Genomic DNA, 56,626 nt, shown 5'->3' with positions numbered 1-56,626 from the left:
GACCTCCGGACCGGCGAGGTGGTTTCACGATGACCAGAGCCGCTTTCCGCCAAGCCGATATCGAAAGAATTATCCGTGCGGCCGATCGCCAGGGCGCGGCAGTCAAGATTGATATCCGTTCATTGGTTGTCACCGTTATCCCCGGTTTCCACAAGAACGCCGCGGTTGACGATGCGACCCGAACGGCCGGCATGCTTCCATCGGGCAATCTCGCCCCTGATGGAAAGGAAGAATGGGATGAGGACTGACAGGCCCGGCTACAAATACCGGGATAACAAAAACGGGACGCGGGTCCATTATTGGGACCCAAAGCGAGCCGTTAAAGGCGCTCCTGCCTATCTGGACGTCATACGGCTCGCAGATGGCCTCTCCGACGAGCAGATAGCCGAAGAGTGCCAGAGGCGCACCAGAGCGCTCCAAGACGATCTGCGGGGCAAGGATGCTGCCCCTAGCTACGATGGCACGATCAAGTCACTGATCGATTGCTACAAGCACGATACGACAAGTTCTCTCCACACCGTGAAGCACTCGACGAGGATCCGCGATTACGAGCCGAGCCTTCGCGTCTTGGAAAAGAATGTAGGGAAACGCCGGATCGATGCACTCAAGGCGTCCGACTTCAAAGACTGGTTTAAGCAATGGCGGAAAAAAGGCCATAGACGGGCGTCAGGCGCGATTAAGCTCCTCCGGCTCGTGTTGAGCTATGGCGCTGGCGAACGCTTGCAGGGCTGCAAACAGGCCCGAGCAATCCTATCGGATATCCGCTTCGAGCAACCGGCAGGACGCGAAATCGCCATGACCTATGATCAGTGCTTGGCGATCGTGAAAAAAAGCGCGGAAATGAAATGCCCCTCGATCGGATTTGTCGAGGCGCTAAAGTTTGAAACCGCGTTGCGTCGAATCGATATTATCGGGGAATGGGCGCCGCCGCCTGAGGGTGGAGAGTTCCGTTGGACTGGCCTCATGGCGAAGTCGATCTCGAAAGATATGATCTTGACGCTCAAGACCAGCAAGACCGGTGCCGCGGTGGCGCGGGACTTGAACAGCTACCCACTCGTGGCGGAGGCGCTGAAGGCGTTTCGCATTCCTGATATCGGCCCTGTCGTCATCGACGAAGACTACGGAAAGCCCTATTGGGAGAATCGCTATACGGAGAAATTCCGCAAGGTGCGGGATGCTGCCGGCGTTCCATCGAATGTTTGGTCGATGGATTCGAGAGCCGGAGCTGTTTCTGAGACGGTTGAGGCAACGGGCTCGTTGGAAGACGCCCGGGATCTTGCGACCCACACCACGACAAAAACCACTCGCCGGTATAGCCGAGGCGATGGACTGGAGAGCAGCCGCAGAATAGCAGAAGCTCGCGTTGAGAAGCGTGCCAAAAAGGCAGACTGACACGCCGTGACATGGAGTGACACGGGATATAGCTAAGTGGTTGAAATAGCTGGAGCGGGTAGCGGGAATCGAACCCGCGTATTCAGCTTGGAAGGCTGCTGCTCTACCATTGAGCTATACCCGCGGGATGGTCAAGATCCGGCTCGGAATGGTGGAGGGAGTTGGATTTGAACCAACGTAGGCTGAGCCAACGGATTTACAGTCCGTCCCCTTTAACCACTCGGGCATCCCTCCAGTTTTCCGACTGGATCTTGCGACCAAGCTTGTCAGACGTTGGCGTCGCCGCCGTCATCTGCGCCGCGTATATGACCGGACGATTTCCGTCTGTCAACACAAGGAATTGCCAAAAATGACGAAAAAATTTCAGCCTGTGGGAAAAGCCCGGCACTGAAAGAGGCTAGGCGCTCAGGAAGGTGCTGGTTATAAAGCCGCATGAGCAAAGACAAATCATCCGGCCATCAGGGCCAAGACAGCACCGCCGGCGACCGCTCGGCCAAGGACACTCATTATGCAACGCTGCGCCGCGCGCATCGCGATGCCAAGCGCGAGCGTGGCGAAATCCCGACGCCGGCGCCGCGGAAGCGCAAGAAGGCCGGCGCTGACGATTGGAAGCCGCCGGCGCTCGCACCCGATCAGGTCTTTCTCTATGGCCTGCATACGGTTCGCGCGGCGCTGAGCAATCCACAACGCAAGAATGTCAAGCTGTCTACGACACAGAATGCCCTGGTACGGCTGGAGGTTGGCCCGGCCGATCAACTCGGCATCCCGGTCGAGATCGTCTCACCGCAGGACATCGACAAGGTGCTTGGCCCTGAAGCGATTCATCAGGGTGTCATGCTGGAAACGCGTCCCCTGCCCGTGCGCCGCCTCGAGGCATTGAAGGACAGCCCGTTGCTGCTGGTTCTCGATCAGGTGACGGACCCGCACAATGTTGGCGCCATCATGCGCTCGGCCGTCGCTTTCGATGCAGGTGCGGTCATTACGACGCAGCGCCACAGCCCGACAGAATCAGGTGTGATGGCAAAATCGGCCTCCGGCGCACTCGAGCTCATACCTTATATACAGATCACCAATCTTGCCGATGCGCTCGAAGAACTGCACCGTCTCGGCTTCACGACCATCGGGCTCGATTCGGAAGGTCCGGCGCCGCTGGAAGGCACTTTCAGCGGCGACAAGATCGCGCTCGTGCTCGGCTCCGAGGGCAAGGGCCTGCGCCAGAAGACCCGGGAAACGGTGAGTGCGCTCGCGCGGCTTGATATGCCCGGCGCCATCAAATCGCTGAACGTCTCGAATGCAGCCGCGATCGCGCTATATGCGACGCGGTCCTATCTCAAATCATAGTGGTGCCTTTGGCGGCCGCAGCACGTTGGGAGAATTTGCTTTGATCCGTCTTCTTGGTCCTGCGGCGATTGCCGCCGTCCTTGCCTTGACAATGATCCAGCCGGCACGCGCCGCCGATGACGAAATGATCGAGGCGCAAGCCGGCGTCTGGCTGGTTGCGCCTGAAAACGGCGCCAAGGGCTGCCGCCTTACCTTCGGGACGAATACCGTGTCCGGCGGCTACGAGATTACGGGGGCGGATGCGTGCGCGGCGCCGCTTCCCGTGCTCGCCGCAGCCAAGATCTGGAATTTCACCGATGACGGATCGCTGGCGATCGCGGATGGTGGAGGCAAGCCGCTCATGCGTTTCCAGCAGGAGGAAGGCTCGCCGTGGGAAAGCGAAGGCGGCGACCCGACCTGGCTGCTGCCGGCGCTCGGCGATGTCGATCACGTGCCGACCACCGAAAGCCTTGCCGGCGCCTGGCGCATCCAGACGCCGGACGGCAAGCCCGTCTGCGATATCACGCTCACCACCGAAAAGGATCAGGACGGCACCGCCAAGATGTCATCGAGCGGCAACTGCGCCGGCGAAGTCGGCGACCTCAAGCTTTCCCTTTGGGCGACAGAAGGGTTCGGGCTTGTCATGCTGGGCAGCGATGGCTCCTCGCTCTCTTTTGATATGAAGCCCGACGGCAGTTTCCAGAAGTCCGAGGAAGAAGAAGGCGAGCCGCTGCTGCTGGTCCGCAAATAAGCCGGCTGAAGCATATCGAAGCACGCTCACAGCGAGCGCTAAATCAAGCGCGTAATGTTTATCGTACGATCATCGGCGCCGGGTGCCAGGCCGATTGGCGCCAAAGCACCCTCTCGGTAACGGGGCAGCCATCCTGCAGCTTCGCCCAGGAGGTGACATTGAGGTTCATCTCGCATTGCGCGAGGTAGCTCCGCCCCCCGACGGTCATACAGGCGACCTCGCCGACCGCATGCTGCTTTCCATCCGCATTTTTACAGTAGCAGTTTTCACCAGCCAACGCTGATGCGTCTGTGAACGCCGTGATTATGACAAGCGGCAATCCCAAGACGACATGCCGCGATATCTCGCGCATGAACGTATCCTCCCCACCATAGGTGGATGAAGTGTATGCCGATTTTCGATGTTGTAAATGCATCTACAATCCCGAGCAGGCAGGCGAATGGATGCGTGAAGAACCGGGGACGATTTGATGCGCTCGCCAGGACCTATCGGTAGGTTCAGTGAACCATAGGGTCCGCTTCGTCAAAGAACGACCGGATGCCGTCGCGCGCAATCGTCGCCAGGAACTCGTCGAATGCCTCGCGGTCGGTCGCGAAGGGCTCTTCCCATTCGATCAGGTCTTCCTCCGGCGTGATGACCTCCATCCGCCAGTCGGCATTGGTGCCGGCCGGGCGAAAGATATCGACCAGGACAGTCACGCCATCGTCGGTAAATTCACCCGAAAGCTCGGAGTGTTCGAGTTTAGGCTTCTTGGGCTTGCTCGGCATATGATTCCAGGCCCACTTATATGGGATTGATGAGTATGGGATTGATGACTGTGACGAGCGTTCGGAGCCCGTTAGCAACGAGATATTATGTCGTTGCCGCCGGTTTTCCATACCGGAGATGAAATGATCGATGATATTCAGGAAAAAAATGGTGCCCCCGGCAGGGTTCGAACCCGCGACCCCCTGATTACAAATCAGGTGCTCTACCAACTGAGCTACAAGGGCGTATGGGCATGCCAAGTAACAGATTTTGAAATCCTGTAAAGGGAAAATCGGCCGATCCACGTTAAAGCTGGGGATCGACCGATTTACCAGTTCGCGCGAAACGTCTTGTCGCGACAAGGGAATAACATTACGAAGAATCGCTATTCAGAGGACATTGCATGCCGCGCAATCTTCAATCCGTCTGTTTTCTCGCCTCCACCGCGCCAGAGGCTCAAGCGGCGCAGGAAGAGCTTATTGGCCGCTATGGCCAGACCGCGCAGGAAAATGCGGATATCATCGTGGCTCTCGGCGGCGACGGTTTCATGCTGCAGACGCTGCACAAGACGATGAACACCGGCAAACGCGTCTATGGCATGAATCGCGGCTCCATCGGCTTCCTGATGAACGACTATCGCACGGATGGCTTGGCCGAGCGTATCGAAGCAGCTGTCGAAAACGCGTTTCACCCTCTGCAGATGACCACCCGCAATGCCGATGGCAGCTCCTGTGTCGCGCTCGCCATCAATGAAGTCTCGTTGTTCCGTCAGTCCTATCAGACGGCAAAGCTGAAGGTGGAGATCGACGGGAGGGTCCGCCTGCCGGAACTGATCTGCGACGGGCTGATGGTGACGACGCCCGCAGGCTCCACCGCCTACAATCTTTCCGCCCATGGCCCCATTCTGCCGCTGGAAGCGCCGTTGCTTGCCATGACGCCGGTCAGCGCCTTTCGCCCGCGCCGCTGGCGTGGTGCCCTCCTCCCGAACAGGGTAACGGTCGACATCACCGTGCTCGAAGCGGAGAAGCGTCCGGTCAACGCTGCTGCGGACAATACCGAGGTCAAATCGGTTCTCGGCATTCAAATCCGTCAGAGCGAGGATACGACGGCTCGCATTCTCTCCGATCCGGACAGATCATGGTCGGACAGGATTCTGGCGGAACAATTCTCGGATTGAGCGAGGCATCTGCGCCAGCGCATGATGCCGGAGTCAGCCAGGCAGGATGCAACATGAAAAAAGCCCCGTCTCCGGGGCTTTTTCTACGCTCGAACGGATGTGTCCTTATTCGACGTCGTCGATGACGGCATCGGCGGCACCGCTGATGCGATGCGCAAGGGCTGCTTCCATGAACTCGTTGAGATCACCGTCCAGAACGTCGCTCGGCGCCGTGCTGGAAACGCCAGTACGCAGATCCTTGACCAGCTGGTAAGGCTGCAGGACGTAGGAGCGGATCTGGTGACCCCAGCCGATATCCGTCTTCGAAGCGGCTTCGGCATTGGCGGCCTCTTCCCGCTTCATCAATTCGGCCTCATACATGCGGGCACGCAGCATGTCCCACGCCTTGGCGCGGTTCTTGTGCTGCGAGCGCTCCTGCTGGCACTGCACGACGATCCCTGTGGGGATATGCGTGATGCGGACAGCCGAGTCGGTCGTGTTGACGTGCTGACCGCCGGCGCCCGACGAGCGATAGGTATCGATACGGCAATCGCCTTCGTTAATCTCGATCTGGATCGAATCGTCGACGACCGGGTAGACCCAGATCGATGAGAATGAGGTGTGACGGCGCGCATTGCTGTCATAGGGCGAAATGCGCACGAGACGATGCACGCCCGATTCGGTCTTCAGCCAGCCATAGGCATTGTGGCCCTTGACGAGCAGAGTTGCGGACTTGATGCCGGCTTCTTCGCCGTCATGGACTTCCAGCAGTTCCACCTTAAAGCGCTGGCGCTCGGCCCAGCGGGTGTACATCCGCAGAAGCATGTTCGCCCAGTCCTGGCTCTCGGTGCCGCCGGCGCCGGAGTGGACTTCGAGGTAGGTATCGTTGCCGTCGGCCTCGCCCGAAAGCATGGCTTCCACCTGCCGGCGCGCGGCCTCCGCCTTCAAGCCCTTGAGCGCTTCTTCAGCCTCGCGAACGACATCGGCGTCACCTTCTTCTTCGCCAAGCTCGATCAGCTCGACATTGTCGGCAAGCTGCTGTTCCAGCGCGCGCACGCCGCTGATGCCATCGTCAAGCTGCTGGCGCTCGCGCATCAGCTTCTGCGCCTCGGCAGCATCGTTCCAGAGGGTCGGATCCTCTGACTTATTATTCAACCAGTCCAGTCGCCTTATCGCCTGGTCCCAGTCAAAGATGCCTCCTCAGCAGGGTGATAGCCTGCTTGGTTTCATCAACTACTTTCTCGATTTCGGCTCGCATAATCCCACTTCTTCAGTTCACCGCCCAAGACAAGCGGTCATCCAATTCAAAGAGTGCTGGTGACATAGATATACATGCCGCTGGTGTAAAGCCCTGCGGCATGTCGATCAGACAAATAGGGTCGGATCAGAAGAGACCGCCCGATCCAGAGGTAACAGCCTGGTTTGCCTGTGGCGAGGTCCTGAGGATTTCCTCGGGGGCCACCTGCGCCGCGGCATCGCCGCCGCCGATGACCTGCAGGCTGGTGGCCGGACCGGTGCCGGGCTTGAAGGCTTCCATGATGGCATTCGGCTCGCCGGGCTGCGCGGCCATGCCGGTCGCGCGATTGACCGCGACCATCGTCATGCCGGCGGGCACCTGGAATTTCTCCGGGGGCTCGTTTTTAGTCGCAGCCTGCATGAACTCGTTGAAGATCGGTGCGGCAAGTCCACTGCCGGTGCCGCCGCGACCGAGCGGGGTCGGGGTGTCGTAGCCGACGTAAAGGCCGGCGACGAGGCTAGGCGTGTAGCCGACAAACCAGGCATCCTTCTCTTCGTTGGTGGTGCCCGTCTTGCCGGCGACATCGGTATTGAGCTTGATCTTGCCGGCTGCAGTGCCGCGGATGATGACGCCCTGCATCATCGACGTGACCTGATAGGCCGTCATTGGATCGAGCACCTGTTCGCGATTGTCGGCGATGACGGGCTCTTCTTGATTCTGCCAGGCGCTGACATTGCAACTGTCGCAGACGCGCTCCTCATGCTTGAAGATGGTCTTGCCGTAACGGTCCTGAATGCGGTCGATCAGCGTCGGCTTGATCTGCTTGCCGCCGTTGGCAATGACCGAATAGGCCGAAACCATCCGCAGCACCGTCGTTTCGCCTGCGCCGAGCGACATCGCGAGCACCGGGTTCATATGATCGTAGATGCCGAAGCGCTCGGCATATTCGGCAACCAGCGGCATGCCCATGTCGGAAGCGAGACGCACTGTCATCAGGTTGCGCGAATGTTCGATCGCGAAACGAAGCGTATGGACGCCACCGCCCTCGCCTTCGTAATTCGTCGGCTTCCAGACATCGCCGTTGCTGAGCGTGATCTGCAGTGGATCGTCCAGAATGACGGAGGCCGGCGTATAGCCGTTGTCCATGGCGGCCGCGTAGACGAAGGGCTTGAAGGACGAACCCGGCTGGCGCTTGGCCTGCGTGGCGCGATTGAATTCTGATTGCGCATAGGAGAAGCCGCCGACCATGGCGAGCACGCGGCCGGTATGCGGGTCCATGGCAACAAGCCCGCCCTGCACCTTCGGCGGCTGACGCAGGCGATAGCTGCTCGAATCGGCATTGCCGCTCTTCTGCACGTAAATCACGTCGCCGGGGCTCAAAACGCCGCTTGGCGATTTGACCGATTTGCCGCCGGCCGAGCGATAGGCCCAGCGCATGTCGGCGGGAGCGATCGTACCGCGCGTCCGCTCCGTCGATACCTTGCCGGCGGCATCGACGCGCGGCTGCAGCCCGATATCGACACCCTGATCGGACACGGAAAGAACGACGGCGACCTGCCATTCCGGCACATCGCTCAAGCTTGGAACCTTGGCGAGCTCGGCACCCCAATCCTGCGAAGTGGCAATCTGCTTGATCGGGCCGCGATAGCCGCGGCGCTCGTCATAATCGACCAGACCATCCTGCAGCGCCTTGCGGGCTTCGAGCTGCATCTGCGGGTCGAGGGACGTGCGAACGGAAAGGCCACCTTCGTATAGGGTCTTTTCGCCATATTGGTCGATGAGCTGGCGGCGAACTTCTTCGGCAAAATAGTCGGATGCAAACAGCGAAGGGCCGCTCTTTGGTGGCACGACGCCGAGCGGCTGCTTCTTCGCTTCTTCGCCGTCGCTCTGGCTGACATAACCATTCTCGACCATGCGGTCGATCACCCAGTTACGGCGGGCGAGCGCTGCTTCGGCACGGCGGAAGGGATTGTAATTCGACGGGCCTTTCGGAAGCGAGGCCAGATAGGCCGATTCGGCGATGGTCAGCTCGTTGACCGATTTGTCGAAATAGGTGAGCGCTGCGCCGGCGATGCCGTAGGAATTGAGGCCGAAATAGATCTCGTTCAGGTAAAGTTCGAGGATCTTGTCCTTGCTATAGGCCTGCTCGATACGGAAGGAGAGAATCGCTTCCTTGATCTTACGGTCAAACGTCTGGTCGGCGGACAGCAGGAAGTTCTTGGCGACCTGCTGCGTGATGGTGGACGCACCGACGAACCGGCGGCCGGACCCAATATTCTGCAGGTTCACGGCCACGGCGCGGATAAGGCCGCCGACATCGACGCCGGGATGGTTGTAGAAATTCTTGTCTTCGGCCGAAAGGAAGGCCGCCTTGACGCGATCGGGAATGGCCTGGATCGGCACGAAAAGCCGGTTCTCGCGCGAATATTCCTTCATCAGCGCGCCGTTGCCGGCGTGAATGCGCGTTGTTACCGGCGGCGCGTATTTGGCAAGCACCTCATAATCGGGCAGTTCCTTCGAGACCACGCTCAGATAAATGGCAGCCGCAGCCGCAGCACCCAGAAACAGGAGGCAGCCGAGGCCAAAGAAATATCCAATCAGTCTGATCATCTGATACTACCGGTGCTTGTTCTTCATGCGGCCCGTGCGCGAGATCATCGCATAATCACGGGCGTTTTGCACGCTCGCGGCGTGAATGCAAGACGGCAATGGGACAAAGCCGTGCTTCCTACGCGAGCAAACGATACTTCGCTGTAACGGCGGGAATGTGAGCAAAATAGGGCTCGCCGCCGGTATTCCAATTTCATCCAATTCTAAAGTGCATCGCTGTTACATGGAAGCCACGGCCCTCGCCCGATCCGGTGCGCTCAGCCGCCGTTTGCAATAATCGATACGCGATATTGCTTCACCGCTTCCGTCAGCCGGTCGGCGACCTTCTGCCGCCAGTCGGCATCGAGCAACAGCTTTTCGTCCTCCTTGTTGGAGAGAAAGCCGAGTTCGAGCAGGATCGAGGGCACGTCCGGCGCTGTCAGAACCTGGAAGCCGGCATGACGATGCGGATTATTGATCATGGCGATCTGGCCGTTGAACGAGGACAATACATCCTGCGCCAGCGAGATGGAGAAGGCCTGGGTCTCGCGGCGCGTCAGATCCATCAGAATGTCGTTGACGGCGGCCGGCTGCGCCTGAGCCTCGGCGCCGGCGATCTGATCGGAGTTGTTTTCGCGATCGGCCACTTCGCTGGCGAGCCGGTCGGACGCCTTGTCCGAGATGGTATAGACGGTCGCACCGCGAATATCCTTCTGCTTCAGCGTATCGGCATGCAGCGAGATGAAGAGCGAAGCGCGATTCTGACGGGCGATCGTCACGCGTTCGGACAGGGATAAATACTGATCCTTGTCGCGCGTCAGGAAGGCCTTGATCCCAGGCTGGGCATTCAGCTTGTCGGCAAACATCTTCGCAAATGCGAGCGTGATATCCTTTTCCTGCGTGACGCCGTCCGTACCGGTTGCGCCCGCGTCGATACCACCATGACCGGCATCGACTGCAACGAGGAACACATTCGGATCGGCCTTCTGCGCCGGCTCGACCGGGCCGACATCCCTGGCGGTATCGTCGCTCGTCCAGTTCTGCTTCTTCACCAGTTCGGCAAATTGTTCCGCCGGCAGCATCTCGGCATCCAGCACGAGGCGCTGCCCCTTGCCGCTTTCATCGGCCTGAACCTTGGCCGTGACCAGCTTTACCGGTTTCTTTGCCGTCAGCACGATGCGGGCGCTGTCCGCATCCATGGTGCCGTAGCGAATATCCTTGAAGAGGCCGGTCGGCTTGAGACTGCCCGCGGGAAAGCCGAATGCAGTCGCCGAAAGATCGACGACGATGCGGACCGGATTGTCAAGATAATGAACCGTGAAGGCGGGAGCGCGGTCCATGTCGATGACGATACGTGTGCGGGCATCATCACCGGCAATGCGGGCACCATAGGCGAGCACGGAATCATCCGCCGACGCGGCGGGCGCAAATGTCGAAACCGAACCCAGAATCACCAGGGCGAAGGCCGCTGCCGCAAATCGCAAAGCCCTCACGCCACTCTCCGCCACATGCCGCAATCCCTTTACCAAGTGACCAACGCGCCCCATATTGGTTTCGACGTTGTTTTTGAAGTCCCAATAATGGGAACCAGGTTTGACCTGATGGCCGCATCGATGATGCGCCGGGAGACGAATCGACCAGACGCCCTCCCGCGTTCTCATCATCCGACGAATCCATCAATATTATGGCATACTTGGCTTTTCCCTTGCTATTGTGACAGATAAAACATACAACGCATATTAGGGTAGAAGTGTTGACGGGATAGAGTCGTCGCAAAGGCAGCCGCCTCGAGTACCAGGCGCCAATAAGCGGCATTCATCCGCCGTCTGCAGTACTTCCGCTCGAAACAGTGGATATCTGAATTTCCGGCTTCAAACGGGAAATTCATCGGTGGAGAGCCACCAAACGCTCTTTAGAGAGCACATTCATCGGACCCATTTGTGGGTCTAGGGCATAGTCGATCTCGCTTGGTTACGGATGCTACCGCAGCAGCTTTTTCAGAAAGTGAACAGACCCCAGGGAAATGATGCCCCGGCTGCCGTCTGGATGCTGTCATCGCCGAACCAATCGCGACTTTCATTATCCGGCGCAACGATTGCGGATCACATCCGGCCTGTCCCAGCGACAGGCAGGCCCCCATCCGGTTGTCTGCGCCGAGGAGCACAGCTTTCATGGCAGACAAAATGCTTATCGATGCGTCTCACGAGGAAGAGACGCGCGTCGTTGTCGTTCGCGGGAACCGCATAGAAGAGTTTGACTTCGAGTCACAGCACAAGAAGCAAATTCGCGGCAACATCTATCTTGCAAAGGTAACGCGGGTAGAACCTTCGCTTCAGGCCGCCTTCGTTGATTACGGCGGCAACCGGCACGGCTTTCTGGCTTTTGCCGAAATCCATCCCGACTATTACCAGATTCCGCTCGCCGATCGTCAGGCGCTGCTGAAGGCCGAGGCCGAGGAGCATCGCCGCGACGATGATGTCGAGCATGTCGAGACGGCGCTCGATCTTTCGCAGCAGGAACAGCCCGATATCGGCATCGTGGCGAAGGAAGGCGAAGAAGCCGAGGTGCCGGCTGCGATCGGCGAAGAGGCCCCTGCCGCAGAGGCAGCCGCGCCCGCCGAAGAAGCAGCTCCGGCCAAGAAGGCAAAGCCGCGCCGCAGCCGCAAGAAGGCAGTAGCGGACGCGCCCGCCGAAGAGACGCCAGCTCCCGAAGCAACGGCTGCCGTCGATGCGCCGAGCGAGGAAGAGGAAGGACCGTCCGGCGAAATGGCTGCGATGGTCGAAACCGATTCGATCTCAGAAGACGTCGCGACCTCCAAGCGCCGCCACGATGATGACGATGATGATGACGATCATGACCACGAAGAGGAAGTGATCGAATCCGTCGGCGCCGAAGACGCGATGGAAGAAGTTCCCGATCGCGCCCAGCGCAAGCCGCGCAAGCAATACCGCATCCAGGAAGTCATCAAGCGCCGCCAGATCCTGCTGGTGCAGGTGGCCAAGGAAGAACGCGGCAACAAGGGTGCGGCGCTGACCACCTATCTCTCGCTCGCAGGCCGTTATTCGGTTCTTATGCCGAACACGGCACGCGGCGGCGGTATCTCCCGCAAAATCACCAATCCGCAGGACCGCAAGCGCCTGAAGGAAATCGCCAAGATGCTCGAAGTGCCACAGGGCATGGGCGTCATCCTGCGTACCGCCGGTGCCAACCGCACCAAGGTCGAGGTCAAGCGCGATTTCGAATATCTGATGCGCCTTTGGGAAAACGTCCGCACGCTGACGCTGGCTTCGACCGCGCCGTGCCTCGTCTACGAAGAAGGCAGTCTGATCAAGCGCTCGATCCGCGACCTCTACAACAAGGATATCGGCGAGATCATCGTTGCCGGCGAAGAAGGCTATCGTGAAGCGAAAGACTTCATGAAGATGCTGATGCCGAGCCACGCCAAGGTGGTTCAACCCTACCGCGACATCCATCCGATCTTCTCGCGCTCCGGCATCGAGGCGCAGCTAGACCGCATGTTGCAGCCGCAGGTGACGCTGCGTTCCGGCGGCTACCTGATTATGAACCAGACGGAGGCGCTGGTGTCGATCGACGTCAACTCCGGCCGTTCGACCCGGGAACATTCGATCGAGGACACCGCGCTTCAAACGAACCTGGAAGCCGCCGAGGAAATCGCGCGCCAGCTGCGCCTGCGCGACCTTGCCGGCCTGATCGTCATCGACTTCATCGACATGGAAGAGAAGCGCAACAACCGCGCGGTCGAGAAGAAGCTGAAGGAATGCCTGAAGAACGACCGCGCCCGCATTCAGGTCGGCCGCATCTCGCATTTCGGTCTTCTGGAAATGTCGCGCCAGCGCATCCGCGCCTCGGTTCTCGAAAGCACGACGCAGATCTGCTCGCATTGCGGCGGCACCGGTCATGTGCGCTCGCAGTCTTCCGTTGCCCTGCATGTCCTGCGCGGCATCGAGGAATATCTGCTCAAGAACACGACGCACGACATCACCGTGCGCACGACGCCGGACATTGCGCTCTATCTGCTCAACCACAAGCGGCAGACGATCATCGATTATGAAAGCCGCTTCGGCGTCGCGATCGTCATCGATGCCGACAATGCCGTCGGCACGCAGCATTTCGCGATCGACCGCGGTGAGCCGGTCGCCAATCCGGTGAAGATCGAAAGCCTGTTCAACTTCGCAGCCATCCCGGACGACGATGACGACGATATCGTCATCGAAGCGGACGAGGAGGAAGACGAAGAGCTGGAAGAAAAGGCTGCGAGCACCGAGCAGCAGCCATCGGCTCGCTCCGAAGGCAATGACGGCAACCGCAAGCGCAAGCGTCGTCGCCGGCGCCGCGGCCGTGGCAACGATACCCAAGCCGCTCCGGTTTCCGAGGCAGGTTCGGCGGCCAGTGTCGCTGAGGATGCGGACGGCGAAGACGGTGACGGTGACGACGACGAAGCTGATGTTGGTGCGGAAAATACCGCATCCCCCGGCAGTGACGATGACACACAGCAGAAGCGCAAGCGCCGTCGTCGCGGCAAGCGTGGCGGACGACGCAATCGTGAAAACGAAGGCAACGAACAGACTGCAGCAGGCGAGGAAGCCGGTTCCGGCGAAGCTGATGAGAACGATGCAGAAGAGGGCGACGACGCAAGCGTAACGGTGGCCGAGATCGCGGTTGCCGAAGGCGAAGCCGCCGTCGAGGCGCAGCCCGCCATGGCAGCGGTCGAAACGGCAGCCGTCGTTACCGAAGACGTCAAGCCCGCCAAAGGCCGCGGTCGCCGCAAGGCAAAGGCTGTCGAAGCATCGCCGGTCGAGACGCCCGCAGTCGAGGAAGCGCCCACAGCGGATGTCGAAATCGAGGCAGTTGCCGAGATCGCCGAAGTTATGGACAATTCGGCAGACACGGCGGCGCCCGAAGCGTCTGAGGATGCAGCCAAACCGGCCCGCGCCAACCGCGAATCCAACGTTTCCTCCTCTGCTCCGGTGGTGAAATCCACCCGCGCTAACGAAGGTAGCGAGAGCGACGGAGAGCCGACCAAGCCGAAGAAAGCCGGCTGGTGGCAACGCCGCGGCTTCTTCTAAGAAGATCAATTCGTGATGAACTTAAAATCCGGCTGTGGCAACGCGGCCGGATTTTTCGTTTCCGTTGCGCGACTTATTCGTCATTCACGCTGCATAAGAAGCCAAAGCGCAGTGGTTCCACGCTTGCGAAAATGCTTCCGCAAGCTCGCCCAAACCATTGATTGTAGATTCTATTTCAGCCAGGTCGCCATACGTTCGATGGCTTCCTCGATCTCGGCATTCGAGCCGGCATAGGAGAAACGCATCGCGCGATGTCCTTCCACAGGATCGAAATCGAGGCCGGGCGTGGCGGCGACGTTGATTTCGGCCAGCATCTTTTGCGCAAAGACCATGCTGTCGTTCGTGAAGCGGCTGACATCGACATAGGCGTAGAAAGCGCCATCCATCGGCGAGGCAATACGGAAGCCGATTTCCGGCAGCCGGCGCAGGAGGAAATCGCGGTTGCGGGCGTAGCTCTCGCGATAGACATCCAGTTCAGCGCCGGCCCCGAGCGCGGCCTCGGCGGCAATCTGCGACAGTTCCGGCGCGGAAATGTAAAGGCTCTGGGCCACGCGCTCGACGGGACGAACGAGCCGTTCCGGCAAGACCATCCAGCCGATGCGCCAGCCGGTCATGCAGTAATATTTCGAGAAGGAATTGATGACGATCGCCTCGTCCGTCAGCTCCAGCGCACTCGTCTCCTCGCCGACGAAAGTCAGCCCGTGGTAGATCTCGTCGGAGATGAAGGCGACGGAACGATCCGCGCAATAATCAGCCAGCGCCTTCAAGGCCGCCCTGCCCGTCACCGTGCCTGTGGGATTGGCGGGGCTTGCGAGCAGCACACCCTTCAGACGCTTGCCGCTTTCAGCCTGCACTGCCTCGAGGCTCTCGGGCGTTAACGTAAACTGCGTCTCCTCCGTGACCGGCACCTCGACGACATCGAGACCGAGTGCGGCGAGGATATTGCGATAGGCCGGATAGCCCGGCCGTGCGATGGCAACGCTATCGCCGGCATCGAACAGGGTCAGAAAGGCGAGATTGAAGCCTGCCGAAGAGCCTGTCGTGATCGCAATGCGCTTCGGATCGATGCTGAGGCCGTGGCGTACCTGGTAATGGCCGGAGAGCGCCTGCCGCAGGGCCAGAGTACCGAGCGCATCTGTATAGCCGATGCGCCCGTGGCCAAGGGCTGCGCGCGCCGCCTCCAACGCTGCTTGGGGCGCGGGATGGGATGGCTGCCCAACCGCCATGGAAATGACGGAATGCCCAGCCTGGCGACGCCGTGTCGCTTCCGCCAGCACATCCATGGCATGAAAGGGTTCGACATCGCTGCGCTTGGATAGGGAAAACACGGTCAATTCTCTCTCGGATCGGATTGGCAAGCGACATTTGCCGCAATATCGGCTCGTTCACAATCCTGCGATTGCGGCTTTGTCGTGAAAATTCCTGTTTCTGGAAGTAAGGACGCACCGTAAATTGTCGATGCTTATTTGCGGATGTTAACCCGACGATGTTATTGCGCATCCGAGAATGACGTCTCCGCTCAGATCCAAACGAGGACCCCATGACCTTTTCTCTCAAAAGCCTGCTGACGGTTTCGGCGATTGCCCTGACAGCGTCCTTCGCCACGATCCAGCCGGCCGCCGCGCTGGACGACCAGCAGAAGAAGGAAATCGGGGATTTCATCAAGGAATATCTCGTCGAGCACCCGGAGGTACTGCTGGATGCACAGGCCGCGCTTGAAAAGAAACAGGATGAAGCCCGCATTGCGCAGTCGGCCCAGGTGATCACCCAGAACAAGGATGCGATCTTCAACTCCAAGGATGACGTGGCCATCGGCAATCCGAAGGGCGATATCACCGTCGTCGAATTCTTCGACTATAACTGCACCTATTGCCGCCATGCGCTCGGCGATATGGACAAGCTTCTGCAGCAGGATAAGAATGTTCGTTTCGTGCTGAAGGAATTCCCGATCCTTGGCCAGGATTCAGTTGCCGCTTCCCGGGTGTCCAGCGCGTTCCGCCTGCTCGCGCCGGAAAAATATGCCGAGTTCCATCACAAGCTGCTGGGCAGCGACGGCCGCGCCTCCGAAGACACCGCCATCGATGTCGCCACCTCGCTCGGTGTCAGCGAAGCGGCCATCCGCGCCGAAATGGCAAAAGCGCCGAACACTGACATGATCAAGGCGACCTATCAGCTTGCCTCCGATCTCAACGTGACAGGCACGCCGGCCTATGTCATCGGCAACGAGATGGTTTCGGGCGCCATCGGTCTCGACGCTATCAAGGAAAAGATCGCCAACGTTCGCAGCTGCGGCAAGACGAGCTGCTGAACGGCGCAAAAGCCTACTCTCAAAAGCGGGTAAGCGAGAGGCCTATTCGCTTTTTTACGAGCTTCGGAACGGCGCTGCGACACAGCATGGCGCAAAAATGCCAAAATCGCGGCGTTTCCACACCTAGAGGCACGCAACCTTCGTGCCAGGGCTTTCCTACGGAGCCTTGGGAGTCTATAGGTTGCGCTGCACTTTGACGGAACCTCTAATGGCGCAAACTATTTTCGTCCTGAACGGACCCAATTTGAATGCTCTCGGCAAGCGCGAGCCGGGCATCTATGGCGGCAAGACGCTCAAGGATATCGAAGCCGATTGCAAGGCCGCAGGTGAAAGCCTGGGCTTCATCGTCGATTTCCGCCAGAGCAATCACGAAGGCGTGCTGGTCGACTGGATGCACGAAGCTGGCGACAAGGCTGCCGGCGTCGCGATCAATCCGGGTGCCTACGGTCATACGTCGATCGCCCTGCATGATGCGATCCGCGCCATTTCCATTCCCGTCGTGGAGGTGCATATCTCCAATATCCACGCACGCGAAGAATTCCGGCACAAATCGATGATCGCGCCCGCAGCAAAGGGCATGATCTGCGGTTTCGGACCTCATAGCTACATCCTGGCGCTTCAAGCGCTGAAATCCATCACCCAATAACAAAAATACAGGGCAAGAAATCCAATGGCTGAAAAGAAATCGGGTATCGACCAGGCGCTGATTCGCGATCTCGCCAATATTCTCAACGACACGGATCTCACCGAGATCGAAGTCGAACAGGAAGATTTGCGCATCCGCGTGTCGCGCGCCGGCACGACGCAGTATGTTCAGGCGCCGATTGCCGCCCCGGCCGCTTACGCCGCTCCTGCTGCCGCGGCAGCAGCGCCGGCCGCCGCCGCTCCCGCCGGCAAGACCCGCAACCCCGACAATGTCGTCAGTGCGCCGATGGTCGGCACTGCCTATCTGGCGCCGGCTCCAGGCTCGGCTGCCTTCATCCAGGTCGGCGCATCCGTCAAGGAAGGTCAGACGCTGCTCATCATCGAAGCAATGAAGACGATGAACCAGATCCCCGCACCGAAATCCGGCACGGTGACTGAAATTCTCGTTCAGGACGGCCGTCCGGTCGAGTACGGCGAAGCCCTGGTCGTCATCGAGTAAGGTCGGCCCGATGCCCATGATTTCGAAGATTCTCATAGCCAATCGCGGAGAGATCGCTCTGCGCGTGCTGCGCGCCTGCAAGGAGCTCGGCATTGCGAGCGTTGCGGTGCACTCCACGGCCGATGCCGATGCCATGCATGTACGGCTTGCGGATGAGAGCGTTTGCATCGGCCCGCCGCCGTCGCGCGAAAGCTATCTCAATATCCATCAGATCGTCGCCGCCTGCGAGATCACCGGCGCGGACGCCGTGCATCCCGGCTATGGGTTCCTGTCGGAAAATGCCAAGTTCGCCGATATTCTCGAGGCGCACGGCATTACCTTCATCGGTCCGACGGCGGAACATATCCGCATCATGGGCGACAAGATCACCGCCAAGACCACGGCGCAGCAGCTCGGCATTCCGGTCGTTCCCGGTTCCGACGGCGAAGTGAAGACCGAGGCGGATGCGCTGAAAACGGCGCGCGAGATCGGCTATCCGGTGCTCATCAAGGCAACCGCCGGCGGCGGCGGCCGCGGCATGAAGGTCGCTCGTACCGAAGAAGACCTGATCGAGGCCTGGTCGACGGCACGCACGGAAGCCGCAGCCGCCTTCGGCAACGAATCCGTCTATATGGAAAAGTATCTCGGCAAGCCGCGCCATATCGAAATCCAGGTTTTCGGTGACGGCGAAGGCAATGCGATTCATCTCGGCGAACGTGACTGCTCGCTGCAGCGCCGCCACCAGAAGGTCTGGGAAGAGGCCAACTCCCCAGCCCTCAACGTCGAGCAGCGCATGAAGATCGGCCAGATCTGCGCCGACGCGATGAAGAAGCTGAAGTATCGCGGCGCCGGCACCATCGAATTCCTCTATGAGAACGGCGAGTTCTACTTCATCGAAATGAACACCCGTCTGCAAGTGGAGCATCCGGTCACGGAAGCCATCACCGGCATCGACCTCGTGCACGAGCAGATTCGCGTCGCTTCCGGCGGCGGTCTTTCGGTCACGCAGGACGAGGTGCATTTCCAAGGCCATGCCATCGAATGCCGTATCAATGCCGAGGATGCCCGCACCTTCGTCCCCTCGCCCGGCACGATCACGCATTTCCATGCGCCCGGCGGCCTTGGCGTTCGTATCGATTCCGGTGCCTATCAGGGCTACAGGATCCCTCCCTACTACGACAGTCTGATCGGCAAGCTCATCGTGCACGGGCGCACCCGCGTCGAATGCATGATGCGCCTGCGCCGTGCGCTTGACGAATTCGTTGTGGACGGCATCAAGACCACCCTGCCGCTCTTCCAGGATCTGGTTTCCAATCAGGATATCGCCAACGGCGATTACGATATCCATTGGCTGGAAAACTACCTGGCAAAAACATTGGCCTAGCCTGTGCCCGGAGCGCGCGGCAAACGTCCCGGCATTACCCCGGAGATTTTGCTGCGCGCCTATTCCATCGGGCTTTTTCCGATGGCTGAATCGGCAGACGATCCGGAGATCTTCTGGGTCGAGCCGGAGTTGCGAGGCATCATCCCCCTGGATACGTTTCACGTCTCCAAGAGCCTCGCCAAGAAGATCCGTCAACACCCCTTCGATATTCGCTTCGACACGGATTTCGAAGCGGTCATCGCCGCCTGCGCTGAAGAGACGAGCGATCGCCCCAGCACCTGGATCAACGACACGATCCGCACGCTTTATGCCACACTGCATCATATCGGCCACGCCCATTCCGTGGAGGCCTGGGACGGCGACCGGCTGGTTGGCGGGCTCTATGGCGTTTCGCTGGGGTCGGCTTTCTTTGGCGAAAGCATGTTTTCCCGTCGCACGGACGCTTCCAAGATCTGTCTCGTCTATCTGGTGGAGCGCCTGCGCGAGCGCGGCTTCACCCTGCTCGACACGCAATTCACCACCGAGCACCTGAAGACATTCGGCGCCATCGATGTGCCGAAGGATGCCTATGCCAAGATGCTGGAGAAAGCGATGGAATCACCCAATCTCAGCTTCTCCGATGGTGGAAATCTGTCCGAAATGAATTGATTACGAAACGGACTGCCCTAAGTTCGGCACAACAGCCGAGGGTAGAATCGTGAAGAATCATATTGCAATTGTCTTTCTCGCCGCGCTGACCATCGCGACGCAGACCAACGCCAAATCATTCCACGACATGTTCGGAGTCGAGCCGCCGGTAGGCGACGAAGGCGCCGTGCTTAAAACGCTGGATTTCCAGCAGGGCGCGATCAAGATCCCCACCGCCAATGCCACGCTGACTGTCTCTGACCAGTTCTACTATCTCAATCCGCAGGATTCGAAGAAGGTGCTGGTTGAGCTCTGGGGCAATCCGGAAAGTTCGGTGGGTAATCCGCTCGGCATGATCTTCCCGGCCAAATATCCGCCGACCGACCCACATTCCTGGGGTTCCGTCATCGACTATGACGGCAGCGGCTATGTCTCCGATGAGGATGCAGCATCGACCGATTACGACGATCTTCTGAAGAAGATCCAGGACGCGATCAAGGAAGCGAATCCCGAACGCGAACAGCAGGGCTTTGACCCGATCACACTGGTCGGCTGGGCAGAACCGCCACATTACGATAAGGCGACCCATGCCCTCCACTGGGCGCGCGATCTGATTTTCGGCAAGGATCCCAATGCCGGTCACACGCTGAACTATTCCGTGCGCGTGCTGGGACGCGAGGGCGTCACCGAGCTCGATTTCGTCGCCGGACTGGATCAGCTGCAGGAAATCAACGCCGCTATCCCCAACGTCATCAACACCGTGCAATATGATAGCGGCAAGCGCTATGCCGATTTCGCCAATGGCGACAAGATCGCCGCCTATAGTATGGCGGGCATGATCGCTGCCGGTGCGGGCGTAAAGGTTGCGGCAAAGCTTGGCCTGCTTGCAGTCATTCTCGGCTTCTTCAAAAGTTTTGGCGTCGCCCTTCTGGCATTGAAGAAGGGCCTCATCGTAGTGCTGGCGGGTGTCGTGGCGGCCGGCCGCAAGATCCTGAGTCTGTTCCGCCGCAAAGGAAACAGTGACGGCTGAGGCAATCCACGCCTGAAGTTTTTTGCCACTTCAAATCCTGATTGTGGTCTGCTATCCCTGCAAGCGAAGAGCGTTGGTGCATAGAGGTTCCACTTTGCCGTCGTAAATACCGGTCTCATCCAAATCACCCAGTGCATCGGGACGGTTCAATGCCGTCCGATGCATATTCATGTCCATCGGGTGATGGCCTGAGACCGGTTTGGCATTGTCAAAACGCGCCTAATGCAGCCACCGCTGTCTCAGCTCTTCAGCCGTCCCGCAATATCGCCATACCGCGCCCTGACGGGCTTATCTCACCGCCAGCTTGGTGGACTTCCAGACGGAAGACCAAGACGGTATGTGCAATATTCTTCAGGTCCGTTGGACCCTTACGCCTAAAACATCGCCTCAACCATGGATCGCCTGCAGCGGCTGCGGATCTCCAAAACCCTTCAGATCGAGCGGCAAGATCAGGCTCAACGCCAATGGCAAGCGGCTCGATGCCTGGCTTGTCTATAAGTGCAACGATTGCGACAAGACATGGAACCGAACGCTCTTCGAGCGCCGGACCGTTCACGACCTCGCCCCTTCCACGCTCGAGGCACTGCAGCGCAGCGATCCGGACTGGGTGCGCGCGCAGGAATTCGATCTTGATGGGCTGAGGCGGAAAGCCAAACGTATCGAGGAGCCGCCCGATGTCTCCATCCTCAAAGAGGCTATGGGTGTGGCAAGCGGCTGGACTTTGCTTGATATCGAGATATCAGCCCAATTCCCGATAAACTTGCGCCTTGATCGGCTGCTTGCATCGGAGTTGGCAATCCCGCGCTCGCGGCTTCAGGGCCTTCGGGATCGAGGCAAATTGAAAGCCTATCCGGACCGCAGCGACTTGTTGCGGCACAAGATCAAAGACGGCGTCCGGATCGTACTCGACTTGTCGGAGGTGGCCGATCGTCTGGCGATAGGTGAAGCGGCGGCAAATACCGAGCGAGAATGAAACTATGCCCGCAGGAGAAAGGCTTCTGCGGGCTACATAATCCTGCTGTGAATGTCTCGAAACCGACTACTTCGCGCCGGCAGTATCCGGCGCCGGAACGTCGGACTTCTGCTTGCACTCTTTCAGCCAGACGTCATAGATCGGATGCTCGACGGCGTTGAGGCCGGGGCTGTCTGCGAACATCCAGCCGGTGAAGATGCGGCGGATACGGCGATCGAGAGTGATCTCGTCCACCTCGACGAAACCGTCCACCTTCTGTTGCTCGGTATCGTCTCGCGAATAGCAGGCGCGCGGCGTCACCTGCAATGCACCGAACTGCACGGTTTCGTTGACATAAACGTCGAAGGTGGTGATGCGGCCGGTGATCTTGTCGAGGCCGGAGAAGACCGCAACTGGATTCGATATGCGGGCAGCCTCGGCAGTAGGGGCTGCCATGATGCCGGCGAAGAGGGTGATTCCCGCTGCAGCCACCGCACGCAAAGAAGCGCTCCGCGTGAAAAACATCATATCCGCCAGTCTCCGCTTGGTCTCGGTCAAGGCGCCGAGCTCGCGCCGGCATATGTCGCGCCTAAGGCCCAATTGTGGCCAAAGGACGAGCCGGCTGTCGCGCTCAGTTGCCCGGGGTCCAGGCGTCGTAGTCGCCGGTCACGCGCGGACGCTCGCCGGCAACTGCGAGAGAGCCCGGCGGGCGGTAAGCCTGCGGCGAGCCTGTGGGATTGGCGCGATGCTCCTTCTGCCAGTCCTTGGCGACATAGTTTTCCTTGGTCGGCGGAACGTCGGTGCGATGATGCATCCAGCCGTGCCAGCCCGGAGGAATGGCGGAGGCTTCGGCATAGCCCTTGTAGATCACCCAGCGCTTTGGAAGGCCGTAAGAGGACATGCCGCCTTCGTAATAGACATTCCCGAACTCATCCTCGCCGACACGCTTGCCAAACCGCCAAGTCGCGAAGCGCGTCCCCATGGTCTGACTGTTCCACCAGGTGAAGGTCTGTACGATGAAATTCCACATGTCTTTTCCTCGATACCCGCTGAGGGGCGAGCGATACCAGAATTCGATAGTTTGCTTATGCCGCCCCTGATCCTGCTTGTCCAGTGATTCCAGCAGGCAAACGGCTTCATTTCAATGTCATCTTGAAGCCCAGATGTGTCGGCTTGAAACCGAGTCTTTCATAGAAGCGATGTGCATCCTTGCGAGCCGCATTCGAGGTCAGCTGTACCATCCGCATGCCGCGGCGTCTCGCCTCCTCGATGCAGAAGTTGATCATCGCCGCTCCGATCCCCTGCCCGCGCATGTCGCCACGCGTCTGGACGGACTCGATGATCATCACGGACGATCCCCGACCGTGCAGCGAGGTGACGACAATTGTCTGAAAGGTGCCGACGACCTCGCCGGCAAGCTCAGCGGCGTAAAGCGTCTGGTTCGACGATGCGGCAATCACGCGAAAGGCATTGGCATAATCGTCGTAAGCCGAAGGCTCGGCGGTATCGCCATGACCGCCCATGGTGTCGGCGGCGAAGAGCGCGATCAGGGCATGAAGGTCGGACTCTTTCGCTTCGCGGATTAGCAGGCGGCCGGCTTCCATGAATGATCTCGCCTATTCTTTCAGTGGCCCGCCAGCGGCTTCTCGAATATCAGCGCCGGAATGCCCGACTGCCCGTTGCCGCAGTTTTCCGTGCGGCCGACCTCGACAAAGCCGTGGGCCTGGTAAAAGGCGATCGCAGGCGCGTTCTGCGGATCGACCTCGAGGCGCATGATCTCCGCATCCGGGAAGCAGGTCTCCAGCTCAGCGAAAATATCGCGGCCGATACCCTCGCGCTGATGCTTTGGGCTGACATAAAGCATGTGGAGCATGACGGTTTTCGTCATCTCCTTGGACATGGCCGCATAGCCCATGCCGCCGATCGTCCTGCCGTCGTCGGCCACCAGGAATTCGGAATTCTTGTTCGCCAGCCGCGCCTTCAGCGAGGCAAGCGAATGCCAGGAGGCGTGCAGCTCGCTGACCTTCTCCGGCCCGTAGATCCGGTCATAGGTCGCATGCCAGGTTTCGCCGAGCAGAGCGCGGACCTTTTCCAGGTCCTGCTCGCTGGCGGTGCGGACGAAGAACACCGCTTATTCCTCTTCGATGCCGAGCTTGGCCTTGACCAGCGCCTGCACCGCCTGCGGGTTGGCCTTGCCGCCGGTCGACTTCATCACCTGGCCGACGAACCAGCCGGCAAGCGTCGGTTTCGCCTTGACCTTGGCAACCTGATCCGGGTTGGCGGCGATGATCTCGTCGACGGCCTTTTCGATCGCGCCGGTGTCGGTGACCTGCTTCATGCCGCGCGCCTCGACGATCTCGGCGGGATCGCCGCCCTCGTTGAGCACGATTTCGAACAGATCCTTGGCGATCTTGCCGGAGATGGTTTCGGCCTTGATGAGGTCGATGATCGCGCCGAGCTGGGCGGGCGAAACCGGAGTCTCTTCAATGTCTTTGCCGGTTCTGTTCAGAGCGCCCAGCAAGTCGTTGATAACCCAGTTGGCCGCCATCTTGCCGTCGCGGCCAGCGGCAACCGCTTCGAAATAATCGGCGATCGCCTTTTCCGAGACGAGAACGGAGGCGTCGTAGATCGAGAGGCCAAGCTCGCGGACGAAACGCTCCTTCTTGTCGTCGGGCAGCTCAGGCAGGTGCTCGGCAAGCTCCGCGACGAAAGCATCGTCGAATTCGAGCGGCAGCAGATCCGGATCAGGGAAATAGCGGTAATCATGCGCGTCTTCCTTCGTGCGCAGAGACCGCGTCTCGCCCTTGTTCGGATCGAACAGGCGGGTTTCCTGATCGATCGTACCGCCATCCTCCAAAATGCCGATCTGACGACGGGCCTCATACTCGATTGCCTGGCCGATGAAGCGGATGGAGTTGACGTTCTTGATTTCGCAGCGCGTGCCGAATTCGCCGCCTGGACGACGAACCGAGACGTTCACGTCGGCGCGCATGGAGCCTTCATCCATGTTGCCGTCGCAGGTGCCGAGATAGCGCACGATCGAGCGCAGCTTCGTCATATAGGCCTTCGCCTCGTCGGCCGAGCGGATATCCGGCTTGGAGACGATTTCCATCAGCGCGACGCCGGAGCGGTTGAGATCGACATAGGACATGGTCGCGTGCTGATCGTGCATCGACTTCCCGGCATCCTGTTCCAGATGCAGGCGCTCGATGCCGATCTCGATATCCTCGAACTGGCCCTGACGGTCCGGACCGAGCGAAATGACGATCTTGCCCTCGCCGACGATCGGATCCTTGAACTGCGAGATCTGATAGCCCTGCGGCAGGTCGGGATAGAAATAGTTCTTGCGGTCGAAGATCGAACGCTTGTTGATCTTGGCCTTCAGGCCGAGACCGGTGCGCACGGCCTGCTTGACGCATTCCTCGTTGATGACGGGCAGCATGCCGGGCATGGCGGCGTCGACGAGCGACACGTTGGAATTCTGAGGATTGCCGAACGCCGTCGAGGCGCCGGAGAAGAGCTTGGACTTGCTCAGCACCTGGGCGTGGACTTCCATCCCGATAACGACTTCCCAGTCACCTGTGGCACCGGGAATGAAGCGTTTCGGATCTGGTGTACGGACGTCGACAATGGTCATGGGAAGCTCTTGTATAATGCTGTTTTCTGCTTTGGTGAGGTAGAGCAATTGGCGGGGCGGCGCAAGGCTTTCGGCATCGGCTGCGTGCTATATGCCCGGGCCATAGGCGCCGTCGCTTTCATCGACCAGCGATTTCGAAAGCCCGACTGTGGGAACATCGCTGTCGAGCTTGGGGGAATAGACGATCGACAGCCAGCGGATCTCATAGCCGCGCGCCCTGAAGAAGGCGATGGCATCGGTATTGCCCGCATGGCTCTGCAGCGAAACCTTCTCCAGCCCCTGCCCGCGCACGTCCGCTTCGATCCGCGCCAGAAGCGCCGAGCCGAGGCCGCGCCTGACGAAATCCGGATCGATCCAGAAATCGGAAATCGCTTCGTCCAGCGCCTCGCGCGCCGCCCATCCCACAGCCTCGCCGTTCAGCTCGACCACCGTGATCGTCAGCCAGAGATTGCGGGTGAAATTGGTAAAGGCTTCGCTTGCACTTTCCAGCAGCTCGCCCGTGCCACCGATCGCGCCCATCGCCCTTTGCCAGGAGCGCAAGCCAATGCTCGCCAATACCGCAGTTTCACCTTCATGGGCATTGCGAATGTGGATCATCGGGCCCCCGCCATTTGGAGACAGTAAAGCACCCGCGAAAGGCTTTTGCCAGCGGAGAGACTCAATCATTTTAGCTAGTGGTAAAAGGCAAAGACGGGTTGAAGCTTGACTGTGGAGCGCAACCTGTTTTAGAGAGGCGCATCAATGGAGTTTTGATGTCCACCTTTTGTCAGTGCCGGTAAAGGCCTCGCTCGCAGGTTCTCTTGCGTGCCGGGCCTGAAAAACGAAGCCCCGACTTCCCTTGAGGGAAGCTTCGGATCGTTTTGTTGCGCCCTATGGCGCATTACGGATTCTGACTCCAATGGATATTTCACGCGCGGAACAGCGCATTCTCCACCTGCTCGCTCAGGGCGGGCGCATTGAACTCGAACGCACCGAAAAGAAGAAGATCGACACCGTCTACTGCTTCACGCGGGACGGCTGGGTCTATCCCGATTTCGGTATTGAGCTCTTTCGCAGGCTCAGGCGTCTGAAGGCCATCCGGTCTACGGACGGCCAACCCTACCGGATCACGGAAAAGGGACTGAAGCTGGTAAGGGCACAGCTGGATAACAGATAGCGAAAGCATGAGAGCCGCCTGGTGGGTGGCTCTCATCTGCCGATGCGGCTCGGGCAAGACGCTCCGATAGCGATCAAAATGTCCTGATGATGTCAGTCACATGGTCGCCGCGACGATCGCTTTCCTGCTGCACCGCATCGCGCCTTTCGTTCATGGCGGCGATTTGATCCTCGCTATCCGCTAAGGCCTTCAAATAGCGCTTCTTAAGATCGCTGTTGTCAGGCACGGCGCCGAGATTGCGCCTTATCCGCTCCTGCTCATTGACGGTTTTCTCGATTTCACTGTCAAGGCTCGCCAGTTCGTTCTGGATCGCGACCTGCCTTTTGCGGGCGTCGGCGAGATTTGTAAGCTTGTCCGTCAGTTCCTTGTCATGGGTCGAAGCCGACCAGCCGAGCAGCATGTCCGGATCGGTATCGACCAAGGCATAGCTGTTGCTCTGAAGCTGCTCGTCGACTGCCGTCAGTACTTTTTCCGCCCCGGCTGGCACCGCCGCCTTGAGCCGCTGGTGCGTTGCCGTCTTGCCGAAGCTTTCGGCCGAAGAAAATGACCAGCCGTCCCGGATCGGGTGCTCGATCACAACAGTCCGTTCGCCGTCCAGCGCGCCTGATACGGTGTATGTCGTCGTCTGGCGATATTTGACGGTAGCGTTCATCACGCCGTCGGAAACCTTCAGCGAGGCGACCTCCTCCGTCGGCGTTTGCTGCTCGCTGATAGTTACCTTGCGGTCGGTCGCGAAACTGGCGAGGCGCGTATCGTCCTTGGGTAATGCCGATAGCTGGGAATCGCCGATATAGCCGGTCTTGCCGTCGTAAAGCGTCAGGATTCCCGCCGGCATGCTGACGCCGGTGGTATTCTTCAGCATCACCGCGGCGATGGGATTGCGCAGGCTGCTGCCGGCCCGATACATATCCACCATGTCGGCCTCCACTTCTGCATCCATGATCGGTACCGACAAGGTATCGCCATTGGCCAGATCGTAGGTCCCCGGAAGCTCGAAAGTGGCCGAGATATCGCTCTCGGTCGCGCTGGCGGGATTGGACGCGGCAATCTGCATCGGCGCGACCGAACCCTCCAGCTCGTCAGCCGCGTATGCCTTTTTGCTGACGCCACCCATCATTGCCTTGGCAGGTCCAGGCGCGGCTCGCTCCTCGGCATTCGAAGCGAGACGCTGCCTTCTGGACAGGTCGCCGCTATCGGGATCAGGGACATTGTTGGACGCAGTGTTGACAGGCACTTCCTGCCGCTCTCTCCAATAGAGCTGGTGCAGACCCTGTTTCAGCGTCACCGGCTCCGCAGAGGTCAGCGTCAGCTTGATGCCCTTCCAATCCTCACCGCTGGCATTTTCCAGCACTGTCCAAGCCTGCAGGCGCGCCTTGTCGTTTCCCTCGATGACGACCTTGTAGGCCGTTTTCCAGATCGGCGACGGGACGACATAGGTGAGACCGATGGCGCCGCTGTCCTTCACGCCGTTCACCTTGATATCGATCGCGCGGGTGCGATCGTTCTTGCCGCGGGCAATGGCTGCCGTCGCCTGGGCGAGCTTTGCTCTTACGTCGGGGTCATCAAACCGGACGGAGGCATCTTCACCAAGTGTCAGCGTCTCCACCGCTCCATCCTTGTCGATAACCGTCAGCAGGTAAGTCGTGGCCTTATCGTCAGCCTTTCTCATCTCGATGCCGAGAACGCTTCCCTCGACGGTCTTTCCGCCGCTGGTGACCGCGACCTTGGTGCCCTGCATCGATGTCAGAAGCGACGGCACGGACGAAAGCGCTTCCAGACTGAACGGCAGGCCCTTGAACGTTTCCTGCAATGGCTGCGGCCCTGCCAACGCCATGCCGGCCACCGAACCCGCCGACCCGTTGACCACAAGGCTCTTCAGGATGTCATCGACCTGATCAAGGGGAACCTCGATCCGGATCAGGCCGTCGCTGTCGACATCGGCCGATCGGGAAACCTCGGCCAGGCCACCCGAGGACAGGGTAATGGCTCGGATGACCCCATTGTCGGCCGCCAGCACAATCGCTGGGCATGACACGCTGAGGAGCAGGATCGCCGTGACTTGCTTGAGCATGAAGAGACCTTCCGATTCGGTTGCAGAGGACGAGACCAAGCGGCCCGCTGCAATTTATGATCGTATTTCGGTCCAAAGTGTGATGGAGCGCGGGCGGAATATTGGCATGTGCAGATGTCTGTGGAATGTTACCACCCCAGCGCTTATCTACGGCGTGAATTCCGCTAATTTTGAATACAATCTGATCTTTACTTTTTGTTTTTCGTAATTAAATTTTGATGAGCTTCAAATGGGTAAATCATTTGCAAGCCGCATGAAGCAACATCGTCCAGTTGGTGTGCTCGCGTTAGTGTATCCCCGACCGGGATCACTCTAACCCGAGAGGCGAGAGCAACGACCCTGCCTTCGGATAGTCCGAAAATTAAGGGTCTGCGTCGTGGGGATACTCACCTCGCTTCGCCTAAGAGAAAGCTGGACAGGCCTCTGTCCCCTTTACGAACAAAGGAGGCTATGATGTATTGTGATGACGCGGCGGCGCAGGGGTTTGCACCAGGAAGAGCACGCTTGTACCAAGTATTTAGATTGGCTGTACTTGATTTTTCTGTCGCCTTGACATATACTTTACTTGTGGGAATTTTGCCTGACGAGGGCGCTCCGCATCTGGCGGTTCAGGCGCAGTTCACTGGCAATTTTGCATTTGCCGCGAGTGTTAGTGTATCCCCGACCGGGATCACTCTAACCCGAGAGGCGAGAGCAACGACCCTGCCTTCGGATAGTCCGAAAATTAAGGGTCTGCGTCGTGGGGATACTCACCTCGCTTCGCATATCGCAGTAGCCGTCCCTATGGGGTTATCGTAACGAGGGACGGCGCACAGCGCCGAATGCGCTTGACTGAATCTGCTCGTTCTTCTCTCTTCACGAAAGATCGACTTAAAAGAACTTGGGAAAGATTTGTACGCGAGGGTGGGAAACACTCTACGGCGGGTATCGACCGAGTTACAGCCGAGGTTTTTCAGTCAAATATTTCCCGAAATATCGATTCTCTATACGAACAACTGCAATCAAATCAGTATCAATTTTCTACCTTGAGACCTTTTCTCGTTCCGAAGGAGAGAAAGGGTTATCGAATTATTTGCGTGCCTACGCTAAGTGATCGATTAGTGCAGAAGGTTTTGGTTGATTTCCTAATGGCACAACCCCAAGCCGAAAAATTGCGCAATGCAGTTAGTTTTGGCTTCATGAAATCAATCGAAGGAAGTCCAAAGGGCGCGGCGGCGGCGAGGGATCGTGCGCTAAAGCTGAGGCATGATAACAAATGGGCATACAAGTCCGACATATCGTCATTCTTCGATAATATTCCGCGATCTCGGCTAATCGATCAAACGAACAAGCTTTTCAAGAAACCTAGCTTACACCGTCTAATTGAAAGATCAGCCAATTGCGAAATTTCCGGAGGCGACGCTGTGATAAACAGAATCGCTAACGATTTGGGCATCAAACCGGGCTTAGGGGTTCGACAAGGTATGCCGATCTCACCCTTTTTTTCAAATGTGATATTGTATCCTTTTGACGCCAAAATGGCTGCCAAGGGTTTTGAACTTGTCCGCTATGCCGATGACTTTATCGTCTTTGCAAAATCCAAGGAAGAATGTGAAGTTATCGATCAATTTGCGCGAACAGCACTAGCTGATTTCGGCTTCTCCATCCCATCCCTAGATGCAGACAGTAAAACGCGGATCGCTGCGCCCGATGAGGCAATTGAATTTCTCGGACTTTCCCTAGAACCGACCTTGGCTAATAAATATGAACTCAAAGTCGGCGTAAAACAGATCGATAAGATCAAGAACAACTTGGGAGCATTAAAGGATATCGATCAGCTATCCAGCAAGAATCTAACAGTAACCGACATAACATCAAAGATAGAAAATAGGATTGCGGGTTACAAAGCAGCTTATGCTTCAGCGAGTAATATCTCCGAGTTGGACGCAATATTTGCAAAAGCTCGATCCGATACACTCAAATCGATCTACTCAGCCATCTTTGGGCAAGACGCTGTTAAAAATCTTGGGATAAAGCAAGCCATGATTCTCGGCCTGCAGCCCTATCCTCTCGAAAGGTCTGCAGGCCGGAAATCAAGAAAACGCCATTAGTTTCTCAATCCCGGCAACGGCACTTACCACCACTTCGCCGGCGTGAACTTGCCGGCGGCCTGTTCGATGACGTGGGCGGTTTTGAAGAGGGTTTCCTCTTCGAACGGCTTGCCGATGAGCTGCAGGCCGAGCGGCAGGCCCTTCGGGTCGAGGCCGGCGGGAACGGCGATGCCCGGCAAGCCAGCCATGTTGACCGTCACCGTAAAGATGTCGTTCAGGTACATCTTCACCGGATCGGAAGCGAGGTCCTCATCGGCAATGCCGAAGGCCGAGGATGGGGTGGCGGGCGTCAGAATCGCGTCGACGCCGGCGTTGAAGGCCAGTTCGAAATCGCGCTTGATCAGTGTGCGCACCTTCTGGGCGCGCAGGTAATAAGCGTCGTAGTAGCCGGCCGAGAGAACATAGGTGCCGATCATGATGCGGCGCTTCACTTCCTGGCCGAAGCCGGCAGCGCGCGTCTTTTCATACATGTCGACGATATCCTTGCCGTCGACGCGCAGGCCGTAGCGAACGCCGTCATAACGGGCAAGGTTCGAAGAGGCCTCGGCGGGCGCGACGATGTAATAGGCCGGCAGCGCGTATTTCGTATGCGGCAGGGAGATGTTGACAATCTCGGCGCCGGCGTCCTTCAGCCAGGCAATGCCCTGCTGCCAGAGCGTCTCGATCTCTTCGGGCATGCCGTCGACGCGATATTCATTCGGGATGCCAATCTTCATGCCTTTCAGCGACTGGCCGAGCGAGGCTTCGTAATCCGGCACCGGCAGGTCGACCGAAGTCGTGTCCTTGGCATCGACGCTGGCCATCGACTTCAGCAGGATAGCGGCATCGCGCACGTCGCGGGCGATCGGGCCGGCCTGGTCGAGCGACGAGGCGAAGGCAACGATGCCCCAGCGCGAGCAGCGGCCATAGGTCGGCTTGATGCCGACAGTACCAGTGAAGGCCGCGGGCTGGCGAATCGAGCCACCCGTATCCGTGGCCGTTGCGCCGGCGCACAGGTGGGCGGCAACGGCTGCAGCCGAACCGCCGGACGAGCCGCCCGGAACCAGCTGCTGGTTCGAACCCTTGGCACGCCACGGGTTAATCACCGGGCCGTAGTAGGAGCTCTCGTTGGAGGAGCCCATGGCGAACTCATCCATGTTGAGCTTGCCCAGCATGACGGCGCCGTCGTTCCAGAGATTCTGCGTGACGGTCGATTCATAGTGCGGCTCGAAACCGTCCAGGATGTGGCTGCAGGCCTGCGTATGAATGCCTTCCGTGCCGAACAGGTCCTTGATGCCAAGCGGAATGCCTTCCAGCGGGCCGGCTTTGCCTTCCGCAAGGCGGGCGTCCGACACCTTGGCCATTGCCAACGCCTTTTGCGGCGTCACCTTCACATAGGCATTGAGCTGAGCATTGGCAGCCTCGATCGCCGAGATATAGGCCTCGGTCAGTTCGGTGGCGGTAATCTCCTTGGCGCGCAGCTTGTCGCGGGCTTCGGCAATGGTCAGGCTGGTCAGTTCGCTCATTTTGTTTCGCTTCAGATCTGGAATTGGGCAACGGGTCGGAAAGGCTCGAAGGAACCGTTATTCGACGACTTTGGGCACCAGGAAGAAATTCTGATCGGTATTCGGCGCATTGGCGACGATGTCGGCAGCCTTGTTGCCGTCCGTTACTTCGTCGGCGCGCTTCTTCATCGCCATCGGGGTTACCGAGGTCATGGCTTCGACGCCATCGACATTCACTTCGGAGAGCTGCTCGACGAAGCCAAGAATGCCGTTAAGCTCACCCATCATCCGCTGCGCTTCGTCTTCATTGACGGCGATGCGGGCGAGATGGGCGACGCGTTTGACAGTGGCGAGATCGACGGACATGGCATTCTCCGGATAGCAAGATTATCCACCGAAAGTGGATTTGCTTCACGCTATAAAGGCCATGCCCGCCATACGCAACGGGTATCGTCAGGCAGAAACGCTCTCGCCCACCTTCGGCGCGGCAACGGCAGTCTTCGAACCTTCCATGCCGGCGATGAACTTCTCCGGCGTCTGGTCGATGATCGGGAACGTGCCGTAGTGGCAGGGAATGGCCGTCTTGAAGTTGAAGAAGCGCTGGCAGGCAAGTGCCGCTACCGCGCCGCCCATGGTGAAGCGGTCGCCGATCGGCACGATGCCGATATCGGGCTGATGCAGTTCGTTAATCAACGCCATATCCGAGAAGATGTCGGTATCGCCCATATGGAACAATGTCGGCTCGTCATCGAAATGCAGCATCAGGCCATTCGGATTGCCGAGCGCGTGGGAAACGCCGTCCTCGGTGATCTGGGCGGAGGAATGCAGCGCATTGGTAAAGGTGGCCGAGAAGCCGCCAAGGCCGACGGTGCCGCCAGTATTGCCCATTTCCAGCTTCTCGACGCCCTTGGTGCCGAGCCAGGAGGCGAGATCGGCATTGGCGAGAACGACGGCGCCGGTATCCTTGGCGATCTGAACCGTGTCACCGACATGGTCCGCATGGCCGTGCGTCAGCAGGATATGAGTGACGCCCTGGGCAACGTCCTTGATGCTGAGACCGGCGGCCGCAAAGGAAGAATTGTAGGACAGAAATGGATCGATCAGTATTTTTGCCGTCGCCGTTTCAATGCGAAAAGCGGAGTGGCCGAGCCAGGTGATCTTCATTGGATTTCTCCTTATGACTTGATTTGAAATGTGAGGCTGGTGTCTAGGAGATATCTCAAACCGCAACAAAGAAAAGCGGTTAGGACTTCAATTTGTTTTGACAGGAGCAGTACCCTGATGACGACGCTGACCATCGAAGATCTAGCCGTGATGCTCCTGCCCGGTCAGCCGATTGCGGGTATCGATCTCGGCACGAAGACGATTGGATTGGCCATGTCGGATCTCGGGCGGCGTTTCGCCACGCCTCGCCCTGTCATCAAGCGCGTGAAATTCACCCAGGATGCCGAAACATTGCTCGCCTTCGCCGAGAAGGAAAAGGTGGCGGCCTTCGTCATAGGGCTCCCGATGAACATGGATGGCTCTGCCGGACCGCGCGTGCAAGCGACACGCGCCTTCGTGCGCAGCATGTCGGAAAAGACCGCCCTGCCCTTCGTCTTCTGGGACGAGCGGCTTTCGACCGTTGCGGCCGAACGGGCGCTGCTGGAAATGGACGTCTCACGGGCCAAGCGCGCCGAGCGCATCGACTCGGCGGCGGCAAGCTTCATTCTTCAGGGAGCCTTGGACAGGCTATCGGCGCTCGGCAGAGCCGCCTTGCCCGATTCGGACGCCTCCTGACGGCGTTTCCACCATCCGATGATGGCTGCTCGGCGGCGGAAGCCGAAAATTGCGAAGACCAGCAGGCTGTCGAAGGCGATCGCACGCGCGACCAGCGGCGGAATGGTTTCCGGCGGAATGCCGAGGATCTTGCCGTAGATATCGAAGACCAGATCGTGCATCTGCCGCGTCAGCATGAAGATGCCGAAGCTCATGTCGTAGTACGACAGGTAATACCACGCCCCGAGAAACGAGACCGGTCCGGCCCAGCAAATCAATAGCCACTTCATGCGGTACCCCTTCGACGCTGAAATTGCGTCGTGCCCGCCGAAAGGACGAGCCAGTTCGACAGCGCCATGGCGCTCAACACCATCGCGGGCAGCGTTATATCTAGTGCGAGGACGGCGAAGAACATCGCCGCCGTGACGAGAAATGCTAATTTAACGGGTTTCAAGCCCATGGCTTCACGCTGATGGTTAACTAATCGTCCTCCGACAGTGACGAGTTAACCGCTGCGGCGCAATGTAAACCATTTGTTAAGGTTAACAGCGAAGCGGGCCTGTGGATATCCCTGCCCGATGGCTGGTATCAGCCGTAAACGCCGCGCACGATCCGCTTCAAGGCCGTCGCCGCCTTCTCCCAATCCTTGCCGTTCTTCAAGGCGAGACCGGCGCATTGGTCGCTAACGGCCGCAGCCAGGACGATATGCTGGATGGCCGCAAAGATCATGGCATTGACGGCCTGAGCATCGACGCCCTTGGGCGGCACGAGCGAGCCGCGCATGCGCTCGATCCAGCCGGCGAGCGCCTTGGATCGAGCCTCGGACAGGCGGCGCACCTGCTCGCTATTCTCGGAGACTTCCCAGGCGACGATGCGGCGCATGAGGGGATCGGCGCGCAAAGCCTCGAGAAACAGCATCGAAAGCCGCTCCATCAGATCGCCATAGGTCAAAAGGAACATGCCGCCGGTATCGTCCGGGATGCGATCGGTGACCCAGCTGCCGAGATCGGTGCCGATGGCCTCCACAAGGCCATTCAAGCCGCCGTAATAGCGGTAGATCAGCTGCTTGTCGCAGCCGGCGCCCCGGGCCACCGCATTGATACCGAAATTCTGGAACCCCTGCTCCGCCAAAAGCCGTTTGGCGGCATCCAGGATTGCCTGCTCCGTCGCCGCGCGATTGCGCACGCGCTTTTCCACGACTGGCATTTCTACCGGAATTTTAACGGCAGTATTTGCTGGGGACATCGACTCGACTCCAATCTGTCACCGACCGGTGAATAGCAAGCCAAGTCGCCTCGAACAATAAATCTGACAAGGCTCACGTCCGCCAACCGCGCGAATCCACAGATTAGAGATATTGACCAAATCACACTGTCGTTCCGGATGCCAGACATCTCTTCAAAGATGCCGACCGACATCCATTCGCCGGTGCAATATGCGAATGATCGCGACCTCGCCATCCCGTAAAAGATAGTAGATCACATGAGAGCCTACGGCATATTTGAAATAGCCGTCACGGATGTCAGTCGCGCGACCAATTTTCTCCCCGCACGCTAACCCCTCGAAAGCTGAACGATTTCAGCATGGTAGATCTCAGCTTGCCTTACAGACCAGTTCTCGACCGTATATCGCCAGATACCTTCAAGATCCGCCACCGCAAGCGGCGAAAGACCGCACTTGCGAGGCCTATTCACCATAGGTCGCACGCATTCGCTTGAGGAATGCGGCGTTATCGAAGGAAGCAACCTCTCCGGACTCTTCCCCGGCGATCAACGCACTCTGCAGAGCCTTGACCTTTGCCTCGTGCTCTTCAAGCAGGCGCAAACCTGCGCGAACAACATCACTGGCAGAGCCATATCGCCCTGTCTTTATCTGCGCTTCGATGAAGGCGCTGAAATGATCTCCCAGCGAAACGGATGTGTTGCGAGCCATGAAGCCCTCCTACGGATACCAATAGATAATAAATACTGGTATCGCATCAATCAAGGATACTGGCTACGCAGCCGACAGCATGGTTTTATGTCGCCGGCGGATACAGCAAATCGACGATGTAGCTGGCATCGAAGCGTGAATCGAGCATGCCGTAGGTCGCACGCCAGCCACCGGCGAGACGAGTTTCGATAAAGGCATCGGCGATTTTGCCGGCGCCCAGACGATAAAGCTCGGCGGCACCGGCCGCGAGCGCCATCTGCTCGACCAGCAGGCGGGCAGCGCCCTCATCCTGCTCGCATAGCGCCATGGCGGCTCGCAGGACATCGATGGTCTTCTTACCGGCCGGGCCGAGATCACGGGCAAGACCGGCGAAGACCGTCTCGAACAGGTCCCTGCCACGGTTCAGAACGCGCAGCACGTCGAGCGCCATGACATTGCCGGAGCCTTCCCAGATCGCGTTGACTGGGGCTTCGCGGTAATGGCGGGCGATCGGACGTTCTTCGATGTAGCCGCTGCCGCCGATGCACTCCATGGCTTCGTAGATCAGCGCCGGCGCGATCTTGCAGCACCAGTATTTGGCGACCGGTGTCATGACGCGCGCATAGGCTGCGTCCTCGCTGCTGCCGCTTGCCTTGTCGAAGGCTTCAGCCAGACGGAAGGCGAGCGCGGTTGCGGCGGCGACATCGAGTGCCATATCGGCGAGCACGCGCGTCATGATCGGCTGGTTGACCAGCATCTTGCCGAAGACGCTGCGGCCGCGCGCATGGTGCACGGCTTCGGCGAGCGAGGCACGCATGATGCCGGCGGAGGCCAGCGCGCAGTCGAGCCGGGTCAGCGTCACCATATCGAGGATCGTGCGGATGCCGGCATCGGGTGCACCGAGCAGGAAGCCGAACGTGTCGGTGAACTCGACCTCCGACGAGGCATTCGAGCGGTTGCCGAGCTTGTCCTTCAGCCGCTGGAAGTGCAGGCCGTTTGCGGAGCCATCCTCCAGAAGCCGTGGCACGAGGAAGCAGCCCATGCCCTCCTTGGTCTGGGCGAGCATAATAAAGGCATCGCTCATCGGCGCCGACATGAACCACTTGTGACCCGAAAGCCTATAGATGCCTTCGCTGACCTTGTCGGCACTTGTCTTGTTGGCGCGCACATCCGTGCCGCCCTGCTTTTCCGTCATGCCCATGCCGATGGTGACGGCGCTCTTCTGCATGGCGGGCTTGTTGGACGAATCGTACTTGCGCGACAGGATCTTCGGCGCCCAATCCTTCTGCACCGCCGGCGATGCCATCATGGCGGCGACCGAGGCGCTGGTCATCGTAAGGGGGCACAGATGACCGCACTCAAGCTGCGCAGTCAGATAGAAACGGGCCGCGCGCAGCTTGTGGGACTGGCCCTTCGCCTCGGGATCGGCCTGCGCATCCCAGATCGAGGAGTGCAGGCCCATCGCCATGGAGCGGCGCATCAGCGCGTGCCAGGCCGGATGGAATTCCACGACATCCAGACGCTCGCCGCGCGGCCCATGGGTGCGCAGCTGCGGCGTGCCCTGGTTTGCCATGCGCGCCAGTTCCTGCGCCTCGTGCGAGGTGACGAAACGACCGTGCTGCTCCAGCTCTTCCCGGATCGAACGCGGCAGGCCGGAGGTGAGATCGACGATCAGCGGATCGGAACGATAGGCATTGATGCCGGTCCAGAGGCTCGGCTGGTTCAGGTCGGCAAAGGGGTCGTCAGTCCGGGTCGGTTGGGTCATGAATCGCTTGTAGAGCAAGTGGGTTGCAAAGGGAAACCGGAAGTTACGTCTCCCACCGGCATAGCTCCTGTAGCGGGATTCGGGCGAAATTGCATGGGGAACACGCAGCCTCGGCGCAGGCCGCCGCTTGCCCCATCGGCGCTCCCTCTTTATAGACCGCCTGACGAAATCCAGAGGGCAGGTTCATGGTCTTCTTTCCCCACCGCCACCTCATCGGCATCAAGGGCCTCACCGAGCAGGATATCACCTATCTTCTCGACAAGGCCGACGAGGCGGTCAAGATCAGCCGCCAGCGCGAGAAAAAGACGTCGACGCTTCGCGGGTTGACGCAGATCAATCTCTTCTTCGAAGCATCGACGCGCACGCAATCCTCCTTCGAGCTTGCCGGCAAACGGCTCGGCGCCGATGTGATGAACATGTCGGTCGGCAATTCTTCGGTCAAAAAAGGCGAGACGCTGATCGATACGGCGATGACGCTGAATGCGATGCGGCCTGATGTGCTTGTCATCCGCCACTCCAGCGCAGGCGCCGCCGCACTTCTGGCGCAAAAGGTGTCCTGCTCCGTCGTCAACGCCGGCGACGGCCAGCATGAGCATCCGACCCAAGCCCTGCTCGACGCGCTGACGATCCGCCGCGCCAAGGGCAAGCTCTCGCGCATCATCGTCGCCATCTGCGGCGACGTGCTGCATTCGCGCGTGGCCCGCTCGAACATCCTCCTTCTCAACGCCATGGGAGCGCGCGTCCGCGTCGTCGCACCCGCCACGCTGCTGCCAGCTGGCATCGCCGACATGGGCGTGGAAGTCTTCCATTCGATGAAGGAAGGACTGAAAGATGCCGACGTCGTCATGATGCTGCGTCTGCAGCGCGAGCGCATGTCGGGCGCCTTCGTGCCTTCGGTGCGCGAATATTATCACTTCTACGGCCTCGACGCCGAGACGCTCAAGGCCGCCAAGGAGGATGCACTCGTCATGCATCCAGGTCCGATGAACCGTGGAGTGGAAATCGCCTCTGAGGTGGCCGACGGCCCGCAAAGCGTCATCGCCGAACAGGTCGAGATGGGCGTCGCCGTCCGCATGGCCGTGATGGAGACCCTGCTCGTTTCGCAGAACCAAGGGCCGCGCACCGAGGGAGTGGGCGCATGAGCAACTCGATCGTCCTTCAGAACGTCCGCATCGTCGACCCCTCGCGCGATCTCGATGAAGTCGGTACGATCGTCGTCGAAGACGGCGTGATCGTGGCCTCCGGCAAGGATGCTAAGGCGTCCGCCGCTCCGAAGGGCGCGACGGTTCGCGATTGCAGCGGCCTCGTCGCCATCCCCGGCCTGGTCGATGCGCGCGTCCATGTCGGCGAGCCCGGCGGCGAGCATCGCGAAACCATCGCGTCTGCCAGCCGTGCGGCAGCAGCGGGCGGCGTCACCTCCTTCATCATGATGCCGGACACGGATCCGGTCATCGACGACATCGCGCTTGTCGAATTCGTCCGGAAGACGGCGCGCGATACCGCCGTCGTCAACGTCTATCCGGCCGCCGCCCTCACCAAGGGGCTGGCCGGCGAGGAGATGACGGAGATCGGCCTACTGCGGGAAGCCGGTGCCGTCGTGTTCACCGATGCGCATTCCAGTGTCCACGACAGTCAGGTCCTGCGCCGCATCATGACCTATGCGCGCGAATTCGGCGCTGTCATTTCCTGCGAGACGCGCGATAAATATCTCGGCGCCAACGGCGTCATGCACGAGGGCCTGCTGGCAAGCTGGCTCGGGCTCTCGGGCATCCCGAAAGAAGCCGAACTCATCCCGCTGGAACGCGACCTTCGCATCGCGACGCTGACGCGCAGCCATTACCATGCCGCGATGATTTCGGTGCCGGAATCGGCAGAGGCAATCCGCCTCGCCCGCTCACGCGGTGCCAAGGTCACTTGCGGCATCTCCATCAACAATCTCGCGCTCAATGAGAACGACATCGGCGAGTACCGGACCTTCTTCAAGCTCTATCCGCCGCTGCGCTCCGAGGATGACCGCACGGGCATGATCGAGGCGTTGGCCGACGGCACGATCGACATCATCGTCTCCTCGCACGATCCGCAGGATGTCGATACGAAACGTCTGCCGTTCGGCGAGGCTGAAGACGGTGCCGTCGGGCTCGAAACGCTGCTTCCGGCGGCACTCCGGCTCTATCACAGCGGCCAGGTCAGCCTCATGCGGCTCGTCGATGCACTCTCGACGCGGCCGGCGCAGATCTTCGGGCTTCCCGCCGGCACACTGAAACCAGGCGCCAAAGCGGATATCGCTCTCGTCGATCTCGACGAGCCTTGGCTTGTCGCAAAAGACATGCTTTTGTCGCGCTCGAAGAATACGCCCTTCGAGGATGCCAGAATGAGCGGCCGGGCGGTTGCAACCTATGTCGCCGGCAAGCTGGTTCACAGTCTCTAAGGCAAGCGCCAGGGTTTAGGGAGAATAAGACGCGATGGCTGATTTCTGGACTTGGCAGCTTACCCTGCAGACCGCGCTTGCCGCCCTCGTCATCGGTTATCTGCTCGGCTCCATCCCCTTCGGCCTGTTGCTGACCCGAATGGCCGGTCTCGGCGATGTGCGCAACATCGGTTCGGGCAATATCGGCGCAACCAATGTGCTGCGCACTGGCAACAAGGGGCTTGCAGCCGCAACCCTGCTACTCGATGCCTTCAAGGGTACCGCGGCCGTCCTGATCGCCGTGCATTTCTTCGGCGAGGATGCCGGTGTGCTCGCCGGTTTCGCCGCCTTTGTCGGCCATATCTTCCCGGTCTGGATCGGCTTCAAGGGCGGCAAGGGTGTCGCCACCTACCTCGGCATCCTGCTCGGCCTCGCGCCGCTGATGGCTTTGATTTTCGCCATCGTCTGGCTGGCGATCGCCTTTACCACGCGCTATTCCTCGCTTTCCGCACTGGTTGCAACTCTTGTCATCCCGGTTGTATTGTGGATATTGGGCGCCGACAAGATCGCCGCTGTCATGGCGCTGATGACCGTCATCTCCTGGTATAAGCATAGGGCAAATATTGCCCGGCTGACTGCGGGAACGGAAGGCAAGATCGGAGCAAAGGGATAATGGATACAGGCAGCGCAAGACGGACCGGAGTTGCGCTGACTGAGAAACAGAGGATCGCCTGGCTCAGGCTCATCCGCTCCGACAATGTCGGTCCCTCCACCTTCCGCGATCTCATCAATCACTACGGCTCCGCCGAAGCGGCTCTGGCCGCTCTGCCGGAGCTTTCACAGCGTGGCGGCTCGACGCGCGCGATCCGCATCGCCGAAGAGCGGGATGCATTGCGAGAACTGGAAGCGGCGCATCGCTTCGGAGCACGTTTCGTCGGCATCGGTGAACCGGACTATCCCCCTGCCCTTCGCGAGATCGATGGCGCACCGCCGCTGCTGGCTGTCAAAGGCAACATGTCTGTAGCTACGAAGCCGGCTATCGGCATGGTCGGCTCGCGAAATGCATCGATCAGCGGCGCGAAATTCACCGCCATGATCGCGCGCACCTGCGGTGAAGCAGGCTATGCAGTGGTTTCGGGGCTCGCGCGCGGCATCGATACGGCAGCCCATCGCGCAAGCCTCCCAACGGGCACGATCGCCGCTATGGCGGGCGGGCTGGACCAGCCTTATCCACCCGAGAATATTGGCCTGCTCAACGATATCTGGGACGGTAACGGACTGGCCGTGAGCGAGATGCCGTTCGGCTGGGAACCTCGGGCGCGCGATTTTCCACGCCGCAATCGCCTCATTGCCGGTATCTCGCTCGGTGTCGTTGTTGTCGAGGCGGCAACGCGATCCGGCTCGCTGATAACAGCGCGCCTTGCCGGAGAATTCGGCAGGCTTGTCTTTGCCGTTCCCGGCTCGCCGCTCGATCCGCGCTGCGAAGGGACGAACGGCCTGCTGAAAGACGGCGCGATGATCGTCACGTCGCCGGACGATATCGTTGAGGCGTTGCGACCGCTCACCGAACCGGACCTCTTTCGCCCGCGCCCCGCCGCAGCGCCCGTTGAAAGAAGCGAACCGCTTTCCGCGCCGCCCGATGACGCCGAGCGCGACCATATCGTCGAAGCACTCGGGCCGACGCCGGTCGCAATCGACGATATCGCCCGCCACACCGGCTTATCGATATCTGCCATTCACTCCGTCCTTCTCGAACTCGACATGGCCGGTAGGCTGCATCGACACCCCGGCGGACTTGTGTCGATCTCCATGCTGGATTGAAAATTGTGACGGACGTACCGATTCTAAGCATTGCATCGTCTCGCCAGGCACATTACAGCGCCGCGCGTCACATATGACACGCAAAGGTCGCTGTAACACGTTAAAGGTGCTGCATAATTTTACCCTTCAATCGATTCCGATTTAAGGAATTATGCAGTAGCCTCTTGACCGCGACGATTTCCCTGTCCATGTCGGAGAGCCGGGAAGACGGAAAAACCCGGTATCTCCCGCGTCTTGTACCGGCGCGACCTCGTATTCAGAGACTTGATGATGAACGTTGTAGTGGTGGAATCGCCTGCCAAGGCCAAGACAATCAATAAATATCTGGGACCCGGATATAAGGTTCTTGCATCCTTCGGCCATGTGCGCGACCTGCCCGCCAAAGATGGTTCGGTGCTGCCGGACCAGGATTTCGAAATGCTGTGGGAAGTCGATGGTGCCTCGCAAAAGCGCATCAAGGACATCGCCGACGCGCTGAAAACCTCCGACGGCCTGATTCTCGCGACCGACCCGGATCGCGAGGGCGAAGCCATTTCGTGGCACGTGCTAGACGTGCTGAACAAGAAGCGCGTGATCAACGGCAAGCCGGTGAAGCGCGTCGTCTTCAATGCCATCACCAAGAAGGCCGTTCTCGACGCGATGGCCGAACCGCGCGACATCGACGTGCCGCTGGTCGATGCCTATCTCGCCCGCCGCGCCCTCGACTATCTCGTCGGTTTCAACCTGTCGCCGGTTCTCTGGCGCAAGCTGCCCGGCGCCCGTTCGGCCGGCCGCGTGCAGTCCGTCGCTCTTCGCCTCGTCTGCGATCGCGAGTCGGAGATCGAACGCTTCATCTCGGAAGAATACTGGAACCTTTCGGCGATCCTGAAGACGCCGCGCGGCGACGAGTTCGAAGCGCGTCTGGTCTCCGCCGACGGCAAGCGCCTGCAGCCGCGCGCGATCGGCAACGGGGAAGAGGCCGGCAGGCTGAAGGCCCTGCTCGAAGGCGCCTCCTATGTCGTCGACACGGTCGAGGCAAAGCCGGTCAAGCGCAATCCGAGCCCGCCATTCACCACTTCTACGCTGCAGCAGGCAGCCTCCTCGAAGCTTGGCTTCTCGGCCTCGCGCACCATGCAGGTGGCGCAAAAGCTTTATGAAGGCGTCGATATCGGCGGCGAGACCGTCGGCCTTATCACCTATATGCGTACCGACGGCGTGCAGATGGCGCCGGAAGCGATCGATGCCGCACGCCGCGCCATCGCCAATCAGTTCGGCGACCGTTACCTGCCGGAAAAGGCACGTTTCTATTCCACCAAGGCCAAGAATGCCCAGGAAGCGCACGAAGCGATCCGCCCGACCGATTTCGACCGCGTGCCGGATCGCATCCGCAAATTCCTCGATGACGACCAGCTGAAGCTCTATGACCTGATCTGGAAGCGCGGCATCGCCAGCCAGATGGCATCGGCCGAAATCGAGCGCACGACGGTCGAGATCCTCGCTGACAATGCCGGCAAGAAGGCTGGCCTGCGCGCTGTCGGCTCCGTCGTCCGCTTCGATGGCTTCATCGCCGCCTATACCGATCAGAAGGAAGATGGCGAGCAGAGCGACGACAGCGAAGAAGGCGGCCGCCTGCCCGAGATCAATGCCCGTGAAAATCTCGCCAAGCAGAAGATCAACTCGACGCAGCATTTCACCGAACCGCCGCCGCGCTATTCGGAAGCCTCCCTGATCAAGAAGATGGAAGAGCTCGGCATCGGCCGTCCCTCCACCTATGCGGCAACGCTCGCAACGCTTCGTGACCGCGATTATGTGACCATCGACAAGCGCAAGCTGGTGCCGCAGGCCAAGGGGCGGCTGGTGACGGCCTTCCTCGAAAGCTTCTTCACCAAGTATGTGGAGTATGATTTCACGGCCGATCTCGAAGAGAAGCTCGACCGCATCTCCGCCGGCGAGCTGAACTGGAAGGACGTGTTGCGCGACTTCTGGCGCGATTTCTTCGCCCAGATCGAGGACACCAAAGAACTACGCGTCACCAATGTCCTCGATGCACTGAACGATGCGCTGGCACCGCTTGTCTTCCCGAAGCGCGAAGACGGCAGCGATCCGCGCATCTGCCAAGTGTGCGGCACGGGCAATCTTTCGCTGAAGCTCGGCAAATACGGCGCCTTCGTCGGCTGCTCGAACTATCCGGAATGCAATTATACCCGCCAGCTTTCGTCGGAAGGCGGCGCGGAAGCCGAATCCAACGGATTGAACGAGCCGAAGGCTCTCGGCGCCGATCCGGTGACCGGTGAAGAGCTGACGCTGCGTTCGGGCCGCTTCGGCCCCTATATCCAGCGCGGCGACGGCAAGGATGCCAAGCGTGCATCGCTGCCGCGTGGCTGGAAGCCGGAAGATATCGACTATGAAAAGGCGATGGCGCTGATCTCGCTGCCACGCGACATCGGCAAGCATCCGGAAACCGGTAAGATGATCTCTTCCGGTATCGGCCGCTACGGGCCTTTCCTGCTGCATGACGGCAGCTACGCCAATCTCGAAAGCGTTGAGGACGTCTTCACCGTCGGTCTCAACCGCGCGGTGACGCTGATTGCCGAAAAGCAGAGCAAGGCAGCGGGTGGCAAGGCACGCGGCGGCACACCGGCGGCACTGAAGGAACTGGGCGAGCATCCGGATGGCGGCGGCGCGATCACCGTTCGCGACGGCAAGTACGGCCCCTATGTCAACTGGGGCAAAGTCAATGCGACGCTACCGAAAGGCACGGATCCGCAGGCGATCACGGTCGAGGAAGCTCTGGCTCTGATCGCTGCCAAGGCGGGCAAGAGCGGCGGCACCACCAAGAAGGCGCCCGCCAAGGCAAAGACCGCGGCAGCCGGCGCAAAAGCGACAAAAACGACCGCCAAGCCGAAGGCTGCTGCAAAGAAGCCTGCGGCCAAGACGGCAGCGAAAAAGAAGAGTGCAGAGTGAGCAGAGAACCGCGCGGCAAGATTTCATCGTCGGAGCGACGCCCCGGCAAGTCTGGTCGCGCGATCAAGCGGGGCGAGAGTGCAGAGCCGATGATGGCCATCATGCACGGCGTTCTGCCGCCGCGCGAGGTGATCCTGCGCTTTATCGCTGATCATCCGCAGCAGGCGTCCAAGCGCGAGCTTGCCAAAGCCTTTGGTCTGAAGGGTGAGAGCCGCGTCGCGCTGAAGGACCTTTTGCGCGAGCTCGAAGAAGAAGGCATGGTGCAGAAGAGCCGCAAGTCGCTCATCCGCCCCGGCGCGCTGCCGCCGATCGCCGTGCTCGATATCACCACCCGCGACAAGGATGGCATGCTGATCGGCCGCCCGGCCGAATGGGCTGAGGAAAACGGCGTCGCGCCCGCCGTCATGATCAAGCAATCCTCCTCGCCAGCCGGCCGCAACGGCAAGGGCAAGGCGCCTGTCGCCGGCATGGGCGACCGCATTCTCGCAAAAATCTTCCCAGCCGCGGATCGCGGCGGCCCGGCCTACACCGCCCGCATCATCAAGGTCATCGACAAGCGACAGGGCGCCTCCATCGGCGTCTTCCGCGAGACAGCCGGTGGCGGCGGACGGCTGATGCCGATCGAACGGCGTGGCGAGGAGATGGTGATCGATCCGGATTATACCGGCGGTGCCAAGGACGGCGATCTGGTCGAAGTTGAAGTGGCGCGCCTCGGCCGCTTCGGTCTGCAGCGCGCCAAGGTTCTGTCGGTCATCGGCTCCGTCGCCTCCGAAAAGGCGATCTCAATGATCGCCATTCACGCGCACGGTATCCCGCACGTGTTTCCGGCTCCCGTGATTGCGGAGGCCGATGCCGCCAAGCCGGCCACCATGTCCCATCGCGAGGATTGGCGCAGCCTGCCGTTGATCACCATAGATCCGGCCGACGCCAAGGATCATGACGATGCCGTCTATGCGGAAATGGATCCCTCGCCCGACAATCCTGACGGCGTGATCGTGACCGTCGCCATCGCCGACGTTTCCTGGTATGTGCGGCCGAACTCGCCCCTTGACCGCGAGGCGCTGAAGCGGGGCAATTCGGTCTATTTCCCCGATCGCGTCGTGCCGATGCTGCCCGAACGCATCTCCAATGATCTTTGCTCGTTGAAGGAAGGCGTCGACCGCCCTGCCCTCGCGGTTCGAATGATCTTCTCCAAGGAAGGCCGCAAGGCCGGCCATACCTTCCATCGCATCATGATGAAGAGCGCGGCCAAGCTTTCCTATCAGCAGGCGCAGGCGGCGATCGATGGCAAGCCCGACGACAAGACCGGTCCGATGCTGGAACCGATCCTGAAGCCGCTCTGGCACGCCTACAACATTCTTAAAAAGGGCCGTGACCGGCGCCAGCCGCTCGAGCTCGACATGCCCGAGCGCAAGATCCTGTTGAAGCCGGACGGCACCGTTGATCGCGTCTTCGTGCCGCCGCGCCTCGATGCGCACAAGCTCATCGAAGAGATGATGATTCAGGCGAACGTTGCCGCTGCCGAGACGCTGGAAAAGCGGAAGCAGGTACTGATCTATCGTATCCACGATGGCCCGACGCTCGCCAAGCAGGAGGTGTTGCGCGAATTCCTCGCCACCCTCGGCATATCGCTTGCCAAGGGCGGCAACGTGCGCGCCAACAGTTTCAACGGCATCTTGGCGAAAGCCGAGGGTACGGCGCATCAAACCATGGTCAACGAGATGGTGCTGCGCTCGCAGAGCCAGGCGATCTACAGCCCCGACAATATCGGGCATTTCGGCCTGAACCTGATGAAATACGCCCACTTCACCTCGCCGATCCGCCGCTATGCCGACTTGATCGTGCATCGCGCGCTCGTCGGCTCGCTCGGCCTCGGCGAAGGTGCGATTACGCCGGACGAAGAGGCCTCGCTCGACGATATCGCGGCCGAAATCTCGACCTTCGAGCGCCGTGCCATGGCCGCAGAGCGTGAGACGGTCGATCGGCTGATCGCCCATCACCTCGCCGGTCAGGTCGGCGCGGAATTTGAGGCCCGGGTCGGCGGCGTCACTAAGTCGGGACTTTTTGTCACCCTTCCAGAGTATGGCGCCGACGGTTTCATCCCTATATCTACGCTCGGCACCGATTACTTCATTTATGACGAGGCGCATCAGGCGCTGACGGGTGAAAGGACGGGGCTCGGCTATCGTCTCGGCGACGATGTGACGGTGAGACTGGCGGAAGCCGTGCCGCTTGCGGGAGCCCTGCGCTTCGAAATGCTGAGCGAGGGCAAGCCTATGCCGACGGCGGTGCGCTCCTTCCACAAGGCGACCCGCCGCAACAAGAGCCAGGCTCGCAAGGCGCCAGGCACGAGACCGCCGCGCGGCCGTAGATAAAAGATGGCTGCCGGCACGGAGGACGCGTATTCATGACGGGCAGACCATCCGACTCTCCCATCCGCTTCGGCGGTTCAGACGAGAGCGAACGTCCGCTCGGACGGTCGATTTCCCGCGGCATGCTGAACCGCTGCCCGCGCTGCGGCACCGGCAAGCTATTCCGCGCTTTCCTGAAGCCTGTCGACCGTTGCGCGGTCTGCGACGAAGATATTTCCCACCAGCGCGCCGATGACCTGCCGCCCTATCTGGTGATCCTCGTTCTCGGCCACATCATCGTCGGCGGCTACATGCTGACTGATATGACCTTCAAGCTGCCGCTCTGGGCGCATCTCGCCATCTGGGCACCGATCACCATTATTGCGGCGCTTGCCATCATCCAGCCGATTAAGGGTGGCGTCATCGGCCTGCAATGGGCGCTGCGCATGCATGGCTTCGGCGGCCATGACGACAGTCCCGAGGAATGGGATCAAGGGAACGATCGTTCGTGACGACAGGTGCCCGTCCCCGAAGCCGGCCAGCGCCCCCGACCGAAGTTGTCTTGCCGCATCACACCCTTCTATCGGGAATCATCGTCGATTCGACCGATATTCGCCATTCGCGCGAGCTCGTTAATCAGCAACGGCTTGACATCGGCAACATTTCTTGTCTGAACATGCCCCGCGTCAAGGGGACCATTCCGGAGGGTTTGACCGATCTCATGAAAGCCGACCCGTCACCTGAATTTGGCCGAGCCGTGCCTTTCTATGTTGCGCGTCCGGATCGATTCGACCGTCTCATGCTCCAGGAATCAGTTTATGCTTGAACCGACGAACGACAAGGCCGGCCATGTCGAAGAAATTCACTGGCCTTCGCTCGTCGCAGCCATTGCCTCCGTATCCGCCGTCGGCATCGCCATCGGACTTGGCCTGCCGCTTCTGAGTATCATTCTCGAAAAACGCGGCGTTCCCTCAAGCCTGATCGGGCTCAATACTGCGATGATGGGCGTCGCCTCGATGCTGGCTGCGGTCGTCACCACGAAGCTCGCGCACCGCTTCGGCGTCGTGCAAACGATGATCTGGGCTGTCTTTCTGTCGGCCTTGAGCTCGCTCGGCTTCTATTATGCGGAAAATCTGCTGCTGTGGTTTCCGCTGCGAATCGTCTTTCATGGAGCGACGACGACCCTGTTCATCCTATCGGAGTTCTGGATCAATGCTGCTTCGCCGCCTTCGAAGCGCGGCTTCGTGCTCGGGCTTTACTCCACCGTGTTCTCGCTCGGTTTTGCGGCCGGCCCCCTGCTCTTTTCCGTTGTCGGCAGCGAGGGCTTGATGCCCTTCATCATCGGCGCCTGCATCATTCTGGCTGCTGCCATCCCGATCTTCATCGCCCGCAACGAGAGCCCGATCGTCGACGAGAAGCCGGAGCTGCACTTCGTCCGCTACATCTTCCTGGTGCCAACGGCGACGGCCGCAGTCTTCGTGTTCGGCGCGGTCACCGTCGGCGGCGGCTCACTCTTCACCAGCTATGCGACACGGCTCGGCTTCAACGAATCACAGGCCGCACTGCTGCTGACCGTCATGGGCGTCGGCAATTTCGTCTTCCAGATCCCACTCGGCCTGCTTGCCGACCGCATGCGCGACAAGCGGCCGTTGCTGTCGATCATGGCCACGATCGGGCTTGTCGGAGCGCTTCTGCTGCCCTCCCTGGCATCGAACTGGATCATTCTCGCGATCATCCTGCTCTTCTGGGGAGGCTGCGTTTCCGGTATGTATACGGTCGGGCTCAGCCATCTGGGCACGCGACTGACCGGCGTCGATCTGGTGGCCGCCAACGCGGCCTTCGTCTTCTGTTACGCCGTCGGCATGGTTCTAGGGCCGCCGACGATCGGTACCGCCATGGATCTCGCCAATCCCAGCGGCTTTGCCTGGGCTGTGGCCTTTTTCTTCGGCCTTTATGTCCTGCTTTCGGGGATACGCCTGCTTTTCATGGGCAACAGAGGTTGACTTTTCGAGCGCGATTTGTATTTTCGCGCCAGAATTCGCCGTGGACCTCCGCACTGGCCGTCCACGGCGTTCATTTTTATTAAAGGCAGGACGACCATGGCCAAGGCTACCACCATCAAGATCAAGCTGCTGTCGACGGCCGACACCGGTTTCTTCTACGTCACGACGAAGAACAGCCGTACGATGACGGACAAGATGACGAAGACGAAGTACGACCCGATTGCTAAGAAGCATGTCGAGTTCAAGGAAACGAAGATCAAGTAAGTTTCCTAAACTTTAGGTTACAAAAGGCGCTAAACCCTCGGGCTAGCGCCTTTTTTGTTTTGCCGGCATCGGCTCGATCGTTGTCCGATTTTGCGACGTCAGCAATGGCCTGCCATGTCGGTGGAAAAGAAAAACGCCGCCTTCGATGAACGAAGAGCGGCGTTTTAAAATTGGGGGCCGGCTAGCCTGCAAAACGGCACGAGGAACCGTTATCTTTCTGCCTGCCAGCCGACCGACCCCACGACCCAGGAGATGCGGCGGACCTGAGCATCATGGGGTATCTCGGAACCCTTGCGGGTTGTCCATGTACGAGACTAAATTCGCGCGAAACCGAAAGAAAATCAACAAATTCTTAATGATAAAAAATGCCTGTCTGCTCGGATGGTTAAAATTCATGACTTTAGCGGAAAGGAATGTCCGATAGTCTTAGTGAAATAAACCAAAGAAACTATCAAGAATAAAGTGATAATGCCTCCTTTGTTAGAAAAGACTGAATACAGATATTCAAGCTCATTTGAATATATGAATTACATTCAGTTAATCTGTTAACTTTCAACGGACATCTCATCAACATGCCGTCAACAAAACAAAACTATATGCCGATATGACACGAATATTCCGAAAGCACCCAAAAAACGAAGGTATCTGCCAAATTCAAAAGTATAAGTATGCAGCGTTTCTTTAAAACAGGGCTATGTGACGAAGCCCGCAGGATAGAGAACAAAAAATTTTGAACTGTTGTTCACAACATGAAAAATACGCTCAATATTCATGCGCGGCCGCATTTCTGTGCCATTCGTCCCTAGGCCGCTGAAGCTACAACCCTGTTACGTCCTGCTCTTTTGGCCTCGTAAAGCGCAAGGTCCGCCTGCTTCATCAACTGCTCCGGCGTCTCGATCGTCTCCAAACGGCACGAAATTCCGAAGGATGCGGTGATGTTAAGCGCAACACCGTTTTCGCGTAATTTCACCGGCATATTTTCTACCGCAGCGCGTAGTCGTTCCGCGACCGCGGCGGCCGTATCGGCAGGCGTATCCGGCATGACCACAACGAACTCCTCGCCCCCATAACGGCATGCGAGATCTGCGCCGCGTACCGTGGAACGGATTCTCGCGGCAAATTCCTTGAGAACTTCATCGCCGGCATCGTGGCCATGGGTGTCGTTAACGGTCTTGAAGCGATCGATATCGGTAATCAATATCGAGAGCGGCCGGCCCCGCGCCAAAGAACGGTCGAAAAGCACCTTGAGATGATTGTCGAGATAGCGCCTGTTATGCAGACCGGTGAGCGCATCGGTGACGGCAAGCTCGATCGTCTGCTGTACGCTGGCGCGCAGACGATCATTATAGCGTTTGCGGCGTATCTGCGTGAGGCAGCGCGCGACGAGTTCGTTCGGATCGATCGGCCGGACGATATAGTCGTTGACGCCGAGATCCAGCGCGCGAACGATCATGTCGTCCGCGCCCTGCTCCGTCACCAGCAGCACGGGCAGAAAACGCGTGCGCTCCAGCGAACGAAGCTGTGAGCAGAGCCGCAGCGGGTCGTAGTCATCGAAATTCGAATTGACGATGACCAGTTCGAACGGCCGTTCAGCAGCCTCAAACAGAGCGGCCTGAGGATCGGACATTGCGACGACCTGAGCGATCGGCTTGAGCGTGCGGATGATACGCTCCTGCGAATTGGCGCGGCCATCGACCAGCAGTACCTGGCCGGCTTCCTCGGTGCGGCCGTCACCAGCCCGCATCAGATCGTCAATACCGAAATTGCGCGCAGTCTCGTTGCGCATATGCAGCTCGTCGCTCAATGTCTTCAAGCGAAGCAGGCTCTTGACGCGCGAAATGAGCTGCAGGTCGTTGACGGGCTTGGTCAGGAAATCGTCGGCACCGGCCTTCAGGCCGCGCACACGGTCGGCAGGCTGATCGAGCGCCGTGACCATGACGACGGGTATATGGGCGGTGCGGGGATCGGATTTCAGGCGTTCGCACACCTCAAATCCATCCATGCCAGGCATCATAATATCGAGGAGGATGAGATCGACCTGCGTGCCCGCGCAAATGGCGAGCGCCTTCAAGCCGTCTTCGGCTGTCAGCACTTCGAAATATTCGGCGAGCAGCCGCGCTTCCAGAAGCTTCACATTGGCCGGAATATCGTCGACTACCAGGATGCGTGCGGTCATCAGCTCTTCCCCATCATCAGGCGTCGCCCAGATAGGTCTTTATGGTCTCAATGAATTTCGGCACCGAAATCGGCTTCGAGACATAGGCCTCGCAACCGCCCTGGCGAATGCGCTCTTCATCGCCCTTCATGGCGAAGGCCGTGACCGCGATCACAGGGATCACGTGCAGATCGTCGTCCTCCTTCAGCCATTTGGTGACCTCCAGACCGGAAACTTCCGGCAGCTGGATATCCATGAGGATCAGATCGGGACGGTGCTTGCGCGCCAGATCGAGCGCTTCCATGCCGTTGCGGGTCTGGATCGTCGTGTAGCCGGACGCTTCGATCAGATCGCGAAAGAGCTTCATATTCAGCTCGTTGTCTTCTACAATCATTACCTGCTTAGGCATGGAAAGCTGTCCCTGCATCCGGTATTGCATCCATTCTCTCGAAATATAGGGTCGCGAGGAACCGATTCCAGAAATACTTGAATCGCAAACTACCGGCATTTGGTTGAAAAATAGGTAACTCACCCGTCAAAATGCAAAGTAACTTCAAGAACCCGAAGAAGAGCGCGGCCGACCCGCAAGAGACTGCCATTGCCGTACTCGGCTGGCTGGCCAATGAACCGGATATGTTCGGCCGCTTCTTGGCGTTGACCGGCATAGAGCCGGCACAGGTGCGCAACGCCATCAACGAGCCGGCCTTTCTTGCCGGTATGCTCGATTTCCTCATGAACCACGAACCGACATTGCTGGCCTTCTGCGAGGCCAGCGGCATTGCGCCGGAGGCCGTCGCCGCTGCATCGGCGCATTTTTCGCCGCCCGGCCTTGCCTCTGGAGAATACTGATCATGGATGCCCCGATCGAATTCGACGTATCGCATATCCGGCTGCAGGAGCGGCCGTTGATCGTTTGCGATGTCGACGACGTCGTCTTGCACTTCTTTGCGCCCTTCCTGACCTTCATCGAGGCAGAAGGCCATGAATTCCTGCCGCGTTCCTTCCGGCTGACGGGCAACATCGTCTCCAAGGCCAACGGCTCTGCGCTGGAAGAAAAGGATGTTCATCGGCTGATCGGGGCCTTCTTCGAGGCACAGGAAAAATGGCAGACACCACTCGATCGCGTGGTCGATACGCTCGGCGAATTCTCGAAAGACGCTGACATCGTTTTCCTCACCGCCATGCCGCCGCAGTTCTGGGAACAGAGGCGGCGACTGCTGGACAGACTGGAGCTTGCCTATCCACTGCTCGCGTCGCTGCAGCCGAAGGGGCCGATCGTGCGCTCGCTGCACCGGCGGCGCGAGATCCCTCTCGCCTTCGTCGATGACATGGCCCACAATCTGCATTCGGTCAGCGAGCATGTTCCGGAGTGCCTCCTCATCAATCTGAAACCGGATTCCATCGTCCACCGCATGGCACCGGCAGCGGCCGCGGGTATTCCAGAAGCCAATGAATGGAGCCAGGCAGCGCCGCTGATCCGGGCCCATATCGCGCGCTGACGCCGCCCTCAGAGCACAAGGCGCATCAGAGGCCTGCCATCCTTGCGCTTTGCAACTTCCAAAAATCCGGCGGCCTCGAAGATGCGCTGCGAACCGACATAGAGACCGACGGATTTCGACTGCTTGGTACGCTCGATCGGACAGCCTTCGAGCAACCGCGCGCCTGACGCACGGGCAAAATTCACGGCCTCCGACAACATGCGGTGGCTGTGTCCCTTGCCGCGATCCTTCGAATTCATGAAGAAGCAGCTCACCGCCCAGACGGAACTGTCTTCCGCATCGGCGGGATCGAGCGGACGCGACACCGTTTTCGGCGAGTTCCATTGCGGCAGCTCTGCACGCGGACCGACCTGCACCCAGGCGATCGGTTGTCCATCATTGTAGCCTAGAAGGCCGGGCGGCGGCCCAGCCGAGATTCGCTCGCGGATCAACTGCTTCTTTGCTGCTGCATCCATCGTCTTGCGCTGCGATGTCGGGACGCGGAAATAGGTGCACCAACAGCCATAACAGGCGCCGCTTGGCCCAAATAACGTCTCGAAATCGTCCCATCGGTCTGGCGTCAACGGCTGCACGATTAAATTCTGCCATCCCGCCTCCCCGGCAGTTTTCCAGCTTGAGACTCGCAAGCTTAGAACATAAAGTGGCGATGTTCAATTTTTGTTCTCGTTCCATGATCCATGTGCCCGACAAGATCTCCGGCTTCTGTCGCGATTGCTTGAGCGAGCAATCGGCCATGCGCACGCGCTGTCGGAGCTGCGGCAGCCCCCGCCTCGTCTACCACCGGGAGCTCTATGGGCTGACGTTGGCGCACATCGATTGCGATGCCTTCTATGCCTCCATCGAAAAACGCGACAATCCGGAGCTCGCCGATAAGCCTGTCATCATCGGCGGCGGCAAGCGCGGCGTCGTCTCCACCGCCTGCTATATCGCCCGCATCCATGGGGTGCGCTCCGCCATGCCGATGTTCAAGGCGCTGGAAGCCTGCCCACAGGCTATCGTCATCCGTCCAAACATGGAGAAATACGTCCGCGTCGGCCGCGAGGTTCGAGGCATGATGCAGGACCTGACGCCGCTGGTTCAGCCGCTTTCGATCGACGAAGCGTTTCTTGAACTCGACGGCACGCAGCGGCTCCATCACGATCCGCCGGCTCGCATTCTCGCCAAGTTCGCCAAGCGGGTGGAACAGGAAATCGGCATTACCATCTCCGTTGGGCTGTCGTACTGCAAGTTCCTCGCCAAGGTGGCCTCCGACCTGCAGAAGCCGCGAGGCTTCTCCGTCATCGGCAAGGCAGAGGCCCTCTCCTTTCTGGAGCCACGGCCAGTCACGACGATATGGGGTGTCGGCAAGGCCTTTGCCGCGACGCTCGAAAGCGATGGCATCCGCACTATCGGCCAATTGCAGGGTATGGAGGAAGGCGATCTCATGCGCCGTTACGGCGTAATTGGGCAGCGGCTTTTCCGCCTCTCGCGCGGGATCGACGACCGAACCGTGCATCCAAACGAAGCCGCGAAAAGCGTGTCTTCCGAAACCACCTTCTTCGAAGATATCTGGCGCCATGAGGATCTCGTGCCGATCCTGCGCGATCTCTCCGAGCAGGTTTCACGGCGTCTGAAACGCAGCGGCATTGCCGGCCAGACCGTCGTGCTGAAGCTCAAAACCTCGGATTTCAAGATCCGCACGCGTAACCGCCGTCTGGAGGACCCGACCCAGCTTGCAGACCGGATTTTCCGCACCGGTCTGAGGCTGCTCGAACCCGAAACGGGCGGGACGAAGTTTCGCCTCATCGGCATCGGCGTCACCGATCTTAGCGATGCCGGACGCGCAGATCCACCCGATCTTATCGACGTGCAGGCTGCGCGACGGGCCGCGGCGGAAGCAGCCATGGACAAACTTCGAGAGAAATTCGGCAATAAGACAGTCGAAACCGGCTACACGTTTGGCGACAAAAACCACAAATAACAATTGTTTAGCACAAGTCACCACATGGTGATTTTTGGCTGTGTCGCAAATAATCGCACCACACGCGCGATTATTTCGCGCGAAAAAGCTCGGATTCAAACTTTTTTGGTAAATTTCCATTAGGACTTGGATTCTGTAACTTTCCGGCGGCGTGAACTCGTCGCCGAGTGTGTTTTGCGTACGGGTTCCTATGCGTCTATCGGCTGTATCGACCATTTTTCTCGCCTGCCTGACGATTTCAGGCTGCGCCGCCCGAGGTGAGCGCGAAGCCGCGCAAGCCGCACCGCCTTCGAAAGAATTGACGAGTTCCATTGCAAAGACCAGCAGGCCGGTGCCGTCGGTCGAAATCGGCGAAACGGTTTCGCGCGTCGAGCGACAGCAGGCTCTCGCAGTCGCCATGCCGACGAACCTCCGCCCGGAGGGGATCATGCCTTCCGATCAGAGCGACGATAGTGATGCACCCGTGCCGCTGCAGCGGCCGCTCGCCATGCTCTCTCCATCAAACCCGATGCCCCGCGCCCTGAGGCAGCAGCCGATGCAGATCTACAGCCATCGTTTCCGGGATGCCAAGCCGATCAACTTCGGTACGTCCACTTCGCCCCGAAAGCTCGCCGTCCATGGCGTCGACGTCTCGCGCTGGCAGGGCGAGATCGACTGGGATACGCTGCGCACCCAGGGTGCGAACTTCGTCTACATCAAGGCAACGGACGGCGGCGATCATCTCGATCCCATGTTCAAGAAGAACTGGCGTGCCGCCCAGCAGGCCGGCCTTAAGCACGGCGCCTATCACTTCTTCTATTGGTGCCGGACTGCGGGAGAGCAGGCGGACTGGTTCATCCGCAACGTGCCCAAGGAGGCCGGAGCGCTGCCGCCTGTCATCGACGTCGAATGGAATGGCGAGTCGAGCTGCAAGCGACGTCCTTCGCGCGAGCAGGTTCTCGCCAAGATGCAGGTCTTTATGGACAAGCTGGAAAAGCATTACGGCCAGCGCCCGATCGTCTACACCGCACCGGATTTCTATCGCGATAATCTGAGCGGCGAACTGCTCGACTATCCCTTCTGGCTGCGCGCCGTGGCTCAACATCCGTCCAAGGTCTATCCGGGCCGGAAATGGCTGTTCTGGCAATATTCCGGCTCCGGGGTATCCCACGGCGTCGAAGGCAGGATCGACCTCAACGCCTTCCACGGCAGCGAGCAGGACTGGCACAACTGGGTGGCCTCCAACGTCCACTGATCGCACATAAGCTCGAGATTTCAATCATCGCCGAAGCAGAGTTTGATCGCTCCGCTTCGGCGATGCCGTATTGGGCTGGCGTTCGGCGAACTCACGTTTTCATGGACGCGGAAAGGCATGAGTTTTCGGCAAGTCTTCCTTAAACTTCGAAGTCTAACCTTCGGCACAACGAGTATTGCGTTTTGGTTGTGTCTATGAAGCCATTTTTGTTGCTTGGACTGGCGCTATTGTCAGCCACCGCCCTTTCTCATCCCGTCTTTGCTGCGCCGGATGCCCGCACCCTGCAGATCGTGGTGTCGAAGGACAGGCAGTCGCTTGCGGTCTATGACGGCGACAAGGTGATCGCGACTTCGAAGGTTTCCACCGGCAAGCGCGGGCACACGACCCCGAGCGGAATCTTCTCCATTCTGGAAA

At 59.5% G+C, this 56,626-nt stretch carries 56 protein-coding genes and 3 tRNA genes (2 of these 59 only partly in view); 32 read left to right on the top strand and 27 right to left on the bottom strand.

What is annotated here, in order from left to right; translation table 11 throughout:
- The 3 genes in view from I8E17_RS05350 to I8E17_RS05340 are tightly spaced (each overlapping or abutting the next) and all read left to right on the top strand, a layout consistent with a single transcriptional unit that may run on beyond the window.
- Nucleotides 1–33 carry the end of an HNH endonuclease gene (locus tag I8E17_RS05350; protein ID WP_113397484.1) on the top strand. It extends 357 nt beyond the left edge of the window, so only the last 33 of its 390 coding nucleotides appear in the window; its start codon lies beyond the left edge, outside the window; the stop codon is at nt 31–33.
- Nucleotides 30–248 (top strand): hypothetical protein, encoded by a 219-nt coding sequence (locus I8E17_RS05345; RefSeq protein ID WP_113397485.1) that lies wholly within the window; start codon nt 30–32, stop codon nt 246–248. The genes I8E17_RS05350 and I8E17_RS05345 overlap by 4 nt, the downstream gene beginning before the upstream one ends.
- Entirely contained in the window at nt 220–1,392 is a 1,173-nt protein-coding gene (locus I8E17_RS05340; protein ID WP_219510969.1) for a hypothetical protein, read from the top strand. The genes I8E17_RS05345 and I8E17_RS05340 overlap by 29 nt, the downstream gene beginning before the upstream one ends.
- A 50-nt stretch (nt 1,393–1,442) precedes the next feature.
- Here I8E17_RS05340 and I8E17_RS05335 read toward each other — a convergent pair.
- Together I8E17_RS05335 and I8E17_RS05330 are read right to left on the bottom strand one after the other, a co-directional pair.
- Nucleotides 1,443–1,516, bottom strand: a tRNA-Gly gene (locus I8E17_RS05335).
- 25 nt (nt 1,517–1,541) lie between these two features.
- Nucleotides 1,542–1,626 (bottom strand) — tRNA-Tyr (locus tag I8E17_RS05330).
- Nucleotides 1,627–1,824: 198 nt separating this feature from the next.
- On the opposite strand from I8E17_RS05330, the gene rlmB reads away from it, so the two are divergent.
- Together rlmB and I8E17_RS05320 are read left to right on the top strand one after the other, a co-directional pair.
- On the top strand, nt 1,825–2,733 hold the full coding sequence (gene rlmB / locus I8E17_RS05325; protein ID WP_069614915.1) for a 23S rRNA (guanosine(2251)-2'-O)-methyltransferase RlmB: 909 nt from the start codon (nt 1,825–1,827) through the stop codon (nt 2,731–2,733).
- Nucleotides 2,734–2,773: 40 nt separating this feature from the next.
- The gene (locus I8E17_RS05320; protein ID WP_069614916.1) at nt 2,774–3,463 is read left to right on the top strand and encodes an AprI/Inh family metalloprotease inhibitor; all 690 of its coding nucleotides are present in this window, start codon (nt 2,774–2,776) and stop codon (nt 3,461–3,463) included.
- Nucleotides 3,464–3,521: 58 nt separating this feature from the next.
- Here the strand turns inward: I8E17_RS05320 and I8E17_RS05315 are convergent, their stop codons facing one another.
- From I8E17_RS05315 to I8E17_RS05305, 3 genes are all read right to left on the bottom strand, one after another.
- Nucleotides 3,522–3,815, bottom strand: a complete 294-nt coding sequence (locus tag I8E17_RS05315) for a hypothetical protein (RefSeq protein ID WP_069614917.1) — start codon at nt 3,813–3,815, stop codon at nt 3,522–3,524.
- 145 nt (nt 3,816–3,960) lie between these two features.
- Nucleotides 3,961–4,230, bottom strand: coding sequence for a hypothetical protein (locus I8E17_RS05310; RefSeq protein ID WP_069614918.1), 270 nt, complete (start codon nt 4,228–4,230; stop codon nt 3,961–3,963).
- 149 nt (nt 4,231–4,379) lie between these two features.
- Nucleotides 4,380–4,455, bottom strand: a tRNA-Thr gene (locus I8E17_RS05305).
- A gap of 158 nt (nt 4,456–4,613) precedes the next feature.
- On the opposite strand from I8E17_RS05305, the gene I8E17_RS05300 reads away from it, so the two are divergent.
- Entirely contained in the window at nt 4,614–5,387 is a 774-nt protein-coding gene (locus tag I8E17_RS05300; protein WP_069614919.1) for an NAD kinase, read from the top strand.
- A gap of 105 nt (nt 5,388–5,492) precedes the next feature.
- Here the strand turns inward: I8E17_RS05300 and prfB are convergent.
- The 3 genes from prfB to I8E17_RS05285 form a co-directional block, all read right to left on the bottom strand.
- Nucleotides 5,493–6,624 (bottom strand): peptide chain release factor 2 gene (gene prfB, locus I8E17_RS05295; RefSeq protein ID WP_113366357.1). Its coding sequence is split into 2 segments (ribosomal slippage): nt 5,493–6,554 and nt 6,556–6,624, totalling 1,131 coding nucleotides; the frame shifts between segments, so codons are not numbered across the junction.
- 126 nt (nt 6,625–6,750) lie between these two features.
- A complete protein-coding gene (locus tag I8E17_RS05290) occupies nt 6,751–9,213 on the bottom strand; it encodes a penicillin-binding protein 1A (protein WP_069614921.1) in 2,463 nt (820 codons plus the stop codon).
- A 257-nt stretch (nt 9,214–9,470) separates the two neighbouring features.
- On the bottom strand, nt 9,471–10,685 hold the full coding sequence (locus tag I8E17_RS05285; RefSeq protein WP_069614983.1) for an N-acetylmuramoyl-L-alanine amidase: 1,215 nt from the start codon (nt 10,683–10,685) through the stop codon (nt 9,471–9,473).
- A 678-nt stretch (nt 10,686–11,363) separates the two neighbouring features.
- On the opposite strand from I8E17_RS05285, the gene I8E17_RS05280 reads away from it, so the two are divergent.
- On the top strand, nt 11,364–14,279 hold the full coding sequence (locus tag I8E17_RS05280; RefSeq protein WP_069614922.1) for a ribonuclease E/G: 2,916 nt from the start codon (nt 11,364–11,366) through the stop codon (nt 14,277–14,279).
- A 170-nt stretch (nt 14,280–14,449) separates the two neighbouring features.
- Here I8E17_RS05280 and I8E17_RS05275 read toward each other — a convergent pair whose 3' ends face one another.
- Nucleotides 14,450–15,607, bottom strand: coding sequence for an aminotransferase class I/II-fold pyridoxal phosphate-dependent enzyme (locus tag I8E17_RS05275; RefSeq protein WP_069614984.1), 1,158 nt, complete (start codon nt 15,605–15,607; stop codon nt 14,450–14,452).
- Between the two features lie 212 nt (nt 15,608–15,819).
- Between I8E17_RS05275 and I8E17_RS05270 the strand changes: the two genes are divergently transcribed.
- The 7 genes from I8E17_RS05270 to I8E17_RS05240 all read left to right on the top strand — a co-directional run bounded on the left by I8E17_RS05270 (nt 15,820) and on the right by I8E17_RS05240 (nt 21,724).
- Nucleotides 15,820–16,587 carry a DsbA family protein gene (locus tag I8E17_RS05270; protein WP_069614923.1) on the top strand — a complete coding sequence of 256 codons (768 nt, stop codon included), beginning with the start codon at nt 15,820–15,822 and terminating at the stop codon, nt 16,585–16,587.
- Between the two features lie 208 nt (nt 16,588–16,795).
- Nucleotides 16,796–17,233 carry a type II 3-dehydroquinate dehydratase gene (aroQ, locus tag I8E17_RS05265; protein ID WP_069614924.1) on the top strand — a complete coding sequence of 146 codons (438 nt, stop codon included), beginning with the start codon at nt 16,796–16,798 and terminating at the stop codon, nt 17,231–17,233.
- 24 nt (nt 17,234–17,257) lie between these two features.
- Nucleotides 17,258–17,731: an acetyl-CoA carboxylase biotin carboxyl carrier protein gene (gene accB, locus I8E17_RS05260; protein WP_069614925.1), complete on the top strand. Its 474-nt coding sequence runs from the start codon at nt 17,258–17,260 to the stop codon at nt 17,729–17,731.
- Nucleotides 17,732–17,741: 10 nt separating this feature from the next.
- On the top strand, nt 17,742–19,094 hold the full coding sequence (gene accC, locus I8E17_RS05255) for an acetyl-CoA carboxylase biotin carboxylase subunit (RefSeq protein ID WP_176728039.1): 1,353 nt from the start codon (nt 17,742–17,744) through the stop codon (nt 19,092–19,094).
- 3 nt (nt 19,095–19,097) lie between these two features.
- Entirely contained in the window at nt 19,098–19,742 is a 645-nt protein-coding gene (aat, locus tag I8E17_RS05250; protein WP_069614926.1) for a leucyl/phenylalanyl-tRNA--protein transferase, read from the top strand.
- A 49-nt stretch (nt 19,743–19,791) separates the two neighbouring features.
- Nucleotides 19,792–20,751, top strand: coding sequence for a DUF2167 domain-containing protein (locus I8E17_RS05245; protein WP_069614927.1), 960 nt, complete (start codon nt 19,792–19,794; stop codon nt 20,749–20,751).
- A gap of 337 nt (nt 20,752–21,088) precedes the next feature.
- Complete coding sequence (locus I8E17_RS05240) at nt 21,089–21,724, top strand: DUF1062 domain-containing protein (RefSeq protein WP_219510971.1); 636 nt, start codon at nt 21,089–21,091, stop codon at nt 21,722–21,724.
- Between the two features lie 66 nt (nt 21,725–21,790).
- Here the strand turns inward: I8E17_RS05240 and I8E17_RS05235 are convergent, their stop codons facing one another.
- The 6 genes from I8E17_RS05235 to I8E17_RS05210 form a co-directional block, all read right to left on the bottom strand.
- Nucleotides 21,791–22,231: a DUF2155 domain-containing protein gene (locus I8E17_RS05235; RefSeq protein ID WP_069614929.1), complete on the bottom strand. Its 441-nt coding sequence runs from the start codon at nt 22,229–22,231 to the stop codon at nt 21,791–21,793.
- A gap of 103 nt (nt 22,232–22,334) precedes the next feature.
- Nucleotides 22,335–22,733, bottom strand: a complete 399-nt coding sequence (locus I8E17_RS05230) for an NADH:ubiquinone oxidoreductase subunit NDUFA12 (RefSeq protein ID WP_069614930.1) — start codon at nt 22,731–22,733, stop codon at nt 22,335–22,337.
- Nucleotides 22,734–22,839: 106 nt separating this feature from the next.
- Nucleotides 22,840–23,307, bottom strand: a complete 468-nt coding sequence (locus I8E17_RS05225; protein WP_069614931.1) for a GNAT family N-acetyltransferase — start codon at nt 23,305–23,307, stop codon at nt 22,840–22,842.
- Nucleotides 23,308–23,327: 20 nt separating this feature from the next.
- Nucleotides 23,328–23,831 carry a GNAT family N-acetyltransferase gene (locus I8E17_RS05220; RefSeq protein WP_069614932.1) on the bottom strand — a complete coding sequence of 168 codons (504 nt, stop codon included), beginning with the start codon at nt 23,829–23,831 and terminating at the stop codon, nt 23,328–23,330.
- 3 nt (nt 23,832–23,834) lie between these two features.
- Nucleotides 23,835–25,340, bottom strand: a complete 1,506-nt coding sequence (gene gatB / locus I8E17_RS05215) for an Asp-tRNA(Asn)/Glu-tRNA(Gln) amidotransferase subunit GatB (RefSeq protein ID WP_069614933.1) — start codon at nt 25,338–25,340, stop codon at nt 23,835–23,837.
- An 87-nt stretch (nt 25,341–25,427) separates the two neighbouring features.
- Entirely contained in the window at nt 25,428–25,937 is a 510-nt protein-coding gene (locus tag I8E17_RS05210; RefSeq protein WP_069614934.1) for a GNAT family N-acetyltransferase, read from the bottom strand.
- 301 nt (nt 25,938–26,238) lie between these two features.
- Between I8E17_RS05210 and I8E17_RS05205 the strand changes: the two genes are divergently transcribed.
- Nucleotides 26,239–26,496, top strand: a complete 258-nt coding sequence (locus I8E17_RS05205; protein ID WP_069614935.1) for a YjhX family toxin — start codon at nt 26,239–26,241, stop codon at nt 26,494–26,496.
- Nucleotides 26,497–26,569: 73 nt separating this feature from the next.
- Here I8E17_RS05205 and I8E17_RS05200 read toward each other — a convergent pair whose 3' ends face one another.
- Nucleotides 26,570–28,567, bottom strand: coding sequence for a DUF4139 domain-containing protein (locus I8E17_RS05200; RefSeq protein WP_113366364.1), 1,998 nt, complete (start codon nt 28,565–28,567; stop codon nt 26,570–26,572).
- A gap of 827 nt (nt 28,568–29,394) precedes the next feature.
- Here I8E17_RS05200 and I8E17_RS05195 point away from each other — a divergent pair.
- The gene (locus I8E17_RS05195; protein WP_162750893.1) at nt 29,395–30,657 is read left to right on the top strand and encodes a reverse transcriptase domain-containing protein; all 1,263 of its coding nucleotides are present in this window, start codon (nt 29,395–29,397) and stop codon (nt 30,655–30,657) included.
- 23 nt (nt 30,658–30,680) lie between these two features.
- On the opposite strand, the gene gatA is transcribed toward I8E17_RS05195, so the two are convergent.
- From gatA to I8E17_RS05180, 3 genes are all read right to left on the bottom strand, one after another.
- Complete coding sequence (gene gatA / locus I8E17_RS05190) at nt 30,681–32,162, bottom strand: Asp-tRNA(Asn)/Glu-tRNA(Gln) amidotransferase subunit GatA (protein WP_069614937.1); 1,482 nt, start codon at nt 32,160–32,162, stop codon at nt 30,681–30,683.
- A gap of 57 nt (nt 32,163–32,219) precedes the next feature.
- Nucleotides 32,220–32,507, bottom strand: coding sequence for an Asp-tRNA(Asn)/Glu-tRNA(Gln) amidotransferase subunit GatC (gatC, locus tag I8E17_RS05185; protein WP_037194314.1), 288 nt, complete (start codon nt 32,505–32,507; stop codon nt 32,220–32,222).
- Nucleotides 32,508–32,594: 87 nt separating this feature from the next.
- On the bottom strand, nt 32,595–33,305 hold the full coding sequence (locus I8E17_RS05180) for a metal-dependent hydrolase (protein ID WP_069614938.1): 711 nt from the start codon (nt 33,303–33,305) through the stop codon (nt 32,595–32,597).
- Between the two features lie 117 nt (nt 33,306–33,422).
- Here I8E17_RS05180 and ruvX point away from each other — a divergent pair, with 117 nt between their 5' ends.
- Nucleotides 33,423–33,920, top strand: coding sequence for a Holliday junction resolvase RuvX (gene ruvX / locus I8E17_RS05175; RefSeq protein WP_069614939.1), 498 nt, complete (start codon nt 33,423–33,425; stop codon nt 33,918–33,920).
- On the opposite strand, the gene I8E17_RS05170 is transcribed toward ruvX, so the two are convergent.
- The 5 genes from I8E17_RS05170 to I8E17_RS05150 all read right to left on the bottom strand — a co-directional run bounded on the left by I8E17_RS05170 (nt 33,854) and on the right by I8E17_RS05150 (nt 37,575).
- Entirely contained in the window at nt 33,854–34,189 is a 336-nt protein-coding gene (locus tag I8E17_RS05170; protein ID WP_069614940.1) for a DUF6105 family protein, read from the bottom strand. The two genes, ruvX and I8E17_RS05170, sit on opposite strands and share 67 nt — an antisense overlap.
- A gap of 298 nt (nt 34,190–34,487) precedes the next feature.
- Entirely contained in the window at nt 34,488–35,144 is a 657-nt protein-coding gene (locus I8E17_RS05165) for a TetR/AcrR family transcriptional regulator (RefSeq protein ID WP_069614941.1), read from the bottom strand.
- 153 nt (nt 35,145–35,297) lie between these two features.
- Nucleotides 35,298–35,420 (bottom strand): type II toxin-antitoxin system RelE/ParE family toxin, encoded by a 123-nt coding sequence (locus tag I8E17_RS05160; RefSeq protein ID WP_229002103.1) that lies wholly within the window; start codon nt 35,418–35,420, stop codon nt 35,298–35,300.
- Nucleotides 35,421–35,585: 165 nt separating this feature from the next.
- On the bottom strand, nt 35,586–35,831 hold the full coding sequence (locus I8E17_RS05155) for a type II toxin-antitoxin system ParD family antitoxin (protein WP_069614942.1): 246 nt from the start codon (nt 35,829–35,831) through the stop codon (nt 35,586–35,588).
- 85 nt (nt 35,832–35,916) lie between these two features.
- Entirely contained in the window at nt 35,917–37,575 is a 1,659-nt protein-coding gene (locus I8E17_RS05150) for an acyl-CoA dehydrogenase family protein (RefSeq protein ID WP_069614987.1), read from the bottom strand.
- Nucleotides 37,576–37,760: 185 nt separating this feature from the next.
- Between I8E17_RS05150 and I8E17_RS05145 the strand changes: the two genes are divergently transcribed.
- From I8E17_RS05145 to rpmG, 10 genes are all read left to right on the top strand, one after another.
- Nucleotides 37,761–38,717 carry an aspartate carbamoyltransferase catalytic subunit gene (locus I8E17_RS05145; RefSeq protein WP_069614943.1) on the top strand — a complete coding sequence of 319 codons (957 nt, stop codon included), beginning with the start codon at nt 37,761–37,763 and terminating at the stop codon, nt 38,715–38,717.
- Entirely contained in the window at nt 38,714–40,003 is a 1,290-nt protein-coding gene (locus tag I8E17_RS05140) for a dihydroorotase (protein WP_069614944.1), read from the top strand. Before I8E17_RS05145 ends, I8E17_RS05140 begins: the two co-directional genes overlap by 4 nt.
- A 34-nt stretch (nt 40,004–40,037) precedes the next feature.
- On the top strand, nt 40,038–40,655 hold the full coding sequence (plsY, locus tag I8E17_RS05135) for a glycerol-3-phosphate 1-O-acyltransferase PlsY (protein WP_069614945.1): 618 nt from the start codon (nt 40,038–40,040) through the stop codon (nt 40,653–40,655).
- Complete coding sequence (gene dprA / locus I8E17_RS05130) at nt 40,655–41,803, top strand: DNA-processing protein DprA (RefSeq protein ID WP_069614946.1); 1,149 nt, start codon at nt 40,655–40,657, stop codon at nt 41,801–41,803. The genes plsY and dprA overlap by 1 nt, the downstream gene beginning before the upstream one ends.
- A 270-nt stretch (nt 41,804–42,073) precedes the next feature.
- Nucleotides 42,074–44,746, top strand: a complete 2,673-nt coding sequence (gene topA / locus I8E17_RS05125; protein ID WP_113366363.1) for a type I DNA topoisomerase — start codon at nt 42,074–42,076, stop codon at nt 44,744–44,746.
- Nucleotides 44,743–47,121: a ribonuclease R gene (gene rnr, locus I8E17_RS05120; protein ID WP_113366356.1), complete on the top strand. Its 2,379-nt coding sequence runs from the start codon at nt 44,743–44,745 to the stop codon at nt 47,119–47,121. The genes topA and rnr overlap by 4 nt, the downstream gene beginning before the upstream one ends.
- Nucleotides 47,122–47,153: 32 nt before the next feature.
- Nucleotides 47,154–47,609 (top strand): DUF983 domain-containing protein, encoded by a 456-nt coding sequence (locus tag I8E17_RS05115; protein ID WP_069614948.1) that lies wholly within the window; start codon nt 47,154–47,156, stop codon nt 47,607–47,609.
- Between the two features lie 50 nt (nt 47,610–47,659).
- Nucleotides 47,660–47,923, top strand: a complete 264-nt coding sequence (locus I8E17_RS05110) for a hypothetical protein (RefSeq protein WP_113366355.1) — start codon at nt 47,660–47,662, stop codon at nt 47,921–47,923.
- Nucleotides 47,916–49,100: an MFS transporter gene (locus I8E17_RS05105; RefSeq protein WP_069614950.1), complete on the top strand. Its 1,185-nt coding sequence runs from the start codon at nt 47,916–47,918 to the stop codon at nt 49,098–49,100. The genes I8E17_RS05110 and I8E17_RS05105 overlap by 8 nt, the downstream gene beginning before the upstream one ends.
- Nucleotides 49,101–49,196: 96 nt before the next feature.
- Nucleotides 49,197–49,364 carry a 50S ribosomal protein L33 gene (rpmG, locus tag I8E17_RS05100; protein WP_003587245.1) on the top strand — a complete coding sequence of 56 codons (168 nt, stop codon included), beginning with the start codon at nt 49,197–49,199 and terminating at the stop codon, nt 49,362–49,364.
- Nucleotides 49,365–50,166: 802 nt separating this feature from the next.
- Here the strand turns inward: rpmG and I8E17_RS05095 are convergent.
- Together I8E17_RS05095 and I8E17_RS05090 are read right to left on the bottom strand one after the other, a co-directional pair.
- Nucleotides 50,167–51,540, bottom strand: coding sequence for a PleD family two-component system response regulator (locus I8E17_RS05095; RefSeq protein WP_069614951.1), 1,374 nt, complete (start codon nt 51,538–51,540; stop codon nt 50,167–50,169).
- A 16-nt stretch (nt 51,541–51,556) separates the two neighbouring features.
- On the bottom strand, nt 51,557–51,928 hold the full coding sequence (locus I8E17_RS05090) for a response regulator (protein WP_028754034.1): 372 nt from the start codon (nt 51,926–51,928) through the stop codon (nt 51,557–51,559).
- Between the two features lie 131 nt (nt 51,929–52,059).
- Between I8E17_RS05090 and I8E17_RS05085 the strand changes: the two genes are divergently transcribed.
- Together I8E17_RS05085 and I8E17_RS05080 are read left to right on the top strand one after the other, a co-directional pair.
- On the top strand, nt 52,060–52,368 hold the full coding sequence (locus tag I8E17_RS05085) for a DUF3572 domain-containing protein (protein WP_069614952.1): 309 nt from the start codon (nt 52,060–52,062) through the stop codon (nt 52,366–52,368).
- A 2-nt stretch (nt 52,369–52,370) separates the two neighbouring features.
- Nucleotides 52,371–53,018 carry a hypothetical protein gene (locus tag I8E17_RS05080; protein WP_069614953.1) on the top strand — a complete coding sequence of 216 codons (648 nt, stop codon included), beginning with the start codon at nt 52,371–52,373 and terminating at the stop codon, nt 53,016–53,018.
- Nucleotides 53,019–53,026: 8 nt separating this feature from the next.
- Here the strand turns inward: I8E17_RS05080 and I8E17_RS05075 are convergent, their stop codons facing one another.
- Entirely contained in the window at nt 53,027–53,590 is a 564-nt protein-coding gene (locus I8E17_RS05075; protein WP_229002083.1) for a GNAT family N-acetyltransferase, read from the bottom strand.
- 98 nt (nt 53,591–53,688) lie between these two features.
- On the opposite strand from I8E17_RS05075, the gene I8E17_RS05070 reads away from it, so the two are divergent.
- The 3 genes from I8E17_RS05070 to I8E17_RS05060 form a co-directional block, all read left to right on the top strand.
- Nucleotides 53,689–54,978: a DNA polymerase IV gene (locus I8E17_RS05070; protein ID WP_069614989.1), complete on the top strand. Its 1,290-nt coding sequence runs from the start codon at nt 53,689–53,691 to the stop codon at nt 54,976–54,978.
- Between the two features lie 190 nt (nt 54,979–55,168).
- Complete coding sequence (locus tag I8E17_RS05065; protein WP_069614955.1) at nt 55,169–56,212, top strand: GH25 family lysozyme; 1,044 nt, start codon at nt 55,169–55,171, stop codon at nt 56,210–56,212.
- Nucleotides 56,213–56,406: 194 nt separating this feature from the next.
- Nucleotides 56,407–56,626, top strand: the 5' end (the start) of a protein-coding gene (locus I8E17_RS05060; protein ID WP_069614956.1) for a L,D-transpeptidase family protein. The gene runs 1,052 nt beyond the window's last position; only the first 220 of its 1,272 coding nucleotides appear in the window; it begins with the start codon at nt 56,407–56,409; its stop codon lies off the right edge, out of view.

This window comes from Rhizobium sp. AB2/73, from assembly GCF_020871915.1.
GTDB lineage: Bacteria > Pseudomonadota > Alphaproteobacteria > Rhizobiales > Rhizobiaceae > Rhizobium > Rhizobium dioscoreae.
Note: the sequence above shows the minus strand (reverse complement) of the source record. Positions and strands in the feature narration are given on the sequence as shown.

Coding starts and splice junctions, on each gene's coding strand:
- I8E17_RS05345 (WP_113397485.1), top strand. CDS start 30: ATGACCAGAGCCGCTTTCCGCCAAGCCGATATCGAAAGAATTATCCGT.
- I8E17_RS05340 (WP_219510969.1), top strand. CDS start 220: ATGGAAAGGAAGAATGGGATGAGGACTGACAGGCCCGGCTACAAATAC.
- rlmB (WP_069614915.1), top strand. CDS start 1,825: ATGAGCAAAGACAAATCATCCGGCCATCAGGGCCAAGACAGCACCGCC.
- I8E17_RS05315 (WP_069614917.1), bottom strand. CDS start 3,815: ATGCGCGAGATATCGCGGCATGTCGTCTTGGGATTGCCGCTTGTCATA.
- I8E17_RS05310 (WP_069614918.1), bottom strand. CDS start 4,230: ATGCCGAGCAAGCCCAAGAAGCCTAAACTCGAACACTCCGAGCTTTCG.
- I8E17_RS05300 (WP_069614919.1), top strand. CDS start 4,614: ATGCCGCGCAATCTTCAATCCGTCTGTTTTCTCGCCTCCACCGCGCCA.
- I8E17_RS05290 (WP_069614921.1), bottom strand. CDS start 9,213: ATGATCAGACTGATTGGATATTTCTTTGGCCTCGGCTGCCTCCTGTTT.
- I8E17_RS05280 (WP_069614922.1), top strand. CDS start 11,364: ATGGCAGACAAAATGCTTATCGATGCGTCTCACGAGGAAGAGACGCGC.
- I8E17_RS05270 (WP_069614923.1), top strand. CDS start 15,820: ATGACCTTTTCTCTCAAAAGCCTGCTGACGGTTTCGGCGATTGCCCTG.
- aroQ (WP_069614924.1), top strand. CDS start 16,796: ATGGCGCAAACTATTTTCGTCCTGAACGGACCCAATTTGAATGCTCTC.
- accB (WP_069614925.1), top strand. CDS start 17,258: ATGGCTGAAAAGAAATCGGGTATCGACCAGGCGCTGATTCGCGATCTC.
- accC (WP_176728039.1), top strand. CDS start 17,742: ATGCCCATGATTTCGAAGATTCTCATAGCCAATCGCGGAGAGATCGCT.
- I8E17_RS05240 (WP_219510971.1), top strand. CDS start 21,089: ATGTGCAATATTCTTCAGGTCCGTTGGACCCTTACGCCTAAAACATCG.
- I8E17_RS05235 (WP_069614929.1), bottom strand. CDS start 22,231: ATGATGTTTTTCACGCGGAGCGCTTCTTTGCGTGCGGTGGCTGCAGCG.
- I8E17_RS05230 (WP_069614930.1), bottom strand. CDS start 22,733: ATGTGGAATTTCATCGTACAGACCTTCACCTGGTGGAACAGTCAGACC.
- I8E17_RS05225 (WP_069614931.1), bottom strand. CDS start 23,307: ATGGAAGCCGGCCGCCTGCTAATCCGCGAAGCGAAAGAGTCCGACCTT.
- gatB (WP_069614933.1), bottom strand. CDS start 25,340: ATGACCATTGTCGACGTCCGTACACCAGATCCGAAACGCTTCATTCCC.
- I8E17_RS05210 (WP_069614934.1), bottom strand. CDS start 25,937: ATGATCCACATTCGCAATGCCCATGAAGGTGAAACTGCGGTATTGGCG.
- I8E17_RS05205 (WP_069614935.1), top strand. CDS start 26,239: ATGGATATTTCACGCGCGGAACAGCGCATTCTCCACCTGCTCGCTCAG.
- I8E17_RS05200 (WP_113366364.1), bottom strand. CDS start 28,567: ATGCTCAAGCAAGTCACGGCGATCCTGCTCCTCAGCGTGTCATGCCCA.
- gatA (WP_069614937.1), bottom strand. CDS start 32,162: ATGAGCGAACTGACCAGCCTGACCATTGCCGAAGCCCGCGACAAGCTG.
- gatC (WP_037194314.1), bottom strand. CDS start 32,507: ATGTCCGTCGATCTCGCCACTGTCAAACGCGTCGCCCATCTCGCCCGC.
- I8E17_RS05180 (WP_069614938.1), bottom strand. CDS start 33,305: ATGAAGATCACCTGGCTCGGCCACTCCGCTTTTCGCATTGAAACGGCG.
- ruvX (WP_069614939.1), top strand. CDS start 33,423: ATGACGACGCTGACCATCGAAGATCTAGCCGTGATGCTCCTGCCCGGT.
- I8E17_RS05170 (WP_069614940.1), bottom strand. CDS start 34,189: ATGAAGTGGCTATTGATTTGCTGGGCCGGACCGGTCTCGTTTCTCGGG.
- I8E17_RS05165 (WP_069614941.1), bottom strand. CDS start 35,144: ATGTCCCCAGCAAATACTGCCGTTAAAATTCCGGTAGAAATGCCAGTC.
- I8E17_RS05155 (WP_069614942.1), bottom strand. CDS start 35,831: ATGGCTCGCAACACATCCGTTTCGCTGGGAGATCATTTCAGCGCCTTC.
- I8E17_RS05150 (WP_069614987.1), bottom strand. CDS start 37,575: ATGACCCAACCGACCCGGACTGACGACCCCTTTGCCGACCTGAACCAG.
- I8E17_RS05145 (WP_069614943.1), top strand. CDS start 37,761: ATGGTCTTCTTTCCCCACCGCCACCTCATCGGCATCAAGGGCCTCACC.
- I8E17_RS05140 (WP_069614944.1), top strand. CDS start 38,714: ATGAGCAACTCGATCGTCCTTCAGAACGTCCGCATCGTCGACCCCTCG.
- plsY (WP_069614945.1), top strand. CDS start 40,038: ATGGCTGATTTCTGGACTTGGCAGCTTACCCTGCAGACCGCGCTTGCC.
- dprA (WP_069614946.1), top strand. CDS start 40,655: ATGGATACAGGCAGCGCAAGACGGACCGGAGTTGCGCTGACTGAGAAA.
- topA (WP_113366363.1), top strand. CDS start 42,074: ATGAACGTTGTAGTGGTGGAATCGCCTGCCAAGGCCAAGACAATCAAT.
- I8E17_RS05115 (WP_069614948.1), top strand. CDS start 47,154: ATGACGGGCAGACCATCCGACTCTCCCATCCGCTTCGGCGGTTCAGAC.
- I8E17_RS05105 (WP_069614950.1), top strand. CDS start 47,916: ATGCTTGAACCGACGAACGACAAGGCCGGCCATGTCGAAGAAATTCAC.
- rpmG (WP_003587245.1), top strand. CDS start 49,197: ATGGCCAAGGCTACCACCATCAAGATCAAGCTGCTGTCGACGGCCGAC.
- I8E17_RS05095 (WP_069614951.1), bottom strand. CDS start 51,540: ATGACCGCACGCATCCTGGTAGTCGACGATATTCCGGCCAATGTGAAG.
- I8E17_RS05090 (WP_028754034.1), bottom strand. CDS start 51,928: ATGCCTAAGCAGGTAATGATTGTAGAAGACAACGAGCTGAATATGAAG.
- I8E17_RS05085 (WP_069614952.1), top strand. CDS start 52,060: ATGCAAAGTAACTTCAAGAACCCGAAGAAGAGCGCGGCCGACCCGCAA.
- I8E17_RS05080 (WP_069614953.1), top strand. CDS start 52,371: ATGGATGCCCCGATCGAATTCGACGTATCGCATATCCGGCTGCAGGAG.
- I8E17_RS05070 (WP_069614989.1), top strand. CDS start 53,689: ATGATCCATGTGCCCGACAAGATCTCCGGCTTCTGTCGCGATTGCTTG.
- I8E17_RS05065 (WP_069614955.1), top strand. CDS start 55,169: ATGCGTCTATCGGCTGTATCGACCATTTTTCTCGCCTGCCTGACGATT.